This window comes from Streptomyces sp. NPDC054786, from assembly GCF_053611685.1.
The window spans coordinates 1-48,455 of the sequence record NZ_JBSHAW010000053.1 but is presented as its reverse complement, the minus strand read 5'-3'; the positions used below and the strand labels follow the sequence as shown (position 1 = coordinate 48,455).

Below are 48,455 nucleotides of genomic sequence, written 5' to 3'. Positions count from 1 at the left end.
GCCCCCGCCCCCCACCCCCGGCTTGCCGTGCCCCCCCCCCCCCACCCCTTGGTGCGCCCTGGGGGCGGGGGGGGGGGGGCCCCCCCCCCCCCCCCACGACACGCCCTCGGTCCCGGGACACGAAATCTGGGCGCGAGCACCCCTTGGGACCCTGTACACTTTTTCTCAGCCGGTGGGGAAAAAGAACCACACAGCACCGGTCATGGTGGGTATAGCTCAGCTGGCAGAGCACCTGGTTGTGGTCCAGGATGTCGCGGGTTCAAGTCCCGTTACTCACCCCACATCAAGGCCCCCGACCTCAGGTCGGGGGCCTTGTCGTCATACGGGCGCATAAAGAAGGCGCCGGTGCCGCGGCTCAGTAGCCGACGGTGAAGCGCTCGCCGAGGTGGCGGGGCCGCTCGATCTCATCGAGGACGGCGACGGCGTAGTCCTCGGCGGTGATCCGGCTGGTGCCCTCGGCATCGGTGATCAGGTCGTCGAGGGCGGTCCGGTAGCTGCCGGTGCGCTCACCGGGCTCGATGGTGGCGGCCGGACTGAGGCTGGTCCAGCGCACATCGGAGACGGACCGGAAGAAATCCAGCGCATCGCCGTGGGCGTGCATGATCTGCAGCAGGAACTCGGGGAGGCCCTCCGCGTCCCAGACCTGCGCGCCGCCCGGGGTACGCAGCGAGCCGGCGCCGCCGACGGAGATCAGCCGGGGTGCGGTGTCGCCGAGGGTGCGCAGACCGGCGATGAGGGACTCGGCGGCGGGCCTGATCGTGGCGACATGGCCCGGTCCGTCGCCGCCGCCGACCGCGCTGACCACGACGTCCTGGCCCTTGGCCGCGGCGGCGACGGCGGCCGGATCGAGGATGTCGCCGGTGGTCACGGTCAGGTCCGGATGGGTCGTGGTGATCTTCGCGGGGTCGCGGACGACCGCGGTGACCCGGTGGCCGCGCCGGAGGGCCTCGTGGCGGATGCGGCTACCGATGGTGCCGTTGGCCCCGAAGAGAGCGATCGTGGACATGGTGGTCTCCCAGCTGTTCTGTGCGTCCGGGCAAGGACTTCCGTTTTCCGTCAGCTGACGCGCTGACGTCTCCTACGCTAGGGGGACCAGCGGGACATTTTGGGGTAGCGAGGGGACCAGCGATGGTCAAAAAGCGACAGGAGGGCGGGGAGCCCGTTCCGGAGATCCCGGAGGTGGCGTTCTCCGCGCCGGCCGGGCGGCCGAGGGGCGTGGAGGTGATGACGCTCGCGGAGCTGCGGGCGCGCGCGGACGCCTGTCAGCTGTCCACCCCGCACCGCCCCGGTTTCCACCATCTGCTGCTCCTGGACGGCGGCCGGCTGGTGCACAGCGTCGACTTCCGGGAGTACGTCCTGGCGCCGGGCGATCTGCTGTGGTCGCGCCCGGGGCAGGTCCAGCACTTCGGTGATCTGACGGACGCGAAGGGGCGGCTGGTGCTCTTCGAGGCCGGTTTCCTGGACCCGGCGACCGCGACCGCGGCCCGGGTGGAGGACTGGTACGGGCCGCCCGTACGGCATCCCGAGGGCGCCGCGGCCCGGGGCGTGGACGAGGCGATGCGGCAGCTGCACGGGGAGTTCGGGGCGCTGGGCGGGCTGCCGCTGGAGATCCATCTGGACGTGCTGCGGCATCTGCTGGCCGTACTGGTGCTCCGGGCCGCGTATCCGGGCGGGGCGGCGGACGGGGACGGGTCCTGCGCGGCGGGCGCGACCTATCTGCGCTTCCGGGACGCGGTGGAGCGGGACTTCACCCGCAGCCGCCGGGTCGCCGACTACGCCCGCTCGCTGGGCTATGCGCCACGCACCCTCTCCCGGGCCACCGAGGCCGCCGCGGGGGTGGGGGCCAAGGAGTTCATCGACCGGCGGGTGGTGCTGGAGGCCAAGCGGCTGCTGGCGCACGGCGATCAGTCCGCGGCCCGGATCGCGGACCGGCTGGGCTTCGACGACGCCACCAACTTCAGCAAGTTCTTCCAGCGGCAGACGGGAACCACCCCGATCGCGTTCCGCACGGCCGTACGCAGCGGTGCGGGCTGAGGACGTGCCGCGTAAGGGAGTTGTGGCGCGGACGGCGGACGGCGGGGCGCAGCGGTGGGGGGAATGTCCCGCTGCGCCCCGCCTCTGGGGCGAGCGGCCCGGTTGGGGGCCCGGGCCGCCGGTGGGGGTCAGCCGGTGTACGCGCCGAAGGCCTTGGTGAAGTCCAGCGGGCCCTGCTCGATGGAGCTGCAGGTCGGCTGCGCGGAGTTGCCGGCGCCGCCCGGGCAGGCCTTGTCGCGGGTCCCGGACCACATCGACAGCCAGGCCAGGTGCTTGTCCTTGGCGAACTTCACCAGCTCGCCGGCGTCGTCGGTCTTGAAGACCTCGCTCTGGACGTCGTTGACACCGATCATCGGGGTCACGGCCACGGTCTTCCAGGCGTCCGCGTCGCTCAGGCCGAGCGCCTTCTTGATCTGGCCCTGGGTGGCGGTGGCGGCCTGGGTCGCGTAGGTGCCCATGTCGCCGTTGTAGGAGGGGCCGTAGTCCATCGCCATGATGTTGACGGCGGAGATCTTGACGCCGTTCTTCTTGGCGTCGGCGACCAGGTTCACCCCGTCCTGGGTCAGGCCCTCGGGCATGACCGGCAGGGTGAAGGAGACATCCAGGCCGGGGTGCTTCTTCTGGAGCTGGGTGATGGCCTGGGCGCGGCGGGTGTTGGCGCCGGTGTTGGGCAGCGCACCGCCCTCGATGTCGAAGTCGACCTTGGTGAGCTTGAACTGGTCGATGACCTTGCCGTACGCGGCGGCCAGCTCGTCCGCGGAGCCGCAGACCAGCCCGAGTTCGGAGCCGGTGGCGCCGCCGAAGGAGACCCGGACGTCGCCGCCCGCCTTGCGCAGGGCGGGTATCTGCTGGGCCACCGGGTCGCTGCCGAGCTCGCCCGAGCCGCCCCACTTGGGGGTACAGCCGCCGCCGGAGGTGACGAACGCCAGGTTGAAGTTCTTCACCCCGGTCTTCTGGGCGGTGCCGGCCAGGTCGTAGGCGGGGGCGAGCGAGGTGTCGACGTACGGGGCGAAGCCGGCCGCTGCCTGTGCGGTGCCGGTGGTCCGCGGCGCCTTGGCGGCCAGGGCGGAACCGGCGATGGCGAAGGCGCCGCCGGCCGCGACCACGGCGGCCGCGCCGCTCACGATCAGCTTGGTGGTGCGGCTCTTGCGCCGGCGGTGTGCCGAGGAACTCATCTCGTGCCTGCCTGTCGTCACATGGGGGGCTGGGGTGCACCGTGGTGCGTCCCGCACGCTAGCGGCAGCGAAACGGACAAATGCCGGGATCGGTACGGCGGTTGGCGGAATTATGTCCGCCTTAAGGCAGCGGAAGGGGGTGGTTAAGAGCCCCCGGCCCGGAGCCGCGTCCCACAGCCCCGTGCGCCGGGCGGGCGCCGGACTCGTCGGAGCCGCCGGACCACCGGAACTCGTTGCCCCCATGGGACTCGTCAGGCCCGCCGGACCCGCCGGACGAGTCGGCCCCGCCGGACCCGCCCCAGGGAGTGTGACGACACCCCCTACGAGCCGGTGCGCGCCGCCCGCCGCCCGCGGGTGCGCAGCGTGCGGCGCAGCCGGTGGCCGCGGCGGGTGCCGAGGCGGGCGCGCCGGTCGTCCAGCGCCAGCCAGATCCTGATCTCGGTGCCGCCGAGGACGGAGCGGCCGATGCGCACATCGCCGCCGGTGGACTCGGCCAGCCGCCGCACGATGTCCAGGCCGAGGCCGGTGGAGCCTCCCCCGGCTGCCGCCGGTCGGTGCCCCCGACCGCCGCCCGACCAGCCGCGGCGCAGTGCCGCGTCCGGGTCGGCGATGCCGGGACCGGCGTCCGAGACCAGCACGATCACCGCCTCCTCCGCGTTGTGGACATCGACCGCGAAGGCGGTGCCCTCGGGGGTGTGGCGGAAGACGTTGCCGAGCATCGCGTCCAGGGCGGCGGCGAGTTCGGGGCGGGCGACGGGGACGCGTACGGGGCGGTCCGCGCCGGCGATGCGTACGGTGCGGCCCTCGTCCTCGGCGAGCGCCGACCAAAAGCCCATCCGCTCGCGGATCACCTCTGCGGCGTCACAGCCGGCCGCGGCGGCCGCCTGCGGGGTCTGGGCCTTCTGCTCACGGGCGGTGCGGATGATCTGGTCGACCTCGCGCTCCAGCTGCTCGACGGCGGCCCGGGTCTGCTCGGCGGCCGAGGTGTCACCGAGCGAGGCGGCGTTGAGCCGGAGGACGGTCAGCGGGGTGCGCAGCCGGTGCGAGAGGTCGGCGGCCAGTTCGCGCTCGTTGGCCAGCAGCTGGACGACCTGGTCGGCCATGGCGTTGAAGGCGCTGGCCGCGGAGCGCAGTTCCTTGGGGCCGTCCTCCGGGACGCGGACGCCGAGCTTGCCCTTGCCGAGGTCGTGGGCGGCGCCGGCCAGCCGTTCCGCGGGCCGCACCATGCGGGTGCCGAGCCGGTCGGCGACGGCGACCGAGCCGATGATCAGCGCGAGGCCGACCCCGGCGAGCACCACCCAGGAGGTGGTGACGCCGTTGGTGAGGGCCGCGTCGGGGACGAAGACCTCGACGACGGCGATGCCGGAGGCGACGGCGGTCGGCTGGAGGAGCGAGGAGCCGCCGGAGACCGGGGAGATGGAGGCCCGGCCGAGCTTCGCGGCGGCCTCGACATCCCGCTGCGCGGCGCGCCGGGAGCCGATCTCGGCGGGCTTGCCGTTCTTGCCGCCCGCCGGGACATGGACGCCGATCCGCCCGCCGGGACCGGTCTCGGCGCTGGCGACGGCGCGCTCCAGCTGGGTGCGGTCGGTGGTGATGGCGAGGACCGGGCCGATGGTGGCGGCCTGCCGCTCGGCGTTGGAGTAGGCGCGGTCGCGGGCCAGCTCCTTGACGACCAGTCCGAGGGGGACAGCGAACGCGACCACGACCATGGCGGTGACCGCCAGCGCCACCTTGACCAGGGCCCATCTCACTGTGTCTGATCCTTCGCTGCTCCGCCCGCGAGGCGCAGAAGTGCAGCTCTCGCCGTCCTCTGCGGCCCGGCGGCCGCGCGCGCGACGCTCACTGCGGCGGCTCCAGCTTCACGCCGACGCCCCGCAGGGTGTGCAAGTACCGGGGCTTCGCGGCGGTTTCGCCCAACTTGCGGCGCAGCCAGGACAGATGGACGTCGATGGTCTGGTCGTCGCCGTAGGACTGCTGCCAGACCTCGGCGAGGAGTTCCCTGCGGGGTACGACGACGCCGGGACGCCCGGCGAGGAAGGCCAGCAGGTCGAATTCCCTGCGGGTCAGATCGAGGGCGGCGCCGTCCAGTTCGGCCTGCCGGCGCAGCGGGTCGATGGACAGTCCGCCGACCCGGATCACTCGTGAGGGCGGTTCCGCGCCGGCCGCGGTGGCCCGGGAGCGGCGCAGTACGGCCGACATCCGGGCCGAGAGGTGCTCGACGGAGAACGGCTTGGTGAGGTAGTCGTCGGCACCGTCGTTCAACAGCCGGACGATTTCCGCCTCGTCGTCCCGGGCGGTGGCGATGATCACCGGGACATCGGTGATCCCGCGGAGCATCTTCAGCGCCTCGCCCCCGTCCAGATCGGGCAGGCCGAGGTCGAGGATGACGACGTCGAAGCCGACGTGCGCCACCTCGCGGAGCGCCTCCAGAGCGGTTCCGACGCTGCGTACGGTGTGGGCGGCCTCGGTCAGATGCCGGATGAGGGCCGAGCGTACGAACTGGTCGTCCTCGACGACGAGCACACGTGCCATGGGCGGCACCGTACGCCATTCGGGCGAGGTTCTTCGCCCGAGGCTGACGCCGCAAGGGCGCACTCCGGCGTGCTGGACGGGCTGCAACGGGGCGGGCCGGTGGTGCAGTATGAGCCGAATGCAACGAGGACTGGTTCACGCGGCGGCCTGGACGCTGGCGACCGGCGCCGCCGTCACCCTGTCGTGGTTCGGCGTGCACACCGTGCTGTCCGGCACGGCGTACGACGCCCCGCGCGCGCTGCCGATCTCCGACCAGTTGGCCTCGGCAAAGGGGCGGCAGGACGACGGCGCCGCACCGCGCGTCTCCTCCACCCACCGCCCCAAGCCGTCCCGGTCACCCGCCCACAGCCAGGCGCCCGCCGACGGCAAACCGTCACACCCGGCCGGCCCGTCCTCCAGCGGCACCCCCCGGTCGCGGTACCCGGACACCACCTCGCCGGGCGGCTCGGCCTCCGACGGCCGGGTCAAGAGCTACGCGACGGCGGGCGGGCGGGTGGTCTTCGACATGGATGGCCGGTCCGCCGAGTTGGTGTCGGCGACCCCGAACTCGGGCTGGGAGATGCAGGTGTGGAAGCAGGACGGGTGGATCCGGGTCGACTTCTCCGGCGGCACCTCGCATACGTCCGTCTTCTGCACCTGGAACGGCCATCCGCCGACCGTGCAGACCAGCGACCACGGGACGTAACACCGCCCGCGCGGCGCGGCCCCGCGTCAGTCGAAGGCAGCGGCCGGCGGGGCCGGTGAGGCGAGGGCCGTGGCATCGGTGACCGGTGCCGCGCCGCCGGTGAAGTCCAGCAGCGCCCGGCCGTGTTCGACCCGTCCGGCCTGTGGATCGGTGGCCGCCCGCCGGGTCAGTTCGGCGACCGGCAGCTGCCCGTCGGCGGCCAGCAGAACGGCGTTGCCGAAGCGCTTGCCGCGCAGTACGGCCGGGTCGGCGGTCAGACACAGCTCGGGGAAGACCGTACGGGCCGTGGCGATCTGGCCGCGCAGAAACCGCAGCGGCGGCCCGTCCGCGAGGTTCGCCGCGTAGAACCCGCCGGGCCGCAGCGCCCGGTGTATCTCCGTCAGGAATTCGGTGCTGGTCAGGTGCGCGGGGGTGCGCGCGCCGCCGAAGACATCGGCGATGATCAGGTCCGCCCAGCCGTCCGGGATCTTCGCCAGGCCGGCGCGGGCGTCGCCGCCGCGCACCCGTATCCGCCAGCCGCTGTCCAACGGCAGCTGCCGGCGCACGAGTTGGACGAGCGGTGCGTCGAGCTCCACCACCTGCTGGGTGGACCGCGGACGGGTCGCCGCGACATAGCGGGCCAGGGTCAGGGCGCCGCCGCCGAGATGGACGACGCGCAGCGGTTTGCCGGCGGGCCCGGCCAGGTCGGCGACGTGCCCGAGCCGCCGCTGATAGGAGAAGTCCAGATAAGCCGGGTCGTCGAGGTCCACATGGGACTGCGGGGCACCGTCGATCAGCAGCGTCCAGCCGCGCGGCCGGTCCCGGTCGGGCCGTAGCTCGGCAAGCCCGCCGTCCACCGTCTCCGTGACGGATTCCGGTCCGCCGCGACCGCGTCTGCTCTTCGCCATGCCCTCCAGTATGGCCCCTGTCCCGAAGGCCGTATCCGCTGGTCAGCGAGGTGCTTCCGGCCGGAAGGTCCCGGGTGGGGCGCCCGGACGTACGGGGCAGAGTGGCGGACCGCCCGTGACCGAGGTCAGGGGCGATCCGCCAACTGCACATGACGACCCATGCCGGCCCGACATCCTGCGGACCGGCGTCGGGTCACCTGTTGAGGCAGACGTTCCCGAAGGCCGGGTTCAGCAGCCCGGGCACGTTGAAGCTGTTGCCGCACACATTGATCGGGATGTTGATCGGAACCTGGACATTGTTGCCGCTGAGGATGCCCGGGGAGCCGGCGGCAAAGCCCGCGGCATTGGCACCGCTCCGGTGGCTGAAGAGATTCCGGTGATCGTTGCGGTAACGCTCGTTGTCATAGTAACGACCGTGGCGACCGTGGTGGCCGTCCCCGCTGGCTGATGCGACGCCTGCGCCACTTAGCACGATGGCACAGCCGACCGCAGCCGTTGCGGCGGTCTTAACAAACCGCTTCATCCCATTCTCCTTTCAGTTCGTGAATGGGGCAACCGGTCACAACGAGCGAAATGAGTCAGGGGTGCGGATGTTCCCCCGTCCGGGAAAATGTTAGCCCTTCTGGCAGTAAGAGGGCGGCGCCGGCGGAGTTAGTATTCCGCTGACCGGAATCCCGACCGGGATCCGGCGTGCCTGCCGCGGTTTCCAACATGATTTCTGTCAGAGTGCTCTCCAGTTTGACTGATTGAAGTCGGAGAGGAAGACATGCGGAAGTCGATGGACCGCACAGCGCGCGGCGTCGTATGCGCACTGACCTCCTTGGCATTGTCCGCCGCCCTGTCTTCGGCGTCGGCCGCGCCGACTCCCAAGGAATCCGCGCGAATTCCTTTCCACGAGCGCTATCACGTGACCCAGCACGGCGGTGTCACGCGCGCGGCCAACTCCTCGGTCACCTGCAGGACGGCGTTCCGCCGCGCGGCCACCCCGTGCGCGGCGGTGCAGCAGGGCGGCGCCGGCCTGAACGGCCACTACCGGATGGCGTACATCGACGTCGACTCCGACGCCCACACCTACAACTCCAGCAGCGCGGACCTGCGGATCCCGGCCGGCTCCCGGGTGAGCTACGCCCGGCTGTACTGGGGCGGCAACCTGCGGGCCGGCGAGCAGAAGCCCGCCAAGGACAACGGCCGGGTGCTGATCGCCGAGCAGGGCGGCCGGTACAAAGAGGTGCGCGCCGACACCCTCACCGGCCACCGCACCACCTCCGCGACCGACGGCTTCCAGGCTTCGGCGGACGTCACCCGGCTGGTGCGCAAGAGCGGAGCGGGCGCCTACACGGTGGCCCAGATCAATGCCGCGATGGGCCATTCCCCGGCCGGCGCCTGGGGCGGCTGGACACTGGTGGCCGCCTACGAGAACAGCAAGCAGCCGCTGCGCAGAATCGCCCTGTGGGACGGCTTCCAGCAGCTGGGGCCGGACCGTCGCAGCTTTTCGGTACGGCTGAACGGATTGCATATCCCGGCTCATTCCCATGGCCGCGCCGGCGTGGTGGCGTACGACGGCGACCGGGGCCGCGGAAATGACGCGCTCGCCGTCCGGGCGGGCCGGCACCACGTGCAAAAGGTGCGGGATACCGCCAATCCGGCTAACGACGTGATGAACTCGACGATCACCGAATTCGGCCGGCAGACGAAGCGGCTGCCCGCCTACCGCAACACTCTCGGATTTGATTCCGACGTATTCGACATCACTCCCGCGCTGCGGTCCGGCGGTGACCGGCTCACTTTCCGTTTCACCACCCGCAGTCCGGGATATCTGCTCGGCGCGCTCTTCCTCCAGACCGATACCAGCCACTGAGCGGCGCGCCCCGGCAATTCCCGCAGAGACTTCTGTCAGCTCGGTAATCAGGGGAGCAGTGCGTGCTGCCGCAAGACCTGCAGTGCCAAGAGCGGCCAACGGTTCTCCATGTCTCCCGGCCCGTCGACGGCGGGGTCGCCCGGGTCGTCACCGACCTGGTGCGGGCCCAGGTGGCGGCGGGACTGCGGACCGTGGTGGCCGCGCCGCCCGGCGGCGAGTTGCACCGGGGCGCCGCCGCGGCGGGCGCCGAGGTGGTCTCCTGGCCGGCCCGCCGCTCCCCCGGCCCGGCGCTCGCCGGTGAGACCGGACGGCTGGCCCGGCTGATCCGGCGGGCCGGCCCGCACCTCGTCCATGCGCACAGCGCCAAGGCCGGGCTCGCCGCCCGTCTGGCCGTCCGGGGCCGGATCCCGACGGTCCATCAGCCGCACGCCTGGTCCTTCGAGGCGGTCGGCGGGACGGCGGCGCGGCTGGCGCTCGGCTGGGAGCGGTACGCCGCGCGCTGGGCGGACCGGGTGCTGTGTGTGAGCGAGGCGGAGCGGCTGCGGGGGGTCGAAGCGGGGGTGCCGGCCCGGTGGGCGGTGATCCGCAACGGGGTGGATCTGGACCGCTGTATGCCCGCGTACCGCGAGGAGGCGACGCGGCGGGCGCTGCGCCGCGACCTGCCCGCGCTCGGCGATCTGCCGCCCGAGGCGCCACTGGTGGTGTGCGTGGGACGGCTGTGCACGCAAAAGGGGCAGCTGTCGCTGTTGCGGGCGTGGCCCGCGGTCGTCGCGGCCGTCCCGGACGCCCGGCTGGTCCTGGTCGGCGACGGCCCGGACCGGGAGCTGCTGCATGCGGCCGCACCTCCCGGTGTGCGTTTCGCGGGCGCGGCACGGGACGCCGTCCCCTGGTACCGGGCGGCGGATCTGGTCGTCCTTCCGTCACGCTGGGAAGGCATGGCGCTGGCCCCTCTGGAGGCGATGGCCTGCGGCCGCCCCGTGGTGCTCACCGATGTCGGCGGGGCCCGCGAGAGCCTGCCGCCCGGGGCCGCCCCGCACTGTCTGGTGCCGCCCACGGATCCGGCCGCCCTGGCACAGGCCCTGTGCGGTCTGCTGACCCGCCCTCAGCTGCGCAAGGCGCTGGGCCACCGCGCCCTGGAGCACATGCGGGCGGCGTACGACGTGCGGCACACCGCGGCGGCGGTCCTCGGGCTGTACCGCGAACTGCTCGGTGTGACGTGCCCGGAGAGCAGGGAGCGGATCAGCAGATGACGACGGAGAGCGCGGACGCGCCCCATTCCGCCCGGGTCCTTCCCCCGTCGGCGGTCCCCCGGCCGACGGCCGCCGCGGTCCACCCGCCCCGCGGGCCGGGCCGGGAGACCCTGCCCCCGCCCCGGCCCGGCCGCGGCGTACGGCGTCGGACCGTCGTCCCGCTGATGGCCGCCGACGGCCTGGCCACCGCGGGCACCGCGCTGCTCGTCCTCGGCACCGGTACGGCGCCGGCGGCACTCGCCGCCATGGTGCTGGGCCTGCTGCTGCTCCACTCCCAGGCCGGTCTCTACCGTCCCGGGCCCGCCCCGAACGTGCTGCACGACCTGCCGGCGCTGCTGGGCCGTGCCGCCGTCTGCTGGTGCGCGGTGGCCGCGGTGCTCGCCGCCGTGCATCCCGGGCAGGCGCTGACCGCCGCCCTGCTGGCGGGTGCGGTGGCGGCGCACACCCTGCTGGTCTGCGGCGGCCGGGCCACGGTCCACCGGGCGCACCGCAACGCCGCCCGCCGCCGGCCGCGCGCCACTCTGATCGTCGGCACCGACCCGGCCGCCCGGCAGCTGGCCGCCGTACTGCACGCCCATCCCGAGTACGGCATGCGCCCGGTGGGCGTGGTCACGCCGGCGTCGCTGCTGCCCGGCGGGCCCGAGGCGCCCCCGGCCCGCGGGAGGCTGCCGCGGCTCACCTCCGCGCAGGACATCAACCGGGCCGTCATCCAGCACACCGTGCGGGACGCGGTGTTCACGCTGTCGCCGTACGGCGATCCGCACACCGCCGCGCTGCTGCGCCGCTTCATCGACCAGGGCTCGGCGATCTGGCTGGCCGGCGCGGCGGCCGCGCGCGAGGGCAGCCCGCCGCATGCGGGCACCGACCAACTGTGGGGCTTCGCCTGCCGGCGGCTGGACACCGCCCCGCCACGGCACGGCGGCCGGTGCAAGCGGGCCCTGGACCTGGCGCTGGCCGGCCCGGCGCTGGTGGTCGCGGCCCCGGTGCTGCTGGGCTGTGCGCTCGCGGTACGGCTCGCCGACGGGCCCGGTGTGCTCTTCCGTCAGGAACGTATCGGCCGGGGCGGGCGCAGCTTCACCCTGCTGAAGTTCCGCACCCTGCACCCGTGCGACGCGCACGAGGAGGCGACGCGGTGGACCGTGGCGGACGACGCCCCGATGAGCCGGGTCGGCCGGCTGCTGCGGCGGACCGCGCTGGATGAGCTGCCGCAGCTGTGGAACGTGCTGCGCGGCGATATGAGCCTGGTCGGGCCGCGCCCGGAGCGCCCCTTCTTCGTCCGGCAGTTCACCCAGGCCTACCCGGAGTACGGCGCCCGGCACCGGATGCCGGCGGGCATCACGGGACTTGCGCAGGTGCACGGGCTGCGCGGCGACACCTCCGTCGAGGACCGGGCCCGCTTCGACAACCTCTATATCGACAGCTGGTCGCTGTGGCAGGACATCCGGATCATGCTGCGCACCGTGGCCTCGCTGGTGCGGCGGGAGGGCGGATGAGCGCGGGTGCGCCGGTGTCCGCGCTGTCGGGGCCGTGGCGTACGGCCGTCCGGTCCTGGGCACCGGCGGTGCACCGGGCACCGCTTCTCCCGGCGACGGCGACCGTGGCGCTGCTGTGCGCACCGGCCGGCAGCACCGAGGTCACGGCGTTCGGCAAGGTCACCCCGGCGGATGTGGCGTCCGCCGTGCTCGTGGTCTGCTGCGCACTCCGTCTGCTGCGGCATCGCGCCCGGCCGCTGAGCCGGACGGCCGCGCTCGTTCTGGGCGCGCCGGTGGCGGGGCTGGCGCTGGCCACCGTCACCTCCGGCGACCCGGCGGCGAGCCTGCCGGGCCTCGTCCGTCATCTGCAGATCTTTGTGCTGGTGCCGGCCGCGCTGCTGCTGACGCTGCGCAGCGCACGGGACTTCCGCGTGATGGCCGGGTCGCTGGTGCTGCTGGCCCTGGTGCAGGGCGCGATCGGTGTCCATCAGTATCTGACCGCGACCGGTGCCTCTTATATGGGGCACGACATCCGGGCGGTCGGGACGTTCGGTCCGCTGGACGTCATGGGGATGGCCACGGTCGTCGGGTACGGCCTGACGGCCGCGCTGGCGCTGGGCCTTGCGCCGGCCGCGGACGCGCCGGGATGGGTGCGGCCGGCCGCCCTGTGCAGCGCGGCGGCGCTGGTGCTTCCGCTGACACTGTCGTTCAGCCGGGGTGCCTGGATCGCCACCGCGGTGGCCGTCGGCGTCGTCCTGCTGCTGGCGGGGCTGCGGGTGGCGGCGGGGGCGCTGGCGGTGCTGGTCGCGCTGGCGGTGGTGCTGGTCGGCGGGGCGGGGGTGGGCTCCGCCCTGCTCGGCGAGCGGCTCGCGAGCATCACCGCGGTCTCGGACGCCCCGGACCGGTCGGTCACCGACCGGTACACCCTGTGGGCCGCCGCGGCCGGTATGTGGCACGACCACCCGCTGACCGGCGTCGGCCTCAAGGAGTTCCCCGTCCACCGCGACGGTCACGCCTCGCTCGGTCTGTCCTCGGGCGGCGACACCGCGGGCGCCGGAGTGGCCTTCCGGCGCGAGCCGTTGCTCTCACCGCACAACATGTATCTGCTGGCCCTCGGCGAGCAGGGGCTGATCGGCGCCACCGCGCTGGTGGGCAGCTGGGCGGCGCTGCTGGTGTGCGGGCTGCGGAGGCTGTGGCGGGTCCGCCGGCGGGCGGTGGCCGGGCGGCGCGTGGGCGCCCCGGACTGTGGCCCGGCGGACTGCGGCCCGGTCGCGATCGGTCTGCTGGTCTGGCAGGCCGTCGACTTCCTCTCGTCCGACATCGGCGGCCCCTCGACGGTGCTGAGCGCGGTGCTGTTCGGGCTGGCCGGCTGGTGGGCGCTGGAGCCCGGTCCGGTACCGGGGCCCGAGGGCGTCGGGACGGCGGCGCGATGAGGGACATGCGGGCACGGGACGCAGGGATGCGGGACGCCACGGCACGGGGCGCGGCCGCCCGGGATGCCACCGCCGGACACGGGGCGGGCGTGGCGGCGCTGCCGGGTCGGACGCCCGCCTCCGTACGCCAGGAGGGCGTCCTCCCCTGCCCCTGCCCGCCCCGCCGTCCCGGCCGTCCCGGACCGCCCGGTGGCCCCGGCCCGCTCGGCCGCGTTCTGGCCCGCGCCGCCGCGATCACCGCGCTGCTGACCGCCGCCGGTTCGCTGTGCGGCCTGCTGCGCGACCAGACCCTCGCGCATCTCTTCGGCGCGGGCCGTGACAGCGATGCGTTCCTGGTCGCCTGGACGGTGCCCGAGACGGCGGCCACGCTGCTCATCGAGGACGCCATGGCGCTGCTGCTGATCCCCGCGTTCAGCCAGGCACTGTCCGCGCGGGCCGAAGCCGCCGACGGCGCCCGCGCGTTGCCGGGCGACGGCCCCGACCCCGTGCGGGCCCTGCTGACCGCCACCTTCCCCCGGCTGTTCGGCGCGCTCGCCTGCGGCTCCGCGCTCCTCGCGCTCGGCGCTCCGCTGCTCGTCCGGCTGCTGGCGCCCGGACTCGCCGCCCCGGCCCCGGCCGTGGCCTGCACCCGGCTGACCGCGCTGACCGTCCTCACCTTCGGTACCGCCGGCTACCTCAGCGCGGCGCTGCGCGCCCACCGCAGTTTTGCCGCACCCGCGGCGATCTACGTGGCGTACAACCTCGGCATCATCGGGACCACGCTGGCGCTGCACTCCGCGTGGGGGGTGCGGGCCGCCGCGGCCGGGGTCGCGCTCGGCGGCGTACTGATGGTGCTCGTACAGCTCCCGGCGTTCGTACGGCAGTTGCCGGGGCGCGAACGACGCCGGCACACCCCCCCACCCCCGAACCCACCCCCCGCCCCCTCCCCCGAAGGGGGAGAGGGGGAGGGGGCGGGGGAGAGCTCCCGGCCCCCGCTCCCCCACTCCCCGCTCCCCCACTCCCCCCTCCTCGGCCTCCCCCTGCTCGCCCCCGTCGTCTGCTTCGCGCTGGGCCGGCAGTCCCAGGTCCTGGTCGAGCGGTTCCTCGGCTCCTCGTTGCCGGCCGGTGCCATCTCGCATCTGAATTACGCGCAGAAAGTCGCCCAGCTGCCGATGGTGCTCTCGCTGATGATCTGCACCGTCACCTTCCCCGTGGTGGCCCGCGCGGTCGCCGACGGTGAGACGGCGACGGCCGGGCACCGGTTGGAGCGGGATCTGACGCTGGCCGGGCTGGTGGTGCTGCTGGGCGGGGCGTATGTGATCGCCTGCGCGCCGCAGATCATCGAAATCCTCTTCCAGCGGGGGGCGTTCACCGCGGCGGACACCGCGGCCACCGCGTCGGTGCTGCGGGTGTACGCCCTGGGGCTGCTCGGCCACAGCCTGGTCGGTGCGCTCATCCGGCCGTTCTTCGCCGCCGCCCGGCCCACCTGGTACCCGGCCGCCGCGATGGCCACCGGACTGCTGATCACCGTCGTGACCGGGGTGTGCGCGGTCCGGTGGTGGGGCGTCCACGGCATCGTGGCCGCCAACGCTGCCGGCATCACGGCCACCGCACTGCTGTTGCTGCGCGGCCTCGGCACCCGGGTCCTCGCCCTGGACGTACGCCGGGTCGCCGCCGGACTCGGGCGGCTGGTGCTCGCCGCCGCCGTGGCCGCGGCGGCCGGTGGCCCGCTCGCGGCGCTGTCCGCCTCGCCGCTGCCCGGCGCGGCGGCCGGTGCGCTGCTGGTACCCGCCGTCTTCGCCGGCACCGCCCTCGCCGTTCGGGCCCCCGAGGTCCGGCAGTTGCTCCTCGCCGTCAAAGGAAAGCTCGCCCATGTCCATTGATCCGGCGCCCTGCCGCGCCGTTGCGCCCGTGCCCGCCGCCCGCCGTGCCCGCCACGGCCGCGGCGCCCCGCCGTGGGTGCTCATGTACCACTCGGTCGCCGAGGCCACCGAGGACCCGTACCGCCTCACCGTCTCCCCCGGCCGGCTGGACCGCCAGCTGCGCTGGCTGCGGGAGCGCGGGCTGCGCGGCGTCGGCGTCGGCGAACTGCTGGGCGCCCGCGCCGCCGGACGGGATGCCGGTCTGGTCGGGCTGACCTTCGACGACGGCTACGCCGACTTCCTGACCGGCGCGCTGCCGCTGCTGCGCCGGCACGGCTGCACCGCCACGGTGTTCGTGCTGCCCGGCAGGCCCGGCGGCGACAACGCCTGGGACCCGCTGGGCCCCCGCAAACCGCTGCTGACCGAGGCCGGTATCCGCGCCGTCGCGGACGCCGGTATGGAGGTCGGCTCCCACGGGCTGCTGCACCAGGACCTGACCACCGCCGACGACACCGCCCTGGCGCGGGAGTCCGCGGCCGGCCGGCGGCGGCTCGCCGAGCTGACCGGGCGGGCCCCGGACGGCTTCTGCTATCCGTACGGCGCCGTCGATGACCGGGCGATCGCGGCGGTGCGCGCGGCCGGCTTCGGCTACGCCTGCGCCATCGACCCCGGCCCGCTGACCGGCCGGTACGCCCTGCCGCGGGTCCACATCGGGGCCGCGGACACCTGCTGGCGGCTGCACCTCAAACGCGCCCTGCACCCGCTGCGGCGCCGTGCGCTGCCCCCCGACGAGACCACCACCCCGGCCGCTACCCCAGGAGGCATCCGGTGAAGGTTCTGCACGTCATTACGGGCCTCGACGTGGGCGGCGCCGAGCAGCAGCTGAGGTTGCTGCTGCGCCGGCTGCCCGCGCACTGCGAGGTCATCACCCTGACCCGTCCGGGCCCGGTCGCCGAGGGCATCGAGGCCGACGGCACCCCCGTCACCCACCTCGGTATGACCGGCAACCGGGATCTGACTGCGCTCCCCCGCCTCGCCGGACTGATCCGCGGCGGCGACTACGACCTGGTGCACACCCACCTCTACCGGGCCTGCGTCTACGGCCGGATCGCCGCCCGGATGGCGGGTGTCCGGACCGTGGTGGCCACCGAGCACTCGCTGGGCGACGCGGTCATCGAGGGGCGCCGGCTGACCCGTGGCGTCCGCACGCTCTACCGGGCCACCGAACGGCTGGGGACGGCGACGGTCGCCGTCTCGGACACCGTCGCCGCCCGGCTGCGCCGCTGGGGCGTACCGGAGGAGCGGATCCATGTGGTGCCCAACGGCATCGAGGCGCACCGTTTTGCCTTCGACCCGGCCGCCCGGGCCCTGGTCCGCACCCGGCTGGGGCTGCCGCTGGACGCGTTCGTGGTCGGCGGCGTCGGCCGGCTGGTGCCCGGCAAGCGGTTCGACGTTCTGGTCCGGGCGGTGACCCAACTGCCGGGTGTGCATCTGCTGTTGGCGGGCGCGGGGCCGGAGCGGGAGATGCTGCGGCGGATGGCGGAACAGTTCGGCTCGGGCGACCGGATCCATCTGCTGGGCGAGCGCGACGGGGCGGTCGACGCCGCGTTCGGCGGGCGAGCGGCGGACCGGCAGGGAACGGACGGGCGAGGAGCCGACGGGGCCGACATCCCCGGCCTGCTCTCGGCCATCGACGTCTTCGTCTCGCCCTCCCCGGAGGAGGCGTTCGGGCTGGCAGTCCTGGAGGCGCTCGGGTCCGGGCTGCATGTGCTCTACGGCAGCTGCCCGGCGGTCGACGAACTGCCCGCCGACCAGGCCCCCGGCGCCCGCCACTTCAGCCTCGGCGTCCATGAACTCGCCACCGCCCTACGGGAGTTGCGGCGTCTGGGACCGGGGCGGCTGCCGGTCCCGCCGGTGGTGCGGCGCTATGACATCGCCCGCAGCGCCGAGGCGCTGATGTCCGTGTACGAGCAGGCGGTGGCCGTCGCCCCGGCGCGGCACCGGAGCCCCGCGGCAGTGCCCCCGCCGCAGGGCCGCTCGGCGGCGCTCCCCGCGGCCGCCGTGTCGCTGCCGGATCCGTCCCGGTCGCCCGACCCGTCCCCGCTCTCGAACAGGTAGGCACCGCCATGGCCACATCCGCGCGGAGAGAGACGCGGGAAGCGCAGGGAGCGGCCGCGGGCGCCGGGAGGGGACGAGGAGCGGCCCTCGGGTCCGCGCCCGGCGCGCGACAGGTGCGCGGGCGCCTCCGGGCCCGGTGGCGCCGGCTGCCCCGCTGGTGGCCACTGCCGCTGTGCGCCCTGCTCGGCGCGGCCGGCGGCGCGGCGTACGGGCTGCTGCAGCCACCGGAGTACGCCGCGACCAGCTACGTCGTGGTGGTCCCCGCCAAGGGCTCCGACCCGGCAACCGCGCTCGGCTTCGCCCAGGCGTACGGCCGGGTCGCGACGAGTGGGGCGGTGCTCGCCGACGCGCACCGGGCCGCGCACGTACCGCTCGGCGCGCTGCGCGGCGGGATCCGCACGATGACCTCGCCGGACGCCCCGATGATCGAGATCACCGGCACCGCACGGTCCGCGCGCACCTCGGCGGTGCTCGCCAATGCGGTGGCCCGTTCGCTGGCCAGGACGGGCAACGAGACCGCCGCCCGCACCGGCGCCGAGCTCCTGGTCTTCTCCCGCGCCTCGGCCCCGACCGACCCGGCCTCGCCGTCCGCGCCGCTGTCCACCGGGGTGGGGGCCTGCGCGGGCGGTCTGCTGGGCGGTCTGCTGCTGCTCGTTCGGCCGTCACGGGAGCGGCAGCGGACGGGGCAGGCCGGGGCGGTTCCGGCACCGGCGCATGCCGCGGCCGCCTCGGGGGCCGTACCGGCGGCCGAGGACTCCGTGCGATGACGGCCCGGCGGACCGCGGACCGGGCGCCCTCGACGGTGCCGGCCCCGGCGCGCCGGCCGGCCCGCCCGGAAACCGCCGGGGCCGCCGGAGCCGCCGGGCGCCCTGAGGCCACCACGGCCGTGCCGCTGTCGACGACGCTGTGCCGGGACCCGGAGCGGTTCGCCGCGCTGGCCGCCGACTGGCGGGCGCTGCACCGCAACTGCCGGGCCGCCACCCCGTTCCAGAGCCACTCCTGGCTGTCGTCGTGGTGGCTGTCGTACGGGACGCCGGGACGGCTGCGCATCGTTCTGGTGCGCCGGGCCGGGCGGCTGGTGGCGGCGGCGCCGCTGATGCTGACGTACCGTCCGCTGCCGGTGCTGGTGCCGCTCGGCGGCTCCATCTCGGACTTCTCCGACGTCCTGCTGGACGACTCCTGCCCCGGCCCGGCGGCCGAGGCGCTCGCCGCCGGGCTGCACCGGGCGGCCCGCGGTGCCCTGGTGGATCTGCGCGAGGTGCGGCCCGGCGCGGCCGCCGAGCGGCTGTACGCGGCCTGGCCCGGCCCGCGCCGCAGGCTCGACGACTCGGTCTGTCTGGAGCTGCCCGGGGTGCCGATGGACGAACTGCTGGGGCGGCTGGCCGGCTCCCGCGCCCGCCGGGTCCGCGCCAAGCTCCGCAGGCTCGACGCGCTGGGCGTCGAGGAACACTCCGTACCGGCCCGGGAAGTGCCCGCCTCGGTACACCACATGCTGTATCTGCACGGGCTCCAGTGGCAGGGCCGGGGCGTGACACCGGAGCATCTGCGGCCCCGGTTCGCCGCTCATCTGGTCCGCGCCACCCGGGAGATGGTCGGCAGCGGTGAGGCGGTGCTGACCGAGTACCGGATGGACGGCCGGGTGATGGCCGCCGACATCATGCTGATGTCCGCCGACCTGGCCGGCGGCTATCTCTTCGGCGCCCACCCCGAACTGCGCGACCGGAAGGTGGACATCACCACCATGCTGATGCGCCATGACGCCCGCCATGTCGTCGACACCGGCCGCGGCGCGCTCAGCCTGCTGCGCGGCACCGAGCCGTACAAACAGCACTGGCGCCCGGTGCCGGTGACCAATCAGCGGCTGCTGCTGTCCCGGCGCGCGCTGGCGCCGGCGCTGCGGTTCCACGCGGCGCAGGTGACCGGCCGGGCGCTGGCCGCCGACGTGGTCCGCGAACGGCTGACCCCGCTGCACGGGCTGCGGGCGCGGCTGAACACCTGGCAGGCGAAGGGCGCGACCAGGCGATGACCTTCCGGTGCACGGGCCCGCGGCGATCCGCCGCGCCGGGCTCACCCCTTCTTGGCGAGCGGCCGGTGGATCGTGTCGACGCGCAGGCCCGCCCCGCGGACGCCGGACGGGCGCGCGATGCGCTCCCCGAGGCCGACGGGAACACAGTCCGGCCGGGACGGCGACGGGGCGGGAGCCGGCGTGGGCGCCGGGACGGTAGTGGGCACCGGCGTGGCCGGCGGGCCGTCGGGCGGCGTGGGGGCCGGGGTGGGCGCGGGCAGGCCGTGCAGCGCCGCGCGAAAGGCCCGGGCGGCGCGCGGATTCTTCCGGCACTGCCACACCCCGTGCGGGCAGTAGTCGGTGATCGTCTGGTAGAGCGGTCGGTGCTCGGCGATCCAGGCCAGCATGCGCGTGACGAATTCGGCATTGTCGCCGTTACGGAACAGTCCCCATTCCGGGTACGAGATCTGCTTTTTGTGCGCGGCCGCGAAATCCGCCTGAGCCTGGAGCCCGTACGGCTGGTGAATCATCTCGTCGAAGGTCTCCCCGGCCGGCTGGTCGTAGGAATCCATGCCGATGATGTCCACCGCCCCGTCGCCGGGGTAGCACGCGGTCCAGCCGATCGCATCCACCCCGCGGGACGGCGCGAAATCGAAACGGAATGCCTGTCCGGGCACCGAACGCATCGCGGTGACGATCCGGTTCCAGTACACCTTCCAGGCGTGCGGATCGGGCGCACAGCGATGGGTGTAGGTGATGCCGTTCATCTCCCAGCCGAGGGTGATCACGGTGTCCGGCACCCCTGCGTCGACCAGATGCCGGGCCAGCGTGCGGAAATGCCCGTCGAAGCGGCCGGCCGCGGCCCGTTGCAGCAGCCGGCGCACCTCGGCATCCGGCAGCCGCGCCTCGTTGCGCGCCATCATCGGCACGTTCAGCACGAACATCCGGCCGGCCGCTGCGCGCCGCCATTCCGTCCAGGGGCGCAGGAATTCCGGCTCTCCCTCGATGTCCGCCCAGCGACCGCCGGGCAGATAGGTGTGGCCGACCCGGACCTCCGTACCGCCGAGCCAGCGCTGCAGACCGGTCAGCCGCCGCACGCCCTGCGCGTCGGATCCCAGGAAGGCGCCCAGCGCAACCGGCGCGAGCGGAACGTCGGCGGCGGGCGGCGGTCCGGGATTCCGTCCCTCCCCGGTACCGCCGTTGCGGTCGGTGGCGGAGACGAAATGGCCGGCGGCGAGCAGACACATCGCGATCGCCCCGAGCGCGGCACCCGTCAGTCTCCGGCTTCGCTGGGACATTCTGACTCCTTCGGGGACGCCCGCGGTCCGGCGCGCTGATCCCACGACGGTAATCAGCAGATAACCCGTACGGGCGGCCCGAACGCATTCGGATAGCCCATTAGCGAATTCCGTCCCCCACACGGTCCATGGAAGTGAAGGGCTCCGCGCCATGTCATCGTTCGACACCGATGTGCCCGTACTGCTGCTCCGGCTCGATACCAACCCCTTTCACCACGGCACCCTCGGCGCGGTCAGATCCCTGGGCCGGGCGGGAATCGAGGTGCACGCCGTGGTCGCATCGGCGCGCGGCCCGGTGGGCCGGTCGCGGTATCTGCACCGGATGTACGAACTCCCGCCCGGACCGGTGGCACACGGCCCGCTGCTGGACTTCCTGCGCACGGTCTCCGAGGGCATCGGCAGGCCCGCCGTCCTCATCCCCCTGGACGACCGGGGCGCGATCGCCGCGGCCCGGCTCGCCGGCCGGTTACTGGGCCGCTATCTGCTCCCCGCCCAGCCCGCCGACCTGCCCGAGCGGCTCGCCGACAAGGCCGAACTCGCCCTGCTGTGCCGGGAACTGGACCTGCCGCACCCGGCGACCGCCGTCCCCGCCGACGCCCAGCAGGCCGCCGACGCGGCGGGGGAACTCGGGCTGCCGCTCGTCGCCAAGTGGAGCCGGCCGTGGCTGCTGCCCCCGTCCGCCGGGCTGCGCAGCACCACCTTGGTGCGCACCCGTGACGACGCCCGCCGGCTGTACGGGCTGACCGAACGCGCCGGCAGCGCCCTGCTGTTGCAGCGCCGGCTGGCCGGCGGCCCGGACACCGACTGGTTCTTCCACGGCTGCTTCACCCGCGGCGGCGCCTGTCTGATCGGCGGCTCGGGCCGCAAGGAACGCGCCTGGCCGCGCGGTACGGGCCTGACCGCGGTCGGCCGCTGGCTGCCCAACCCCCAGGTCGAACGGGCCGCGCTGCGGCTGGCGGGGCATCTGGACTACCGCGGCATCCTCGACCTGGACTTCCGCCGGGACGCGCACGGCCGCTATCACCTCCTCGACTTCAACCCCCGGCCCGGCGCCCAGTTCCGGCTCTTCACCGACCCGTCCTCGGGGCTCGATGTCGTCCGGGCACTGCACCTGGATCTCACCGGCCGCACGGTGCCGTTCGCGCGCGGCGCCCCGGGGCGGCTCTTCCGCGCCGAGAACTACGCCCTGCTCTCCGCCGTCGCCACGGCCTTCGCCGAACGCCCCGCGGCCCGCCCGCCGGGCACCGCACGGGTCCGGCGCCAGGGGGTGGAGCGGGCGTGGTTCGCCGCGGACGATCCGCTGCCGTTCCTCGCCATGACCGGATCGTGGCTGCACAGCGGACTGCGCAAGGGCGCGCACCGCAGGCGCACCACCCCACCGGACAGCACCACCCTCCCCTCCCGCCCGGAGCCCGCCCAACCGCTCGGGGCACCCCAACGGCCTTGAGGGGCGGAGGAACCGCACCCCCGAAACGCACCGCCCCGCACAACCCGCACCGCACAACCCCGCACCGCACAAAGAGAAAGAGCAGGGACCTTCCATGTACGACCTCGTGGTGGTGGGCGCCGGCCCCTACGGACTCTCGATCGCCGCGCATGCGGCGGCGGCCGGACTGCGGCTGCGGGTCCTGGGCCGGCCGATGGCCTCCTGGCGCGACCACATGCCCGACGGCATGCTCCTCAAGTCCGAGCCCTGGTCCTCCAACCTCTCCGACCCGGACGGCGGCCACACCCTGGCCGACTACTGCGCCGCCCACGACCTGACCGCCGAGCACGGCGTTCCGCTGCCCCTCGACACCTTCACGGCGTACGGCAGATGGTTCGGCGAACAGGCGGTGCCACAGGTCGAGGAGGTCACCGTCACCTCCGTACGCCCGGCCGGTGACGGCTTCCACGTCGAGACGGACACCGGCGAGCGGATCGCGGCCCGGACCGTTGCGCTCGCCGTCGGTGTGATGCCGTTCGTCAACCGCCCCTGGCCGCTGCTCGAACTGCCCCCGGACCTCGCCTCGCACAGCAGCGACCACCGCGATCTGCGCCGTTTCTCCGGCCAGGACGTCGCCGTGATCGGCTCCGGCCAGGCCGCGCTGGAGACCGCGACCCTGCTCGCCGAACAGGGCGCCCGGCCCCGCATCGTGGCCCGCGCCGACCGGCTGCGCTGGAACGGCCCGCCGCAGCCGCTGGAGCGCGGCCGGCTGCGCGCACTGCGCGACCCGCACTCCGGGCTCGGCACCGGCTGGCCGAGCTGGATGTGGTCGGAGGTTCCCTGGGCGGTGCGCCGGCTGCCCTCGGCGACCCGGGTGCGTATCGCCGAGACCGCGCTGGGCCCGGCCGGCGCCTGGTGGCTGCGGGAGCGGTTCGAGCCGGCGGTGCCGGTCCTGCTGGGCCACCGCGTCCGGGCGGCGACCCCTCAGGACGACGGGGTGCGGCTCCACCTCACCCATACGGACGGCAGTACCGAGACCCTGGACACCGGGCACGTGGTCGCGGCCACCGGATTCACCACCGACCTCGGGCGGCTGCGGCTGCTCGTCCCCCAAGTGCGCACCACACTGCGGACGGTGGGCGGCAGCCGGGCGCCCGAACTGAGCCCCGGCTTCGAATCGTCGTGGCCCGGGCTGTTCTTCGCGGGGCTGCTGACCGCCCCGTCGTTCGGCCCGTCGATGCGCTTCGTGCACGGCGCGGCCTTCACCGCGGCGCGGCTGCTGCGCGGCGTACAGCGCCGGCTCGGCGACCGGCGCGGCGCCACCACCATCCCCCGCCCGGCGAGGGACAGCGCACCGGCCGCGCAAGGGACGTAGGGCGCAGACGTCCAGCACGTGTAGGGCGCAGGCGTCCAGCACGTCAGGGGTCGTCCGGCACCGGCCGGGCGGCCCCTGTCCGGCTCACTGGCAGCGGTCGACGGCCTCGATCGTGCGGGCCGCCTCGCCGAGTGCCGCGCGCAGCACGGCCGGGTCGGTGGCGGCGGCACCCGCGCCCTCCGGGGGCACCAGCCAGCCGGTGCCGGTCACCGGCGGCTCCACAGGTGACCCTTCACCGCACAGCGCACCCAGCGCGAGGCCCCGCCCGGAGGTCTGGGTACACGCGCTGCCCGGCACGTCCCAGCCTGCGGCGGTACCCGCGGGCACCAGAAAGCCGAGGGTGTCGCAGGGGCCGTCGTGCAGCACCGGGCCGACGCCGTCCCGCAGCCGGAGGATGTCGACGGCTTCCAGCCCCTGCCGGGCGGGCACCGTCACGAGGTCGCACGACTGCTCCGGTACGGCCGGTGCCCCGTCTGCGACGGCCTGGCCCGCGGACCCGTTGCCGCCCCTGCTCACGCCGGTCTCCCACACGGGGAACCCCTCCTCCTGCACGCACCGGACCCTTTACACCGACTTCAACGGTCAGGCGTGTCAACAGCTACGGCGGCGTAACGCTGCAAAGGATGGCAGTTCATGGCAGATCGTGCGCGAGATATCCGATTTGTAGCCAAACTGTGCGTATCGGAGCCATCACAGCCGGTACGGTCATCCCGCCGCACCGCCAGGAGGCGGCATCGCCACCTGATGGCACGGAGAGGGCACGGAGAGGGTCCGCCATGGCGTCGCCAGCAGCAAGTTCAGCGTCGTCCCGCACCGTACCCGTCCGCCCGAACCTCGCTTTCCGACAGCTGCGCGGCCGGCTGTCGCCAGGCGAGTTCGCGGCGGCGGTCCGACGGTCCGCCCGTGAGATCGGTGAGCAGGTCTCGTGCGACGCCCGCTATGTGGGCCGCGTCGAGTCCGGGGAGATCCGGTGTCCGAACTACGCCTACGAGCGGGTGTTCCGGCACATGTTCCCGGGGTTGACGCTGCCCGACATGGGCTTCGCGCCGCGCGAGGCGGTACGCGGACGGGGGGCGCGTACGGCGGCGGTCAGCGCCGCGCCCCTGGCAACCGACCCCGACCACCGCGATACCCGTATCCAGATCTTTGAGGAGAGCGACGTGCTGCGTCGCGCGTTCATCACCGGCGGCCCGGCAGCGGCCCTGGGCTTTGCCGCCCTGCATCCCATCGAGGCCGCTGCCGCCGCCCCGCCCGCCCATGTCCCTGGCCCCCGTGTACCGGCCGGCGGCCGGGCCGGTGCCGCCGAGGCCGCCGCCGTCGAGGAGGCGGTCCGTCAGATCAGACTGCTGGACGACCGGCACGGCGCGGAGGGCATCTACCGCCGCGCCACCCAACCGCTGCGCGCCGCCTACGAGTTGCTGGACGCGGGCGTACAGCGGCGCTCGGTGGCCGACCGGCTGCACGCCGGGGCGGGTGAACTCGCCATCACCGTGGGCTGGTTGGCGCATGACTCGGGCCGTTTCGGCGACGCCCGCTCGCACTACGCGGAGGCGCTGGCCACCGCCCGGGTCTGCGGCGATGCCGGCCTGGAGGCGCACGCCTTCTGCAATACGGCCTTTCTCGCCCGCGACGCCGGCCGTCCGCGCGAGGCGGTGCGCGCCGCGCAGGCCGCGCAGCAGGCCGGCAAGCATCTGGCCTCGCCGCGGCTGCTGTCGCTGCTGGCGCTGCGTGAGGCGGGCGGCTGGGCGGGGCTGGCGGACCGCTCCGGCTGCGAGCAGGCACTGGTCCGGGCGGAGCGGCTGTTCGCGGGCGGGCCGCGGGACGGCGACCCGGAGTGGATGACGTTCTACGGCGAGGCCGAACTCGAAGGCCTGCAGGCGCAGTGCTGGTCGGCCATGGGCGAAGCGGGGCGCGCGGTGGAACACGCGCGCCGCGCGGTAGCGCTGCAGGACCCCCACTTCACCCGCAACATCGCCCTGTTCACCGCGGAGCTCGCGGGCGACCTCGCGGCCAGCGGTGCGCCCGAGGAGGCCGCCGCGGCCGGGGTCCGGGTGCTGACGCTGCTGACGCAGGTCCGTTCGGCCCGTATCCGTACGATGCTCGACGGCACGGCCCGTACGCTGCGGGCGCATCGCGACTGCGGCGCGGTCGCCGACTTCCTGGAGCGGCACGCGGCATCGGCCGCCTCCGAGGACGGGACACCGGTCCCGGACTCCACCTGCTGACGGAGCTGGGCCGGGCGGTTCCGCAGCGGTTTCGGCTGCCTCGGCCGGGCGTTGTGCCCACCGGGCGTCCCCCAGCCGAGGTGCCCGGTGGAGCACCCGCCGACGCACCCAAGGGGGCACCCCCGGCCGAGGCGCCCGGTGGAGCCCCCCGACGTACCCGGTGAAGCCCCCAGCCGAGCCGCCGGCGGAACACCCCGGCCGCCGCCCGACGGAAAAGCTTCAGCCAAGATGCCCGGTGTCGTTCCAGCGCTCGATCGCCGGCTCGCCGTAGGCCCAGCCGAGCACCGACAGGGAGGTCGGCTCCAGCCGGATCCGGGCGCCGAAGGAGATGTCCAGGCCCAGCCAGCGGGCGCCCAGGGCGCGCAGGATATGGCCGTGCGCGAAGACCAGCACATCGCGGTCGGCCGACCGCGCCCAGCCGACGACCTCGTCCGCCCGCGCGGCGACCTCGGCGAGCGTCTCGCCGTCCGGCACTCCGTCGCGCCAGATGAGCCAGTCCGGCCGCCCCGACTTGATCTCGGCCGGCGTCAGACCCTCGTACGCGCCGTAGTCGAACTCCATCAGCGCGTCCCACTGCTGCGCCCGGTCGCCGAAACCTGCCAGCTCACAGGTCTCCTTCGCACGCACCAGAGGGCTGGTGCGCACTTCGACGCCCGGCAGGCCGTCCCAGGGGGCGCGGTGCAGCCGCTCGCCCAGCAGCTTGGCGCCGCGCCGGCCCTCGTCCAGCAGCGGGACGTCCGTACGGCCGGTGTGCCTGCCGGACAGGGACCACTCGGTCTGCCCGTGTCTGGCCAGGAAAATGCGCGCTGCCATGGTCGTACCTCTCGCCGACTTCTCGGCTGGTCGTTGCTCGGTGCGGGCGGCGTTGACCGCGGGCTTTCCATCATCGCGCATCGGGTCGATTTGTCCCCGGGCGGGAGGCCGTCACGCCGCTGACCGGGGATGCCGCCCTCCCGGCAGGCAGGGGTGCGGTCCGTCCTGGGCCGCCCGGGACGTGCTGCCGTACGGGGTGGGGCGCGCCGGGAGCCGCCGCGGCCGGAGGCCGGTCCGTGGGTGGTCGCCCCGCATGTCAGTGCCGGATGCGAGACTTCGGCGGGTGAACGTCTTCCGCGACAGTCGACCCGCGTCGGCCGCCCCCGTGGCGCAGCAGCCAACGGCGACGCCGAGCCTGCGGCATCGGCTCACCGAGCTGCGCGGCCCCGGCGTACGTCCCCGCTCTCTCGACGCCCGCGCGCTCGCCGCGCTGGCCGCCAACCCCGGCTGCCGGCGCCGTGCGCTGCTGGACGGCGCCGGCGTCGACAAGGGCGCGCTGGCCCAGGCGCTGGGCTCGCCCGCGGCGTACGGCCGGTCCCAGTTCGCCATCGTCCGCGGCAATGCCTTCGAGTCCCGGGTGAAGTCCGACGGCGGCACGGAGTTGCTGCGCCTGCTGCACGAGCGGCTGGCGCCCGGCACCCCGCCGCCCGCGCCCGAGGAGATCGCCACCCCGGATCTGTCCGCGGCCGGCCCCGAGGGCCGTACGGCGCGTACGGCACTCGCGCTGCGCGAGGCGACCGCGGCCGGCGGCTGGGCGCTGCTCGACCATCCGATGCTGGCCGTCGAGGTGGCCGGCTCACCCGCCTATGTGGAGCCGGATGCGGTGGTGGTGCATCCGGACGGCAGCTGGACGGTCGTCGAGATCAAGTCCTTCCCGATGATCGACGGTTCGGCGGACGCCGCCAAGGTGGGCGCCGCGGCGCGGCAGGCGGCGGTGTACGTCCTGGCCCTGGAGCCGGTGGCCCGGCACGTCGGCGCGCGCACCGGCCGCGCGGTCCCAGTCCACGACCGGGTGCTGCTGGTGTGCCCGAAGGACTTCTCCAACCTCCCCACGGCCGCCGCCGTCGACGTCCGCAAGCAGCTGGCCACGACCCGGCGGCAGCTGACCCGCCTCACCCGGGTCGAGGAGATCGCCGCCGCCCTCCCCGCGGGGACCACCTTCGACCTCCGGCTCGCGGACGACGGGAAGACGGCGACCCGAGCACCCGAGGAGCTGGCGGCGGCCGTCGAGGCGGTCGATGCGGCCTACGCCCCCGAGTGCCTGGCCGCCTGCGAGCTGGCCTTCCACTGCCGTCAGCGGTCCCGTCAGGACGGCGCGGTGGAGGTGCTGGGGCGCGGCGTACGGGGCGAGTTGGGCGGGCTGCACACCATCGAGGAGGTGCTGGCGGCGGCCGGGAAGGAGTCCCCCGCGGACCCGGACGACCCGGCCGTGGCGGCGCTGCGCCGGGCCGCCGCGCTGCGCGCCGAGGCGCTGGCCGGCGCCGCCGTGCCGGGACCGCGGACGGAGGAGCTGGGATGTCGCTGATCGAGACGCTGGCCCGGATGGAGGCGGTCGCCGCGGGCCGGGCGCGGCCCCGGTGCACGGTCCGGCACCGCCATCTGTCCGAACGGCCGCTGGTCCTCGTCCCGCTGACGACCGCGGGTGAGGCCGGTGCCCCGCTGGGCGCGCTGGTCGGCACGGACCGCGAGAAGCCGGTACTGCTGGCCGTTCCGCAGCCGCGCGACCGCGATCTGCGGTTCGCGTTCCTCGCCGAGCTGGCGGAGACGGTGCTGCCCTATGTGGACGGCTTCGCGGACGCCATCGAGTGGGAGGAGCGCAAGGAGACCGACCCGGAGACCGGCAAGAAGGTCCCGGTGCAGGTCGAACTGTGCGCGGACGCACCCCAGTTGATCGTGCCGAGTGCCGCCGGTATCGAATTCGTACGGCTGCTGGGCCGCTCGATGCGGTTCCGGCGGACGGCCGAGCAGGAGCCGGAGACCCCGTACCCCGCGCCGCCGCATGTCCCGCTGCTGGGCCGCTGGCTGACCCATTTCGGCGAGCGGGCGCGCGTCCCGGGCGCGAGCCTGCTGCTGCCCATGACGGGTCTGCTGACCCGCCACTGGGCGAGCGGCCAGAGCGTGCTGGAGGACCAGCATCTGGGCGCGCTGCTTGCCTGGATCGACCCGCCGCCGGGGATGTCCGGCCGGGAGGCGGCCGAGCGCGCGGAGTCGGCGCGTGACGCGGACGGGCAGCTGCTGTGCCCGCCGGCCGGCCCGGCCACCGACCCGGCGTTCGACAACCGGCTGCTGGCCCCGGCGATGGCCCGCTACGACGCCGGGCTGCCGGGCGCCGAGGACGCGCTCCGCGCCCTGGTCGAGGGGCAGTTGCGGCCGGCCTGGGACGCCGTCTGGCACGGCCTCGACCTGCTGCGGTCGCTCCCCGTCGGCGCCCGGGTCCCCGACCGCTGGAAGCGTGACCGCTGGTCGTTCACGGCGCACCGGGACCGGGTGCGCGCCGGGGAGCCCCCGCAGCCCAAGCAGGACGACGCGGTCACCGCCGCACAGAAACTGTCCGCGCGGGAGACGGCGCAGGCCCAACTGGACGCCCAGGAAGCCCTGGACGACCCCTTGGTGATGGCGGGGCGCCGGCTGGCCGGCGAGGCGTTCCAGGGCACGGTCACCGCCGTCGAGATGGCCTTCTCCGAGGGCAAGCGGCCGATGCCGCGCCCGCTGGTCACGCTCCGCACGGCCGACCGCCCGCAGCTGTCCGAGGGCGGCAAGCTCTACCGCCCCTTGCCGGAGGGCAGGACCCAGACCGCCGAATACGTGGCGCCCGTGACCGAGGAGCCGGGTGCGCTGGTGGTGCGGCTGACGGGCGGGATGGGGCGCGGCAAGACACCCGAGCCCGGTTCGGTGCCGGAGCCGGACGAAACGGTGTGCTGGACGCTGTTCGAGCACGCCCCGCGCGGCGGCCCGGAGCTCCCGGACCCCGAGGACACCCCGTGGACCCACGGCGGCCCCCCGCCCGGCCCCGCGGACGCGCCGCACCACACCCCCGACCCCGTGACCACGGAGGACTTCCTGTGACCTGCGCCCGGCACTCGACCACCCCGGAGAACACCGCCGCATGACGGCCCCTCAGGATCCCCACGCCACCACGGCCAGGACCTTCGATCCGGCCGCCGCGGCCGCCGCCGCGACCGAAGCGATCCTGCACGACACGCTGCACGGCTCCCGGCGCGGTGTGGTCGTGGACTCCCCGCCTGGTGCCGGCAAGTCCACCCTCGTGGTGCGGGCGGCGCGCGAACTGGCCGCCGCCGGGCGCCCGTTGATGGTCATCGCGCAGACCAACGCCCAGGTCGACGACCTCGTGCTGCGGCTCGCCGAGAAGGACCCGGAGCTGCCCGTCGGCCGGCTGCACAGCAGCGAGCCCGGCGCGTTCGACCCGGCGCTGGCCGAGCTGCCCGCGGTCCGTACGTCCGCGAAGGCCGCCGATCTGGCCGGGATGGACGTCATCGTCTCGACGGCCGCGAAATGGGCGTACACCAAGGTCGACGAACCCTGGCGGCACGCCATCGTGGACGAGGCCTACCAGATGCGTTCCGATGCGCTGCTGAGCGTCGCCGGGCTCTTCGAGCGGGCGCTGTTCGTCGGCGATCCGGGCCAGCTGGATCCGTTCAGCGTGGTCGGCGCCGAGCAGTGGGCGGGGCTGGCGTACGACCCGTCCGCGAGCGCGGTGTCGACCCTGCTGGCCCACAATCCCGATCTGCCGCAGCACCGGCTGCCGGTCTCCTGGCGGCTGCCCGCCTCGGCGGCGCCGCTGGTCTCCGCCGCGTTCTATCCGTACACCCCGTTCCGCAGCGGCACCGGCCACGGCGACCGCCGGCTGGCGTTCGGGGTGCCGGGTGACGGCTCAGGTGTGGACCGGGTCCTGGACGAGGCAGCGGAGTCCGGCTGGGGCCTGCTGGAACTCCCCGCCCGCCGTACGCCGCGTACGGACCCGGAGGCGGTCCGCGCGGTGGCTCGGGTCGTGCGCCGGCTCCTGGACCGCGGCGGCGCCGCGACCAGCGAGGTCCAGCGGGATGCGGACGGGGGGCCGGCCGTCCCCGTGCCGCTCACGGCGGCCCGGATCGCGGTCGGCACGGCCCATCGCGACCAGGCGGCGGCCGTCCGTGCCGCGCTCGCCGAGCTGGGGGTGAGCGGGGTCGCGGTGGACACCGCCAACCGTCTCCAGGGCCGCGAGTTCGATGTCACGGTCGTCCTGCACCCGCTCTCCGGCCGCCCCGACGCCACCGCGTTCCATCTGGAGACCGGCCGGCTGTGCGTGCTCGCCTCCCGCCACCGGCACGCCTGCATCGTGGTCTGCCGGGCGGGCGTCGCCGACCTGCTGGACGAGCACCCCTCGACCGAGCCGGTCCGCCTCGGCGTCACGGTCAAGTTCCCGGACGGCTGGGAGGCCAACCACGCCGTCCTCGCCCACCTGGCCGAACACCGGGTGGTGTGGCGCCCTTAGGGGGAGGAGCCATGGGGCGCCCGGGCTCCGCCCCTGCGACGAGGACTCGGCCCCGGCCGAAAGGGGAGGCGGCGGACGGCACCACACACGGCCCCCTTGCGCGGGGCGGGACAATGGAATGCGGCACACGATCTGGAGGTAGGTACATGTCCGAGCCGCGACCGGCTCCCGACCCGCGTGGTACGGCGCCGGGACCACGGCGGATGAAGCCCGCGCAGCTGCTCTTCGAGCCGCCCGAGGCCGTCGCCGACCCCGAGCACTTCTTCGACCTGGAGTCGATGGAGGACCCGCGCGAGCTGCTCGGCCGCGCCACGGAACTGGCCCTCGCCTTCCGCGCCGCGGCCGACCGCGCCACGGAGTTCCAGGCGCTGGCCGCGGCCCAGCTCGCCGACCCCAGCCGGTTCGACCGGATGCCGCTGGCCGTGCTCGCGGAGCAGGCCGAGTGGACCGAGGACTATGCGCAAAAGATGATCGATTTCGGCCGCAGCCTGATGCGCAGCAGCAGCGCACTGCCGGGCGACATGGACTGAGCGCCCCCGATCCCGCCGACCGCCCCAGGAGTCACTTCCGCACTACGCGCCCCACTACGGCTCATGGTCCATGACCATGGGCCGCTGGCATATGCAAGGAGCGCAAGATACCGGCTCCCGCACCGGCCCGTCCCGTTTTCCGGCAATCAGCTCAGCCCGTACGCGCCGGGTCGGTAGACCTGTCCTCATGAGCGACTGGCTGCCTGAGACCCCCCGCACCCTGGCCTTTCCCACCGCGGCGTATGTCACCCTCGCGGGCGCCGACTGGCTCGCCTCCGCCAGCCCCCACCCGGACGAGCTGCACACCCTGTGGGCCACTCGGCCGGCCGTACCGAGTGTGCTGCCGTGCGGTACCGCTTTCGACGTGATCAACGCCCCGGCGCTCTTCGGGCGGCGCATGGTCGACCGTTTATGGTCCGACGGTCCCGGCTCGGGGCCGGTGGCGGCGCACCGCGGACGGATCCTGCTGTTCGCCGCCCCGGGCACGGCCCAGCGGCTGCCCGCGCTGCTCGTCTGGGAGGAGTGGGCCGCCGCCGTTCCCCCGCTGCTGTGCCACGGCAGCGGCGACGCGGTGACCGTCCCCCCGCTGCACCCCCGCCACGGAGCCGCCGGTGGCGCGGACTCCGCCCCTTTCCTGGCCGCCGAGGACCCGGCCGGCCCGTCCGCCTCCCGCTGGCTGGTGGCGCCGGACGTCCGCAACCCCTGGCTGCCCGGTCCGGACGTGCTGCTGTGGGCCTGTGTGCGCGCCGCCCGCTCCATGGCCGGTCCCGAGCGGGAAACCGCAGCTCAGCACCCCGTTTCGGCGCTGATCCCGGGCTGAGACAAACCGATTTTTGTCCTCCCCGACCAGGATGCTAATGTTTTCCCCGTCAGCAGGCGCCGCTAGCTCAGTTGGTTAGAGCAGCTGACTCTTAATCAGCGGGTCCGGGGTTCGAGTCCCTGGCGGCGCACAGACAGTCGAAGGCCTCCACTCCGGTGGGGGCCTTCGTCGCATGCCGGCCCCTTCGCGCTCCTTGCCGGTCGTACGCCTCTTCTTGGGCCGCCGGCCGGCGTCAGCCGCGTCCGACCTTGACCGCCCAGTCCCCGTCGGTCGTCCGGCCCGCGACCTGGATGCGCACGCCGTCCTGGGCATCGTCCATGCTCTCCCCCACGCCCAGCGGCGCGTCCGCGAGCGGCGGGTAGACGGAGGCGCCAAAGCAGGCCGAGCTGCCCGGATGCCCGTCGAGGACCTGCACGGGCCCCGACCCGGAAGGGGTCTGGCTGTGCACGCGGTAGACCAGGACGCCTTCGGTGCACAGGGAGCGGTCGTTGCCCATGGCACCGCGTGCCTCGATGGCCAGTGCGCTGTCGGGCCCCGTACGGACCACCAGGAGCCGCGGCCGGCGCTGGGCCCGGGGCTCCTTGGGGGCGGACAGCGTGCGCAGCGAGTGGAGGGCGGGGTTGGTCAGATCGACGCAGTCAACCTGGTTGTCGGCGATCCAGCCGAGCTTCCACTTGTGCCAGGCGAAGGGGTCGGGCGCCAGCCCGAACTGGCTGCCCATGAGGTCCCAGTCGCCGACGTAGGTGTCCCAGTCGCCCTTGCCGCCCGCCGGCCGGTGATAGAGGTCCGGCAGGTCGAAGACGTGCCCGGTCTCGTGTGCAAGGACATTGCGGTCCGGCGGGCTCTGCTCGAAGACGGTGACGAACCGGCGCAGATCGCGGTCGTCGGCGTGCATCGGCTGCTCCAGGTTGACGACCTTGGTGGCGTCCGAGTCGACGCCGGGGGCATCCGGGTCGGCGACGAAATAGACCACGTCGTAGCGGCCGAAGTCCACGGAAGGGTCGGCGGCGGCGACCGCGTCGTGCAGATAGGCGGAGCGCCGGCCGGCGTCCCAGTCGCGCTGTATTCCGTAGGAGACGGACGGGCGCGGCATCCGGACCCAGCCGCGGTGGACGTCCGGACGCAGCCGGAACTTTCCGTACGAGGCGCGGTCGAAGAAGCCGGAGGTGGCGGGGAAGTAGGCGCGGGAGAGCTCCTGCGGGGTGGCGGACGGCCGGGCTTCCGGGAAGGACAGGAAGATCATGACGGCGTTGAGCGGACGGTCCGGGCGCGGATAGTCGCCGTTCCAGCTGTCGACGCCCTCCGAGTGGTGCGCGTCGGTGCGCCCCAGGGCGCAGGGGAGGGTGGCCTCGGAGGCGGTGGCGGGCCCGGCGACGATGGACGTCGCGATGAGCGCACTCAGGGAGGTGGCGACGGCCGCGACGCGCCGCAGACGGCGACGATCCACCCCGTCGGGTGTCCGGGCGCGCGGCACATATACCTCCAGGGACGGATGCGGAGACCTCACCTACCCTGTGGCGATTTAATGCTATTCGTCCTGTTTTGCAGACCCGGAAGAGTGATCGGCGCGTCTTCGCCGCCCCGTAACGGAAAGTCACAAACAGCCAATGGGGCATTCGGTACGAACAGAGCCGGGCAGAAATGGCTGAAGTTCCGTCATGCGAGCGGACGATCACGGCTGCGTCGCTGGCTCGGCCGTTGCGCCAGCCTCTATGATCGCCACACTTTCCAGCGCGAGATCCACCCTTCATCACGAGACAAGCGCCATGCGGGAGCGAGCAGTGAGCGGACACCCCGACAGTCCGGGCCGCACGCCCGGAGCGACGCTTCCCTCAGTGACGGAGCGTAACGGTAAGACCAAAGAATCCGCCGACGCCCGGCACACCCCCGCCGGCCGCTGCGACGACACCGCGGCCTCGCTCGGCGACTACCGCGCCACCTTCTACGCCGCGCGGCTGGCGATGGCCGTCCTCAATCGCGACGGCCTGGTCCTCGCCGCCAACCCCGCCTTCGGCGAACTGGTCGGCGCCGACCCGGCCGAGCTGGTCGCCGCCACCGCGGCGGACCTCACCGACCTCGGCGCCGACCCACGGGTGTGGACCGCCTACCGCGAGGTGCTGTGCGGCCGTAGCGACCGGCTGCGCTGCACCCGCCGCCTCAAACACCCCGAAGGGCACTCCATCTGGGTGGAGGTGACCGTCGAGCCGCTCACCCCGGAGCCGCTCAGCGGGGAGGAGCGGATGCTGCTGTCGGTGGCGGACATCAGCGACCGGCACGATCTGCTGGCCCGGCTGCGGCATCTGCAGATGCACGATCCGGTGACCCGGCTGCCCAACCGTGCGCTGTTCTTCGAGCGGCTCTCCGCCGCGCTGGAGACCGCCTCCTTCGAACCGTCCGGCACCGGCCGGATCGGGCTGTGCTACCTCGACCTGGACGGCTTCAAGGCCGTCAATGACACCCTCGGGCACCGCATCGGCGACCGGCTGCTGAGCGCGGTCGCGCAGCGGCTGACGCGCTGCGCGGAGAGCGCGGCGGACCGCGGACCGGGCCGCGCGGGGCATCTCGTCGCGCGACTGGGCGGTGATGAATTCGCTCTTTTGGTGGAGGACTCCACCGGCACCGACCAGCTGGCCGAGCTGGCCCAGTGCGTCCTGGACGCGCTGCAGCGCCCGTTCGACCTCGCCGGGCAGCGGCTGTCGGTGTCGGCGAGCATCGGCGTCGTGGAGCGGACCGCCACCGGCACCACCGCGACCGGCCTGATGCAGGCCGCGGACACCACGCTGTACTGGGCGAAGGAGGACGGCAAGGCCCGCTGGACGCTCTTCGACCCGGAGCGCAACGCCCACCGGATGACCCGGCAGGCGCTCTCCAGCACCCTGCGGCCGGCCGTCGACCGCGGCGAATTCACCCTGGAGTACCAGCCGCTGGTCGGACTGGGTGACGGCCGGGCGCAGGGCGTGGAGGCGCTGGTGCGCTGGCGGCATCCGCAGTTCGGGACGCTGTCGCCGAATCGGTTCATCGCCCTGGCGGAGGAGAACGGCGCCATCGTCGAGCTGGGCCGCTGGGTCCTGGAGCGGGCCTGCCACCAGGCACGGGCCTGGCAGCTGGCACATCCCGGCCAGCCGCTGTTCGTCAGCGTCAATGTGGCCGTACGTCAGGTGTGGGACTCCGACCTGGTCGCGGATGTCGCCGGGATTCTCGCGGAGACCGGGCTGCCGCCGCGGCTGCTGCAGCTGGAGCTGACCGAGTCGGCCGTCATGGGCTCGGCAGGCCGGCCGCTGCAGGCCCTGCAGGCGCTCAGCGACATGGGCGTACGGATCGCCATCGACGACTTCGGCACCGGCTACTCCAACCTCGCCTACCTCAGCCGCCTCCCGGTGTCCGTACTGAAGCTGGACGGTTCCTTCGTCCGCGGCTTCCGCTCGCAGGAGCATCCGAACCCGGCGGACGAGATGATCGTGGAGGCGCTGGTGGCGCTGGCGCACCGGCTCGGCCTCACGGTCACCGCCGAGTGCGTGGAGAGCGCCGAGCAGGCCGAACGGCTCCGCCGGATCGGCTGCGACACCGGCCAGGGCTGGCTCTACTCCCGTCCCGTCGCCCCCGACCGGGTCGAGGCGCTGCTGGACGCGGGACGGCGCACGGGCACCTGAGGGCGCCGCCTGGTCAGCACACCTACGGCCTCGGCAACCCGTACGCGTCCGCGATCAGCTCGTACGAGCGCAGCCGGGCCGGGCCGCCGTGGGCGTTGGCGGTGATCATCAACTCGTCGGCGCCGGTGCGCTTGGCGAGGTCGTCCAGGCCCTGGCGGACGGCGTCCGGGGTGCCGTGGATGACGTTGCCGAGCCAGCTGTCGACGAAGCCCCGCTCCAACTCGTCGAAGCGGTAGGCCTCGGCCTCCTCGGGGCTGGGGACCAGGCCGGGGCGGCCGGTGCGCAGCCGGACCATGGAGAGTGCGCCGGTCATCACCTGACGGCGGGCCTCCCGCTCGTCCTCGGCGGCCAGCGCAGCGACCCCGATCAGGGCGTACGGCTCGGACAGCGCCTCGGAGGGGCGGAAGGACGCGCGGTAGAGGTCCAGCGCGGGGACGGTGTTGGCCGCGGAGAAGTGGTGCGCGAAGGCGAACGGCAGACCGAGGGAGCCGGCGAGCCGGGCGCTGAAGCCGGAGGAGCCCAGCAGCCACAGCGGCGGCCGGTGGGCGGACTGGACGCCGCCGGGCGAGGTGGCCTGGACCGGGCCGGGGACCGCGTGGATCTTGGCGTAGGGGTGGCCGTCGGGGAAGGAGTCGTCGAGGAAGCGGGTCAACTCGGCCAGTTGCTGGGGGAATTCGTCCGCGCCCTCGTGCAGCCGCTCGGTGCGGCGCAGCGCGGCGGCGGTGGCGCCGTCCGTGCCCGGCGCGCGGCCCAGGCCCAGATCGATACGGCCGGGGGCCATCGCCTCCAGGGTGCCGAACTGCTCGGCGATCACCAGCGGGGCGTGGTTGGGGAGCATGACGCCGCCGGAGCCGAGGCGGATGCGCTCGGTGTGGGCGGCGAGGTGGGCGAGCAGCACCGCGGGCGAGGAGGAGGCGACGCCCGGCATGGAGTGGTGCTCGGCGACCCAGTAGCGATGGAAGCCACGGCGTTCGGCCGTACGGGCGATGTCGACGGCCGTACGGACCGCACCGGAAGCGGTGTGGCCGGCGCCGACGGTCACCAGGTCGAGCACCGACAGGGGAACCGGGGCGCTGCCCAGGGCCGCGCCCCGTATCCCTTCGCCGCTCTCGCGGATCGTCTGGTCGCTGCCCCGGGTGGTGTCGTTCTCGCCGCTCACGGTGCGGGTCCTCCTCGCGTCGGTGGTCTGCGAGGAGGACAACCGGAGTGGTTCTCCACTTATTCCCGGGTCAGTTCCCCGACCGGCACCGGTGGGCCCGGTCGTGCGCCGTCCGCGAGACACGCCCTAGGCGTGCGCCGTCCGCGAGAAGAGGGTGCCGAGCACCGGGCAGGCAATCGTGCGGTCGAGCAGCCGCAGCCCTTCCCATGCCGTCACCTGATTGGCGGTGAGCACCGGCTTGCGCAGCTCCGCTTCGAGGGCCGGCAGATGTTCGGCGGTGTGCAGTGCGGTGTCGGGCAGCAGCACCACCTCGGCGTCGGGATGGTCGCCGGCCCGGGCGAGCGCCAGCACCTCCTCGCGGCCCCAGGTGCCGACCTCGGCGGCGGTGATGATGCCGCTCCCGCGGGTCGAGACGACCTCCGTACCGGCGGACTTCAAGAAGGCGTGGAAGCGCTCGGCCACCTCGTCGGGGTAGGTGGCGGCGATCGCCACCCGCTGGGCGCCGAGTGCCTGCACGGCATGCGCGAAGGCGAAGGACGTACTGGAGGCGGGCAGGCCGGCCGTGACGGACAGCTCCCGGACCTGTTCGTGGGCGCCCTCCCAGCCGAACACGAAGCTGGCGCTCGTGCAGGCCCAGACGACCGCCTCGGCGCCGCGCGCCTTGAGATCGTCGACGCCGGCCGCCAGCCGCGCGGCGGAGCCCATCTCCAGCAGCGCGTCGACCCGGTGGGCGTCCTCGCCGATGTCGGTGTGCACGAGCGGCAGGCGGACCGCGCCGCCCAGGAGTGTTTCGAGCCGGGGGTAGTCGTCCTCCGCGGAGTAGCCGGGGTAGAGGAAGCCGACCGATGCCATGCAGGTCTCCCTTGCGTGTACGACTGCGGGTGCAGGGGTGTTCGTGGGTGCGGGTGCGTTCACGGGTGGTGCGGTGAGGTGCGGAAGGGGCGCTGCCGGCGCGTGGGGTGACGCCGGCAGCATCCGGGGCGGGGGCCGGGGAGAACCGGCCTCACACCGGGGGCAGACCTCCGGTGTCCTCGGGCGGATAGGGCGGGGGTTCCAGGCCGTCGAGGGCCTCCCCGTCCAAGGGCGCGGGGGATGCGGCGAAGGCGGCCTCGGGGGTCGCCTCCGGCAGCCCTGCTCCCGGTTCTTCCGGTTCCGATCCGGTCATCGCGGCCGGGCCGCGGCGCGCCACCGGGTCGAGCAGCGCCTGGTACGGGCCCACCGCCTGGACACCGATGGCGCGCAGTGCGGCCCACATCGTGACCTGGTTGGCGGACAGTACCGGCATCCGCAGCTCGGCCTCCAGCTGCGGGATGACGTCGTAGGTCGGCAGATTCGTGCAGCTGATGAAGAGGGCATCGGCGGAGCCGACCACGGCCGCGCGGGCCATGTCGACGACGTCGCGGTAGGGCACCTTCCAGATGTGCCGGGTCAGCCCGAGGTAGGCGCGACCGGTGACCGTGATGCCCGCTTCACCCAGGTAGTCCTCCAGGGAGTCGGTGACCGATTTCGTGTAGGGCGTGACCACGGCGATGCGCCGTGCGCCGATCTCGCGCAGCGCTTCGATCAGTGCGCCCGATGTCGTGAGGGAGGGAACCTCCCCCGCCTGGGCCATGGCGGCGCACATGGCTCGTTCGCCAGCCACCCCGGCGACAAAGCTGCCGGACGTGCAGGCATAGGAGATGACCTGCGGTGATACCGCACACAGCGCCTGGACGGCGGCATGCAGCGTTTCGTGCTCGCTGACCAGACGGGCCAGATCGAGGCTGACCTCGACGGGCACAAAAGGGGTGCGGGTGAGGTGGAGGGACACGTCGTCGGGGACCCACCGCCACAGCTCCCGGTCGAGAGCGAAGTCGAAGGGAGCGACGACACCCACGCCGAGCTGCGGCTGTGGGCCACCCAGAAAAGAGACGTCCATGAAGGCCCCTAGAAGAAACGAAGGGCTGGAATGGCCAGGCCAGTGGCCGGGGATGAGGTGCAGCCGGATCAAGCCGGGACGTCGGGACAGTGCCGTTGTTGACACGGTAGATACGACTTCTTAGCGTGGTCAATCCTCGCATCTCAGGCATCTGTCGGCGCCCCTTTCCATGGAAAGGGACTCATGTTTCAGAACGGTTTCTGGCTATGTCCAAAAGCACCGTCCTCGTCCTCGGTTCCGACCCGCCGCCGAAGCTCGACCGGCTCACCGGCCGGGCGCGGGTGATCTTCACCGATGAGGACTCGCTCGCTGACCGACTCCCCACCGCCGATGTGCTGTTGGCCTGGGATTTCACCTCCGATGCGATCCGCAGAGCCTGGCCGGAGAAGGGCCCCAGGCCTCGCTGGGTGCACACCGCGAGCGCGGGTGTGGATCAGCTGCTGTGCCCGGCGCTGATCGCCGACGACACCTTGGTGACCAACGCCCGTGGCGTCTTCGAGCAACCGATCGCAGAGTATGTGGCCGGGCTGGTGATCGCCATGGCCAAGGACTTCTACGGAAGTTGGGAGCTGCAGCGGCAGCGGCGCTGGCAGCACCGCGAGACCCTGCGGCTGGCCGGCAGCCGGGCCGTCGTGGTGGGCTCCGGACCGATCGGCCGGGCCATCGGCACCACCCTCCTGGCACTGGGTGTCAAAGTCGATCTGGTCGGCCGCCGGGAGCGCTCGGGCGACCCGCAATTCGGCCTCGTACACGCGAGTGATGCGCTGAACGGCCTGTTGGCCCAGGCGGATTGGGTGGTCTGCGCGGCGCCCCTGACCGACGCCACCCGCGGCCTGTTCGACAAGGCCGCGTTCTCCCGGATGCCGCCGCGGGCCCGGTTCATCAACGTCGGGCGCGGGCAGCTGGTCGTCGAGGACGCGCTGATCGCGGCGCTGCGCGAGTGGCGGATCGCGGCGGCGGCACTGGACGTCTTCGAGCAGGAGCCGGTCGCCGCGGACAGCCCGCTGTGGGACGTCCCGCATCTGATCGTCTCGCCCCACATGAGCGGCGACACCCTGGGCTGGCGGGACGCCCTCGCCGAGCAGTTCCAGGACAACTTCGACCAGTGGTCGGCCGGCAAGCCGCTGCACAACCTCGTCGACAAGCGGCTCGGGTACGTACCGGTGCAGTGACGGCGCCGGCTGCCGTCCACGGCAGCGGCGACCCCGCCGCCGTCCCGCCCGGGGCGGCCAACGCTCGGAGGACGCATGACCACCGAACCGACCCACCTCGCCGACCTCACCGCCACCCGGCTCACGGCCGGGTACGCGGCCGGCGAATTCTCCCCCGTCGAGGCGACCCGGGCGGTACTGGAACGCGCCGAGGCCGCACAGGCCGCGACGAACTGCTTCACCCGGATCGACGCGGACGAGGCGCTGTCGGGCGCCAAGGAGTCGGCGGAGCGCTGGCGGGCCGGGGAACCGGCCGGGCCGGTGGACGGGGTGCCCGTCACCGTCAAGGATCTGATCCTCACCCGGGGCGTCCCGACGCTGCGCGGTTCGCGGACGGTGCGGGCCGAGGGCCCATGGGAGGAGGACGCCCCGTCGGTCGCCCGGCTGCGGGAGTCGGGGGCGGTGTTCATCGGCAAGACCACCACGCCGGAGTTCGGCTGGAAGGGCGTCACCGACAGTCCACGGCACGGGGTGACGGGCAATCCGTACGACCCGGGGCGCACCGCGGGCGGCTCCAGCGGCGGCAGTGCGGCGGCGGTGGCGCTGGGCGCCGGTCCGCTGAGCCTGGGCACGGACGGCGGCGGCTCGGTCCGTATCCCGGCGTCGTTCTGCGGGATCTTCGCCCTCAAGGCGACCTACGGGCGGGTGCCGCTGTATCCGGCGAGCCCGTTCGGGACGCTGGCGCATGTCGGGCCGATGACCCGGGACGCGGCGGACGCGGCGTTGATGATGGAGGTGATCGGCGGCGCGGACTGGCGGGACTGGTCCCAGCTCGCTCCGGCCGCCGGCTCGTTCCGGGAGGCGCTGGCGGGTCCGGTCTCGGGGCTGCGGGTGGCCTACAGCCCGTCACTCGGCTGGGATGTGCCGGTGGCCCCGGAGATCGCCGCCGCGGTCCGGAGGGCCGTCGACACGCTCGCCGGGCTCGGCGCGTCCGTCGAGGAGATCGACCCGGGCATCGCGGACCCGGTGGAGGCCTTCCACACGCTGTGGTTCAGCGGCGCGGCCCGGGTGGTGCAGCATCTGGACGACGCGGAGCGGGCGCTGCTCGACCCGGGGCTCCAGGAGGTCTGCGAGCAGGGCGCCCGGTACAGCGCGCTGGACTATCTGACCGCGGTCGATACGCGGATGGCGCTCGGTCAGGCCATGGGCCGCTTCCACAGCGCCTATGACCTGTTGGTGACCCCGACCGAGCCGATCACCGCGTTCGAGGCGGGCGTCGAGGTCCCGTCCGGGTCCGGCCACACCCGCTGGACGGGCTGGACGCCGTTCACCTACCCGTTCAACCTCACCCAGCAGCCGGCCGCGACGGTGCCCTGCGGGGTGGACGGTGACGGGATGCCGATCGGCGTCCAGCTGGTCGGTGCGCGGCACGCGGACGCGCTGGTGCTGCGCGCCGCGCACGCCCTTTACGAGGCGGGGACCGCGGAGATCCCCGCGCCTGCGGCCGCCAAGGGGTGACCGCGCCGGTCCGTCGCCGGCCCGTGGGGGCGGGCGACGGGCCGGCGCGGACGGCCCAGGGTGTGTCCTAGGCCCGCCGGAAGTTGAGGGTCTCCCCCAGGGCTCCGGCCCGCCACAGGTCCTGACAGGCATCGGCCATCCGGTCCAGGCCGTCGACGACACTGCCCCACACGATGCCCGGCACCCAGCCCGCGTCACCGTTGATCAGTAGATTGTTGCGCTCGTAGAACAGCGCGAGGTCCACGACGGTGGTGCGGCCCTGGTGCTGGGCCTGGGTCTCGTAACCGTAGGACTTCGTCCCCAGTTGGGTGTCGGTGAAGGTGAAGTAACACAGATCGCCGGGGATCGGGGTGATCGTCGGATTCTCCAGCGGCGGCTCCTCAGGAGCGAACGGCGCAAGCAGGGCGTAGATCTCGTTGCGGGCGTATTTGGCGTGATAGACGTCGGCGCCTAGCGGGAGGGCATCCCATACGGCGTTGCAGGTGATCGGCGCGCGGTCGTCGAGCAACTTGGCCGTGCAGCTCACGCCGCGCTTGTCCAGGGAGACTTCGATGAAGCGATCGGTCATGCCCCGATCGTAGGTGGGCAATACCGGCGTACGGAACAAGTCCGAGGCGGTTGCATCAAGGGCCGGAAACGATCGGCATATGTGCCAGGCGTTCGGGTAGTCGCGCGCCCATGGCTCCACCACAGGAGAACACCAAAATGATCAAGAGAAAATTGGCAAGCGGCATTCGCCGCCGCTCGCTGCTCGCGGGGGTAGCGGCGCTCGGCGCAGCGGGTGCGGTGGGAACGGCCTCGGGCTGCTCCCAGGTCGATGTCTCCGGCGCGACAGGCGGCGGGCATCTCCTCGACGACCTGCGGAAAAAGGGCACCGTCCGCATGGGAATCGCCAGCGAACCGCCCTACGCCTCCATCAACAGCAAGGGCGAGTTGACCGGCGAGGCCCCCGCCGTCGCCAAGACGATCTTCCGGCGGCTGGGCATCAAGAACTTCGAGCCGGTACCGGTCGAATTCGGTGCACTGGTGCCAGGCCTGCATTCCTTCCAGTACGACGTGATCGTCGCGGGCATGTTCATCAACAAGGCCCGCTGTGCGGCCGTCCTCTTCTCCGACCCGGATTACGAGAACAAGGACGCCTTTCTCGTACTCAAGGGCAACCCGAAGAAAATCCACTCCTATGCGGACATCGCCAAGGGTCACTACCGGATGGGCTCCGGCATCGGCTATGCCGAGATCGACTACGCGGTCGGCAACGGCGTCAAGAAGGGCACGATCCAGACCTACGGCGACCAGATCGCCGGCATGGAGGCCCTGGAAGCGGGCCGTATCGACGCCTTCGCCGGTACGGCGCTGACCATGATCGAGGCGCTGAAGACCGGTAAGCACCCCAAGGTGGAGATGACCGAGCCGTTCACGCCGGAGGTCGACGGGAAACCCCAGCGCGACGGCGGCGGCTACGGCTTCCGGATCGGCGAGACCAAGCTGCGGGACGCCTTCAACCACGAGCTGCAGAAGATGAAGAAGAGCGGCGAACTCCTGCGTATCGCCAAGCCGTACGGCTTCACCAAGGAGTTCCAGACCGACCTCACGGCGAAGGAGCTCTGTAAAAAGTGACCGGCGCTCTGTGGGAACTCTTCTTCAAAGGGCTGTGGATCACCGTCCAGTTGATGATCTACAGCGCCGCCCTGGCCGCCACCGTCGCCTTCGGTATCGGCCTGGCGCGCACCTCACGGTTCTGGATCATCCGCTTCCTGTCCGGTGTCTATGTGGAGTTCTTCCGCGGCACCTCGGCCCTGGTGCTGATGTTCTGGCTGTTCTTCGCGCTGCCGCTGCTGGGCTGGCAGCTGGTCGGTATCTGGGCGGGCACCCTGGCGCTGGGCCTGTCGTACGGCGCGTACGGCTCCGAGATCGTCCGTGGCGCCGTCCAGGCGGTGGCACCCGCCCAGCGTGAGGCGGCCATCGCGCTGAGCTTCACGCCCTGGCAGCGGCTGCGGAAGGTGATACTCCCGCAAGCCGTGCCCGAGATGATGCCGCCCTTCAACAACCTGCTGATCGAGCTGCTCAAGGGCACCGCGCTGGCGTCGCTGCTGTCCATCGGCGAACTCACCTTCCAGGCCAAGCTGGCCCGGCTGTCGACGGGCGAGAGCGCCCAGATCTACGGAATCATCCTCGTCCTGTACTTCGCGGTCGCGTTCGTGATGACCCGGATCATGCGGGTGCTGGAGCGCCGCGCCAAGGCCTCGATCGGCCGGGCGGTCCCCAAGGGTGAGGGCTGGTTCTCCCGCAAACTGCCCGTCGAGAAGCAGGGCCCCGAGGCGCTGGCCACCGGAGGAAAGCCGTGAACAACTGGTCATGGAGCTACGTCGGCGAGATCATGCCCGACATCCTCAAAGGGCTGTGGATCACCGTCCAGGCAACGATCTACGGCTCGCTGGTGTCCTTCGCGCTCGGGCTGGTGTGGGCGCTGGCCCTGCGCTCGCGCAGCCGCTGGGTGACCTGGCCGGTCAGCATCTTCGTCGAGTTCATCCGCAACACCCCGCTGCTGGTGCAGCTGTTCTTCCTGTTCTTCGTCCTGCCGGGCTGGGGGCTGGCCTTCTCGCCGCTGACCACGGGCGTCATCGGCCTGGGCCTGCACTACTCGACGTACACCTCCGAGGTCTACCGCGCCGGTATCGAGGGTGTGCCGCCCGGCCAGTGGGAGGCCGCCACGGCGCTGAACCTGCCGCGCCGGCGCACCTGGACCGCGGTGATCCTGCCGCAGGCGTTCCGCCGGGTGGTGCCCGCGCTGGGCAACTACGTCATCGCGATGTTCAAGGACACGCCGCTGCTGGCCGGTATCACCGTCGCCGACATGCTCTTCCAGGCGAACAGCATCAGCGCCACCACCTTCGACTACCTGGAGCCGATCACCATCGTCGGCATCCTCTTCGTGGTCATCTCCTACCCCACTTCTCTCCTCCTGCGAGCCCTGGAGCGTCGTCTTGTCCGCTGACAGCACCCCCGCAAAAGAAACGGCCAACCCGGCGGTGGACGGCACCGAGCTGATCCGCTTCGACAAGGTCACCAAGCGGTTCGGAACCAACACCGTTCTGGACTCCCTGGACTTCACCGTCTCGTCGGGCAAGCACGTCACCCTCATCGGCCCGTCCGGGTCCGGCAAGACCACGATTCTGCGGCTGCTGATGACGCTGCTGAAGCCGGACGAGGGCACCATCAAGGTCGGCGGCGAGTATCTGACGCACGAGGAGAAGGCCGGCAAGCTCGTCCCGGCCGGGGAGAAGCACGTCCGGGAGGTCCGCAAGAACATCGGCATGGTGTTCCAGCAGTTCAATCTCTTCCCGAACATGAAGGTGCTGCGGAACATCACCGAGGCGCCGGTGCACGTCCTGGGGCTGGACAAGGACGCCGCCGAGGAGCGCGCCCGCGAACTCCTCGACCTGGTGGGCCTGACCGAGCATCTCGACAAGTACCCCACCCAGCTCTCCGGCGGCCAGCAGCAGCGGGTCGCCATCGCCCGGGCGCTGGCGATGCGCCCGCAGGTGCTGCTGCTGGACGAGGTGACCTCCGCGCTCGACCCGGAGCTGGTGGCCGGGGTGCTGGACGTCCTGCGGGACATCGCGCACACCACGGACATCACCATGCTCTGCGTCACCCACGAGATGAACTTCGCCCGGGACATCTCCGACGACGTCCTGATGTTCGACGCGGGCCGGGTCATCGAATCCGGTTCTCCGGAAAAGATCTTCACGGAGCCGGAGCACGAGCGCACCCGGGAATTCCTGAGCGCCGTGCTGTGAACCGCGGCCGCTAGACGCCGAGTCCGGGTGGTGCCTCCCCTCCGGGGGATGCACCACCCTTTCTCATTTCCGCATACCGGCACCATCGCGGCCAAATTCCGGAATATCGCCCCGCACCCCTGGGCGGGATGCGGGGAATCCCGCACGCGGCCGGCCCGCCCGCCCGCCGCATGCTCAACAGTTCCTCAAGTCGATGACCCATGGCTGAAATCAGGTCTACGGTCTACCGTCTGTGTACGGTCTGCGGACGCGCCTGACACCACCTCATGACCAGGGTGGGGGCGCGGAGTCGGGCCGTACCGGGTGTCTTGACCGGGTGCCCACCGCAGGTGTCGTACCTCAGGTTTCACGCCACAGAATTCTGTCCGCGAGCACAACAACGGGGTCCCTTTTCCATGGGAAGGACAGTGGAGACGTGAACGTCTCATTTTTTGCCACGGAGTCAGCGCATTCCGGAAAACAGTCAGAAAGGCGCGCCCGGCACGGCGCGTTTTCCCTCCTGGTACATCCCTGAGGAGCTGATGCGCGTGCATACTCAGGAACCGCCGCTTCGGCACCAGGACGCCTACGCCGTCGTCGTCGCGGACACCGTCGACGACATCGAGCAGCTCAACGAACTGCTGCACAGCAATCTCCCGGTCCTGCTCGTCCGCGATCTCGACCAGGCCAGACGCCTGATGGACGGCGAGCCGTCCGGCGCGTCCGCCGCGGACACCCCGCGGCCGGACCCGCTGCGGGTGGGCCGGCTGGAGATCCGGCCGCAGGAGCAGCGGGCGCTGTGGTGCGGCGCACCGCTGGAGCTGACCGCACAGGAGATCGGCCTGCTGCGCTGCCTCGCCCGGCACGGCGGCAGCGTGGCCTCCTTCCAGGAACTCGTCCAGGACGTCTGGGGAGCGTCCTGCGGAGTGGACACCACGGTGATTCACAGCGCCGTACGACGGCTGCGCCGGAAGCTGGAAAGGGCCGGTGTCGACGTCGGGATCGAGTCCGTCCGCGGTTACGGTCTGCGGATCGCCCATGAGGGTCGGCAACCGTCAGCGAACTGACATCAACCTGACATTGGCCGCCCCGCCGGATTCCTCAAGACTATGAGGCGATTCACCGGCGGGGACGCCTTTCCGGACTCCTGACATACCCGCGGCCGGACGGCGTCTTTCGCTTCATGAAGACATTCGAACGGGAGGCAGCATGCGCGTACACAAGGCATCCCGCGCACTTTTGGTGGGTGCGGCGGCCGTGAGCATTCTCGGTACGACGGGAATGGCTTCCCCCGCTACGGCGGCCGCCGATCACGGCCCCGCCGTGCTGAAGAAGACCTGCAAGGTCTCCGCCTATACCGACCGCGTCGACCGGAAGACCGACAAGTTCGGCAACGGCGCGATCGAGTGCAACTACAAGCCCGCCTACACGAAGCTCGTCGTCACCCTCTACAAGGGCAAGAAGAAGGTGGCGAAGGCCAAGTGCGGTAACCACAAGAAGACTTGTTTCGTCGCCACCAGGGCCGTCAAGGACGATATGCCCATCCAGAAGTGGCGCACCAAGGTCACCGGCGCCTGGGGCTCCGGAAAGCACAAGAGCGTGTGGAGCAAGGCGCTTCGCGGCTGAGCCGGACCGCGTCCCGCACGCTCACCGGCCTCGGTCCGCCGAGGCCTCATCACGCCCACGACCAGCAAAGGCAGATGCGTATGCGCTCCATGATCGCGCGTGGCGCGGTGGCCGCTCTCGCCGCCACCACCCTGGCCGGATCCTTCGCGGGTTCCGCCTCTGCGCAGCAGACCGTGCACACCAAGAAAACGGTGCACAGCCAGAAGGCAAGGGCCACCAAGAAGTCCCCCAAGCTCGACGGCGGCTGCAACTTCATCAACAACGGCCGCAAGACGGCGGGCGTGGCCTGCTTCAAGAAGAAGGGCGACCGGGTCTGGCTCCGTGACAAGGCCCGCGACGGTATGCGCATCGAGGTGCGCGGTTCGGTCAACAGCAAGGGCCAGCCCGGATTCCGCTGCTACGGCAACTACAAAGGCGGCTGGAAGGTCTGCAACTTCGACCGCAAGATGGCCGAGGGCCATGTCTTCCTCTGGTACGTCTCCAAGTGGAAGGGCAGCAAACTGAAGGGCACCAGCGGCGAGAAGATGATGCAGACGTCCTGAACGGACGTCGCCTCGCGGAACCGGCCACCGATGTGGCCGGTTCCGCACCCTCCCCGGGCCCTCCCCCGCGCCGCACCAGGGCATCCCGGTGCGGCGCGGCGCAAAGTGCCGGGCCATCCGGAGCCTCATGACCTTGGCATATGCCAAAGTCTCAAGCCCCAGTACAGAAACGCCGGGCACGACTCTTTTCAGTCAAGACCCCCTCCGTCGAGGGCCGTTGACCGCTATCGTGAGAGCACGCCGTTATCCGGGATCGGCCGCCCAAGCGCCGGCCGGGACCACCAACGACGGTCCTGACGCAAGCGGTAACAACCTGCTAGGGGGACACCGTGGCGCTGAAGCCCGAGCCGACCGCGCCGTTCCATTCGGTGCAGTACGCCCTTCGCGTGCTCGAAACGATCTCCAGGCACGCCGATGGCGTGACCGATGCGCAGATCGCCCGCGAAACGAGCCTGTCCCCGGGCCAGCTCGCCCACATGCTGTCGATGCTCCGGCGCGAGGGCTATGTCGAGCAGGTCACCGACGGGGCGTACGTCGTCGGCGAATCGCTCCTGCTCCTGGGAACGGGCGGCGACCGCGACCAGGCCCTGCGCGAAAAGCTGCAGCTCACCCTCGACCACCTGCGCGACTCGGTCGGCGCGGCGGTCTACATCAGCCGGTACATCGACGGCGAGGTGAAGATCCTGCACTACGCGGACGGACCGCTGGCCCCCAAGGTCAACGAGTGGGCGGAGTTCCACCGCACGGTGCATGCCAGCGCGGTCGGCAAATGTCTGCTGGCGCAGCTCGACCACGACGGCCGCAAGGACCATCTCTCACGCCACAAGACCGCCCGGCTCACCT

General features: G+C 72.8%; 43 protein-coding genes, 2 tRNA genes and 1 pseudogene. 32 read left to right on the top strand and 14 right to left on the bottom strand.

Going from position 1 to position 48,455, the window contains the following annotated elements; translation table 11 throughout:
• Positions 1–205 precede the first annotated feature (205 nt).
• Positions 206–281: transfer RNA gene (locus ACWGI6_RS33530), tRNA-His, on the top strand.
• 74 nt (positions 282–355) lie between these two features.
• On the opposite strand, the gene ACWGI6_RS33525 is transcribed toward ACWGI6_RS33530, so the two are convergent.
• Positions 356–1,006, bottom strand: a complete 651-nt coding sequence (locus tag ACWGI6_RS33525; protein WP_453271001.1) for an NAD(P)-dependent oxidoreductase — start codon at positions 1,004–1,006, stop codon at positions 356–358.
• A gap of 122 nt (positions 1,007–1,128) precedes the next feature.
• Here ACWGI6_RS33525 and ACWGI6_RS33520 point away from each other — a divergent pair, with 122 nt between their 5' ends.
• Complete coding sequence (locus ACWGI6_RS33520; protein ID WP_453271000.1) at positions 1,129–2,034, top strand: helix-turn-helix domain-containing protein; 906 nt, start codon at positions 1,129–1,131, stop codon at positions 2,032–2,034.
• A 128-nt stretch (positions 2,035–2,162) separates the two neighbouring features.
• On the opposite strand, the pseudogene ACWGI6_RS33515 reads toward ACWGI6_RS33520, so the two are convergent.
• The 3 genes and pseudogenes from ACWGI6_RS33515 to ACWGI6_RS33505 form a co-directional block, all read right to left on the bottom strand.
• Positions 2,163–3,077, bottom strand: a pseudogene (locus ACWGI6_RS33515) (chitinase); the annotation flags it as partial.
• Between the two features lie 452 nt (positions 3,078–3,529).
• Entirely contained in the window at positions 3,530–4,960 is a 1,431-nt protein-coding gene (locus ACWGI6_RS33510) for an ATP-binding protein (RefSeq protein ID WP_453270999.1), read from the bottom strand.
• An 88-nt stretch (positions 4,961–5,048) separates the two neighbouring features.
• Positions 5,049–5,741, bottom strand: coding sequence for a response regulator transcription factor (locus tag ACWGI6_RS33505; protein ID WP_453270998.1), 693 nt, complete (start codon positions 5,739–5,741; stop codon positions 5,049–5,051).
• Between the two features lie 109 nt (positions 5,742–5,850).
• On the opposite strand from ACWGI6_RS33505, the gene ACWGI6_RS33500 reads away from it, so the two are divergent.
• Entirely contained in the window at positions 5,851–6,426 is a 576-nt protein-coding gene (locus tag ACWGI6_RS33500; RefSeq protein ID WP_453270997.1) for a hypothetical protein, read from the top strand.
• Between the two features lie 26 nt (positions 6,427–6,452).
• On the opposite strand, the gene ACWGI6_RS33495 is transcribed toward ACWGI6_RS33500, so the two are convergent.
• Positions 6,453–7,313 (bottom strand): spermidine synthase, encoded by an 861-nt coding sequence (locus tag ACWGI6_RS33495; RefSeq protein ID WP_393906293.1) that lies wholly within the window; start codon positions 7,311–7,313, stop codon positions 6,453–6,455.
• 193 nt (positions 7,314–7,506) lie between these two features.
• The gene (locus tag ACWGI6_RS33490) at positions 7,507–7,836 is read right to left on the bottom strand and encodes a chaplin (RefSeq protein WP_453270996.1); all 330 of its coding nucleotides are present in this window, start codon (positions 7,834–7,836) and stop codon (positions 7,507–7,509) included.
• A 243-nt stretch (positions 7,837–8,079) separates the two neighbouring features.
• Between ACWGI6_RS33490 and ACWGI6_RS33485 the strand changes: the two genes are divergently transcribed.
• The 9 genes from ACWGI6_RS33485 (at position 8,080) to ACWGI6_RS33445 (ending at position 19,311) form a co-directional block, all read left to right on the top strand.
• A complete protein-coding gene (locus ACWGI6_RS33485; protein WP_453270995.1) occupies positions 8,080–9,171 on the top strand; it encodes a hypothetical protein in 1,092 nt (363 codons plus the stop codon).
• Positions 9,172–9,233: 62 nt separating this feature from the next.
• Positions 9,234–10,421: a glycosyltransferase family 4 protein gene (locus tag ACWGI6_RS33480; RefSeq protein WP_453270994.1), complete on the top strand. Its 1,188-nt coding sequence runs from the start codon at positions 9,234–9,236 to the stop codon at positions 10,419–10,421.
• Positions 10,418–11,914 carry a sugar transferase gene (locus ACWGI6_RS33475; protein ID WP_453270993.1) on the top strand — a complete coding sequence of 499 codons (1,497 nt, stop codon included), beginning with the start codon at positions 10,418–10,420 and terminating at the stop codon, positions 11,912–11,914. The genes ACWGI6_RS33480 and ACWGI6_RS33475 overlap by 4 nt, the downstream gene beginning before the upstream one ends.
• A complete protein-coding gene (locus ACWGI6_RS33470) occupies positions 11,911–13,326 on the top strand; it encodes an O-antigen ligase family protein (protein ID WP_453270992.1) in 1,416 nt (471 codons plus the stop codon). The genes ACWGI6_RS33475 and ACWGI6_RS33470 overlap by 4 nt, the downstream gene beginning before the upstream one ends.
• A 5-nt stretch (positions 13,327–13,331) precedes the next feature.
• The gene (locus tag ACWGI6_RS33465; RefSeq protein WP_453270991.1) at positions 13,332–15,188 is read left to right on the top strand and encodes a lipid II flippase MurJ; all 1,857 of its coding nucleotides are present in this window, start codon (positions 13,332–13,334) and stop codon (positions 15,186–15,188) included.
• Positions 15,178–15,999 carry a polysaccharide deacetylase family protein gene (locus tag ACWGI6_RS33460; RefSeq protein WP_453270990.1) on the top strand — a complete coding sequence of 274 codons (822 nt, stop codon included), beginning with the start codon at positions 15,178–15,180 and terminating at the stop codon, positions 15,997–15,999. The genes ACWGI6_RS33465 and ACWGI6_RS33460 overlap by 11 nt, the downstream gene beginning before the upstream one ends.
• Entirely contained in the window at positions 15,996–17,285 is a 1,290-nt protein-coding gene (locus ACWGI6_RS33455; protein WP_453270989.1) for a glycosyltransferase, read from the top strand. Before ACWGI6_RS33460 ends, ACWGI6_RS33455 begins: the two co-directional genes overlap by 4 nt.
• Before the next feature lie 113 nt (positions 17,286–17,398).
• On the top strand, positions 17,399–18,052 hold the full coding sequence (locus ACWGI6_RS33450; RefSeq protein ID WP_453270988.1) for a lipopolysaccharide biosynthesis protein: 654 nt from the start codon (positions 17,399–17,401) through the stop codon (positions 18,050–18,052).
• Positions 18,049–19,311 carry a GNAT family N-acetyltransferase gene (locus ACWGI6_RS33445; RefSeq protein ID WP_453270987.1) on the top strand — a complete coding sequence of 421 codons (1,263 nt, stop codon included), beginning with the start codon at positions 18,049–18,051 and terminating at the stop codon, positions 19,309–19,311. The genes ACWGI6_RS33450 and ACWGI6_RS33445 overlap by 4 nt, the downstream gene beginning before the upstream one ends.
• 41 nt (positions 19,312–19,352) lie before the next feature.
• Here ACWGI6_RS33445 and ACWGI6_RS33440 read toward each other — a convergent pair whose 3' ends face one another.
• On the bottom strand, positions 19,353–20,588 hold the full coding sequence (locus tag ACWGI6_RS33440; RefSeq protein WP_453270986.1) for a glycoside hydrolase family 26 protein: 1,236 nt from the start codon (positions 20,586–20,588) through the stop codon (positions 19,353–19,355).
• 151 nt (positions 20,589–20,739) lie between these two features.
• On the opposite strand from ACWGI6_RS33440, the gene ACWGI6_RS33435 reads away from it, so the two are divergent.
• On the top strand, positions 20,740–22,035 hold the full coding sequence (locus ACWGI6_RS33435; protein WP_453270985.1) for a carboxylate--amine ligase: 1,296 nt from the start codon (positions 20,740–20,742) through the stop codon (positions 22,033–22,035).
• A 94-nt stretch (positions 22,036–22,129) separates the two neighbouring features.
• On the top strand, positions 22,130–23,389 hold the full coding sequence (locus tag ACWGI6_RS33430; RefSeq protein WP_453270984.1) for an NAD(P)-binding domain-containing protein: 1,260 nt from the start codon (positions 22,130–22,132) through the stop codon (positions 23,387–23,389).
• Positions 23,390–23,473: 84 nt separating this feature from the next.
• Here ACWGI6_RS33430 and ACWGI6_RS33425 read toward each other — a convergent pair whose 3' ends face one another.
• Positions 23,474–23,920, bottom strand: coding sequence for a hypothetical protein (locus ACWGI6_RS33425; RefSeq protein WP_453270983.1), 447 nt, complete (start codon positions 23,918–23,920; stop codon positions 23,474–23,476).
• 245 nt (positions 23,921–24,165) lie between these two features.
• Between ACWGI6_RS33425 and ACWGI6_RS33420 the strand changes: the two genes are divergently transcribed.
• Positions 24,166–25,614 carry a tetratricopeptide repeat protein gene (locus ACWGI6_RS33420; RefSeq protein WP_453270982.1) on the top strand — a complete coding sequence of 483 codons (1,449 nt, stop codon included), beginning with the start codon at positions 24,166–24,168 and terminating at the stop codon, positions 25,612–25,614.
• Between the two features lie 219 nt (positions 25,615–25,833).
• Here ACWGI6_RS33420 and ACWGI6_RS33415 read toward each other — a convergent pair whose 3' ends face one another.
• Positions 25,834–26,427, bottom strand: a complete 594-nt coding sequence (locus ACWGI6_RS33415; protein WP_453270981.1) for a histidine phosphatase family protein — start codon at positions 26,425–26,427, stop codon at positions 25,834–25,836.
• Positions 26,428–26,710: 283 nt separating this feature from the next.
• On the opposite strand from ACWGI6_RS33415, the gene ACWGI6_RS33410 reads away from it, so the two are divergent.
• The 6 genes from ACWGI6_RS33410 (at position 26,711) to ACWGI6_RS33385 (ending at position 32,399) form a co-directional block, all read left to right on the top strand.
• Positions 26,711–27,952 carry a hypothetical protein gene (locus ACWGI6_RS33410; protein WP_453270980.1) on the top strand — a complete coding sequence of 414 codons (1,242 nt, stop codon included), beginning with the start codon at positions 26,711–26,713 and terminating at the stop codon, positions 27,950–27,952.
• Positions 27,943–29,493 carry a hypothetical protein gene (locus ACWGI6_RS33405; protein ID WP_453270979.1) on the top strand — a complete coding sequence of 517 codons (1,551 nt, stop codon included), beginning with the start codon at positions 27,943–27,945 and terminating at the stop codon, positions 29,491–29,493. Before ACWGI6_RS33410 ends, ACWGI6_RS33405 begins: the two co-directional genes overlap by 10 nt.
• A 40-nt stretch (positions 29,494–29,533) precedes the next feature.
• Complete coding sequence (locus ACWGI6_RS33400; RefSeq protein WP_453270978.1) at positions 29,534–30,919, top strand: AAA domain-containing protein; 1,386 nt, start codon at positions 29,534–29,536, stop codon at positions 30,917–30,919.
• A gap of 146 nt (positions 30,920–31,065) precedes the next feature.
• Positions 31,066–31,449 carry a hypothetical protein gene (locus tag ACWGI6_RS33395; RefSeq protein WP_393906313.1) on the top strand — a complete coding sequence of 128 codons (384 nt, stop codon included), beginning with the start codon at positions 31,066–31,068 and terminating at the stop codon, positions 31,447–31,449.
• Between the two features lie 187 nt (positions 31,450–31,636).
• Entirely contained in the window at positions 31,637–32,269 is a 633-nt protein-coding gene (locus ACWGI6_RS33390) for a bifunctional DNA primase/polymerase (protein ID WP_453270977.1), read from the top strand.
• 56 nt (positions 32,270–32,325) lie between these two features.
• Positions 32,326–32,399 (top strand) — tRNA-Lys (locus tag ACWGI6_RS33385).
• 102 nt (positions 32,400–32,501) lie between these two features.
• Here the strand turns inward: ACWGI6_RS33385 and ACWGI6_RS33380 are convergent.
• The gene (locus tag ACWGI6_RS33380) at positions 32,502–33,743 is read right to left on the bottom strand and encodes a M6 family metalloprotease domain-containing protein (RefSeq protein WP_453270976.1); all 1,242 of its coding nucleotides are present in this window, start codon (positions 33,741–33,743) and stop codon (positions 32,502–32,504) included.
• A gap of 361 nt (positions 33,744–34,104) precedes the next feature.
• On the opposite strand from ACWGI6_RS33380, the gene ACWGI6_RS33375 reads away from it, so the two are divergent.
• Positions 34,105–35,919, top strand: coding sequence for a putative bifunctional diguanylate cyclase/phosphodiesterase (locus tag ACWGI6_RS33375; RefSeq protein ID WP_453270975.1), 1,815 nt, complete (start codon positions 34,105–34,107; stop codon positions 35,917–35,919).
• A gap of 22 nt (positions 35,920–35,941) precedes the next feature.
• Here ACWGI6_RS33375 and ACWGI6_RS33370 read toward each other — a convergent pair whose 3' ends face one another.
• The 3 genes from ACWGI6_RS33370 to ACWGI6_RS33360 all read right to left on the bottom strand — a co-directional run bounded on the left by ACWGI6_RS33370 (position 35,942) and on the right by ACWGI6_RS33360 (position 38,996).
• Positions 35,942–37,078: an LLM class flavin-dependent oxidoreductase gene (locus tag ACWGI6_RS33370; RefSeq protein WP_453270974.1), complete on the bottom strand. Its 1,137-nt coding sequence runs from the start codon at positions 37,076–37,078 to the stop codon at positions 35,942–35,944.
• Between the two features lie 126 nt (positions 37,079–37,204).
• Positions 37,205–37,930, bottom strand: a complete 726-nt coding sequence (locus ACWGI6_RS33365) for a maleate cis-trans isomerase family protein (protein WP_393906318.1) — start codon at positions 37,928–37,930, stop codon at positions 37,205–37,207.
• Positions 37,931–38,081: 151 nt separating this feature from the next.
• Positions 38,082–38,996 carry a maleate cis-trans isomerase family protein gene (locus ACWGI6_RS33360; RefSeq protein WP_393906319.1) on the bottom strand — a complete coding sequence of 305 codons (915 nt, stop codon included), beginning with the start codon at positions 38,994–38,996 and terminating at the stop codon, positions 38,082–38,084.
• Between the two features lie 206 nt (positions 38,997–39,202).
• Between ACWGI6_RS33360 and ACWGI6_RS33355 the strand changes: the two genes are divergently transcribed.
• Both ACWGI6_RS33355 and ACWGI6_RS33350 read left to right on the top strand, forming a co-directional pair.
• Complete coding sequence (locus tag ACWGI6_RS33355; protein WP_393906320.1) at positions 39,203–40,168, top strand: D-2-hydroxyacid dehydrogenase; 966 nt, start codon at positions 39,203–39,205, stop codon at positions 40,166–40,168.
• A 75-nt stretch (positions 40,169–40,243) separates the two neighbouring features.
• Entirely contained in the window at positions 40,244–41,665 is a 1,422-nt protein-coding gene (locus ACWGI6_RS33350; protein ID WP_453270973.1) for an amidase, read from the top strand.
• Between the two features lie 67 nt (positions 41,666–41,732).
• Here the strand turns inward: ACWGI6_RS33350 and ACWGI6_RS33345 are convergent, their stop codons facing one another.
• Complete coding sequence (locus tag ACWGI6_RS33345) at positions 41,733–42,233, bottom strand: DUF3830 family protein (protein WP_453270972.1); 501 nt, start codon at positions 42,231–42,233, stop codon at positions 41,733–41,735.
• Positions 42,234–42,370: 137 nt separating this feature from the next.
• On the opposite strand from ACWGI6_RS33345, the gene ehuB reads away from it, so the two are divergent.
• From ehuB to ACWGI6_RS33305, 8 genes are all read left to right on the top strand, one after another.
• Positions 42,371–43,282, top strand: coding sequence for an ectoine/hydroxyectoine ABC transporter substrate-binding protein EhuB (gene ehuB, locus ACWGI6_RS33340; RefSeq protein WP_453270971.1), 912 nt, complete (start codon positions 42,371–42,373; stop codon positions 43,280–43,282).
• A complete protein-coding gene (ehuC, locus tag ACWGI6_RS33335; RefSeq protein WP_393906324.1) occupies positions 43,279–44,010 on the top strand; it encodes an ectoine/hydroxyectoine ABC transporter permease subunit EhuC in 732 nt (243 codons plus the stop codon). Before ehuB ends, ehuC begins: the two co-directional genes overlap by 4 nt.
• Positions 44,011–44,042: 32 nt before the next feature.
• Complete coding sequence (gene ehuD, locus ACWGI6_RS33330) at positions 44,043–44,660, top strand: ectoine/hydroxyectoine ABC transporter permease subunit EhuD (protein WP_393906344.1); 618 nt, start codon at positions 44,043–44,045, stop codon at positions 44,658–44,660.
• Positions 44,650–45,465, top strand: coding sequence for an ectoine/hydroxyectoine ABC transporter ATP-binding protein EhuA (ehuA, locus tag ACWGI6_RS33325; protein WP_453270970.1), 816 nt, complete (start codon positions 44,650–44,652; stop codon positions 45,463–45,465). The genes ehuD and ehuA overlap by 11 nt, the downstream gene beginning before the upstream one ends.
• 527 nt (positions 45,466–45,992) lie before the next feature.
• Positions 45,993–46,511: a winged helix-turn-helix domain-containing protein gene (locus tag ACWGI6_RS33320; protein ID WP_453270969.1), complete on the top strand. Its 519-nt coding sequence runs from the start codon at positions 45,993–45,995 to the stop codon at positions 46,509–46,511.
• Between the two features lie 142 nt (positions 46,512–46,653).
• Positions 46,654–47,070: a hypothetical protein gene (locus ACWGI6_RS33315; RefSeq protein WP_453270968.1), complete on the top strand. Its 417-nt coding sequence runs from the start codon at positions 46,654–46,656 to the stop codon at positions 47,068–47,070.
• Positions 47,071–47,150: 80 nt separating this feature from the next.
• Positions 47,151–47,612, top strand: coding sequence for a hypothetical protein (locus ACWGI6_RS33310; RefSeq protein ID WP_453270967.1), 462 nt, complete (start codon positions 47,151–47,153; stop codon positions 47,610–47,612).
• A gap of 329 nt (positions 47,613–47,941) precedes the next feature.
• On the top strand, positions 47,942–48,455 hold a 514-nt coding region (locus tag ACWGI6_RS33305), incomplete at its 3' end, for a helix-turn-helix domain-containing protein (RefSeq protein ID WP_453270966.1).

Excerpts from the sequence above, each read along its gene's own strand:
- ACWGI6_RS33490 (WP_453270996.1), bottom strand. The coding sequence starts at position 7,836 with ATGAAGCGGTTTGTTAAGACCGCCGCAACGGCTGCGGTCGGCTGTGCC.
- ACWGI6_RS33520 (WP_453271000.1), top strand. The coding sequence starts at position 1,129 with ATGGTCAAAAAGCGACAGGAGGGCGGGGAGCCCGTTCCGGAGATCCCG.
- ehuD (WP_393906344.1), top strand. The coding sequence starts at position 44,043 with ATGCCCGACATCCTCAAAGGGCTGTGGATCACCGTCCAGGCAACGATC.
- ACWGI6_RS33430 (WP_453270984.1), top strand. The coding sequence starts at position 22,130 with ATGTACGACCTCGTGGTGGTGGGCGCCGGCCCCTACGGACTCTCGATC.
- ACWGI6_RS33355 (WP_393906320.1), top strand. The coding sequence starts at position 39,203 with ATGTCCAAAAGCACCGTCCTCGTCCTCGGTTCCGACCCGCCGCCGAAG.
- ACWGI6_RS33420 (WP_453270982.1), top strand. The coding sequence starts at position 24,166 with ATGGCGTCGCCAGCAGCAAGTTCAGCGTCGTCCCGCACCGTACCCGTC.
- ACWGI6_RS33505 (WP_453270998.1), bottom strand. The coding sequence starts at position 5,741 with ATGGCACGTGTGCTCGTCGTCGAGGACGACCAGTTCGTACGCTCGGCC.
- ACWGI6_RS33310 (WP_453270967.1), top strand. The coding sequence starts at position 47,151 with ATGCGCTCCATGATCGCGCGTGGCGCGGTGGCCGCTCTCGCCGCCACC.
- ACWGI6_RS33445 (WP_453270987.1), top strand. The coding sequence starts at position 18,049 with ATGACGGCCCGGCGGACCGCGGACCGGGCGCCCTCGACGGTGCCGGCC.
- ACWGI6_RS33500 (WP_453270997.1), top strand. The coding sequence starts at position 5,851 with ATGAGCCGAATGCAACGAGGACTGGTTCACGCGGCGGCCTGGACGCTG.
- ACWGI6_RS33485 (WP_453270995.1), top strand. The coding sequence starts at position 8,080 with ATGCGGAAGTCGATGGACCGCACAGCGCGCGGCGTCGTATGCGCACTG.
- ACWGI6_RS33390 (WP_453270977.1), top strand. The coding sequence starts at position 31,637 with ATGAGCGACTGGCTGCCTGAGACCCCCCGCACCCTGGCCTTTCCCACC.
- ACWGI6_RS33350 (WP_453270973.1), top strand. The coding sequence starts at position 40,244 with ATGACCACCGAACCGACCCACCTCGCCGACCTCACCGCCACCCGGCTC.
- ACWGI6_RS33345 (WP_453270972.1), bottom strand. The coding sequence starts at position 42,233 with ATGACCGATCGCTTCATCGAAGTCTCCCTGGACAAGCGCGGCGTGAGC.
- ACWGI6_RS33495 (WP_393906293.1), bottom strand. The coding sequence starts at position 7,313 with ATGGCGAAGAGCAGACGCGGTCGCGGCGGACCGGAATCCGTCACGGAG.
- ACWGI6_RS33315 (WP_453270968.1), top strand. The coding sequence starts at position 46,654 with ATGCGCGTACACAAGGCATCCCGCGCACTTTTGGTGGGTGCGGCGGCC.
- ACWGI6_RS33415 (WP_453270981.1), bottom strand. The coding sequence starts at position 26,427 with ATGGCAGCGCGCATTTTCCTGGCCAGACACGGGCAGACCGAGTGGTCC.
- ACWGI6_RS33395 (WP_393906313.1), top strand. The coding sequence starts at position 31,066 with ATGTCCGAGCCGCGACCGGCTCCCGACCCGCGTGGTACGGCGCCGGGA.
- ACWGI6_RS33525 (WP_453271001.1), bottom strand. The coding sequence starts at position 1,006 with ATGTCCACGATCGCTCTCTTCGGGGCCAACGGCACCATCGGTAGCCGC.
- ACWGI6_RS33470 (WP_453270992.1), top strand. The coding sequence starts at position 11,911 with ATGAGCGCGGGTGCGCCGGTGTCCGCGCTGTCGGGGCCGTGGCGTACG.
- ACWGI6_RS33365 (WP_393906318.1), bottom strand. The coding sequence starts at position 37,930 with ATGGCATCGGTCGGCTTCCTCTACCCCGGCTACTCCGCGGAGGACGAC.
- ACWGI6_RS33360 (WP_393906319.1), bottom strand. The coding sequence starts at position 38,996 with ATGGACGTCTCTTTTCTGGGTGGCCCACAGCCGCAGCTCGGCGTGGGT.
- ACWGI6_RS33465 (WP_453270991.1), top strand. The coding sequence starts at position 13,332 with ATGCGGGCACGGGACGCAGGGATGCGGGACGCCACGGCACGGGGCGCG.
- ACWGI6_RS33475 (WP_453270993.1), top strand. The coding sequence starts at position 10,418 with ATGACGACGGAGAGCGCGGACGCGCCCCATTCCGCCCGGGTCCTTCCC.
- ACWGI6_RS33440 (WP_453270986.1), bottom strand. The coding sequence starts at position 20,588 with ATGTCCCAGCGAAGCCGGAGACTGACGGGTGCCGCGCTCGGGGCGATC.
- ACWGI6_RS33435 (WP_453270985.1), top strand. The coding sequence starts at position 20,740 with ATGTCATCGTTCGACACCGATGTGCCCGTACTGCTGCTCCGGCTCGAT.
- ehuB (WP_453270971.1), top strand. The coding sequence starts at position 42,371 with ATGATCAAGAGAAAATTGGCAAGCGGCATTCGCCGCCGCTCGCTGCTC.
- ACWGI6_RS33400 (WP_453270978.1), top strand. The coding sequence starts at position 29,534 with ATGACGGCCCCTCAGGATCCCCACGCCACCACGGCCAGGACCTTCGAT.
- ACWGI6_RS33460 (WP_453270990.1), top strand. The coding sequence starts at position 15,178 with ATGTCCATTGATCCGGCGCCCTGCCGCGCCGTTGCGCCCGTGCCCGCC.
- ACWGI6_RS33405 (WP_453270979.1), top strand. The coding sequence starts at position 27,943 with ATGTCGCTGATCGAGACGCTGGCCCGGATGGAGGCGGTCGCCGCGGGC.